This is a genomic window from Moorella naiadis (nom. illeg.) (assembly GCF_051020825.1).
Lineage (GTDB): Bacteria > Bacillota > DSM-521 > Neomoorellales > Neomoorellaceae > Neomoorella > Neomoorella naiadis.
The window spans coordinates 1-55,918 of record NZ_JAXGFQ010000010.1 but is presented as its reverse complement, the minus strand read 5'-3'; the positions used below and the strand labels follow the sequence as shown (position 1 = coordinate 55,918).

The 55,918-nt window shown below is 53.6% G+C and carries 63 protein-coding genes, 2 tRNA genes, 1 other RNA gene and 1 pseudogene (1 of these 67 cut by a window edge); 51 read left to right on the top strand and 16 right to left on the bottom strand.

Going from position 1 to position 55,918, the window contains the following annotated elements; translation table 11 throughout:
• Positions 1-148, bottom strand: the beginning of a protein-coding gene (locus SDD30_RS08390) for a hypothetical protein (protein ID WP_434074472.1). The gene continues 323 nt to the left of window position 1, outside the view; 148 of the gene's 471 nt are visible here — the first part of the coding sequence; its start codon is at positions 146-148; its stop codon lies off the left edge, out of view.
• A 445-nt stretch (positions 149-593) separates the two neighbouring features.
• Here SDD30_RS08390 and uvrA point away from each other — a divergent pair, with 445 nt between their 5' ends.
• From uvrA to eno, 14 genes are all read left to right on the top strand, one after another.
• Positions 594-3,494 (top strand): excinuclease ABC subunit UvrA, encoded by a 2,901-nt coding sequence (gene uvrA, locus SDD30_RS08385; protein WP_434074529.1) that lies wholly within the window; start codon positions 594-596, stop codon positions 3,492-3,494.
• Positions 3,495-3,884: 390 nt separating this feature from the next.
• A complete protein-coding gene (uvrC, locus tag SDD30_RS08380) occupies positions 3,885-5,711 on the top strand; it encodes an excinuclease ABC subunit UvrC (protein WP_434074471.1) in 1,827 nt (608 codons plus the stop codon).
• Positions 5,698-6,516 carry a Cof-type HAD-IIB family hydrolase gene (locus SDD30_RS08375; RefSeq protein ID WP_434074470.1) on the top strand — a complete coding sequence of 273 codons (819 nt, stop codon included), beginning with the start codon at positions 5,698-5,700 and terminating at the stop codon, positions 6,514-6,516. Before uvrC ends, SDD30_RS08375 begins: the two co-directional genes overlap by 14 nt.
• 55 nt (positions 6,517-6,571) lie before the next feature.
• A complete protein-coding gene (gene rapZ / locus SDD30_RS08370) occupies positions 6,572-7,471 on the top strand; it encodes an RNase adapter RapZ (RefSeq protein WP_434074469.1) in 900 nt (299 codons plus the stop codon).
• Between the two features lie 66 nt (positions 7,472-7,537).
• Positions 7,538-8,878 (top strand): gluconeogenesis factor YvcK family protein, encoded by a 1,341-nt coding sequence (locus SDD30_RS08365; RefSeq protein ID WP_434074468.1) that lies wholly within the window; start codon positions 7,538-7,540, stop codon positions 8,876-8,878.
• Positions 8,879-8,894: 16 nt separating this feature from the next.
• Entirely contained in the window at positions 8,895-9,842 is a 948-nt protein-coding gene (gene whiA, locus SDD30_RS08360; RefSeq protein ID WP_434074467.1) for a DNA-binding protein WhiA, read from the top strand.
• Entirely contained in the window at positions 9,805-10,293 is a 489-nt protein-coding gene (locus SDD30_RS08355; RefSeq protein ID WP_434074466.1) for an acyltransferase, read from the top strand. Before whiA ends, SDD30_RS08355 begins: the two co-directional genes overlap by 38 nt.
• A 42-nt stretch (positions 10,294-10,335) precedes the next feature.
• A complete protein-coding gene (locus SDD30_RS08350) occupies positions 10,336-10,992 on the top strand; it encodes a DUF1405 domain-containing protein (protein WP_434074465.1) in 657 nt (218 codons plus the stop codon).
• 51 nt (positions 10,993-11,043) lie between these two features.
• Positions 11,044-12,426, top strand: a complete 1,383-nt coding sequence (gene rpoN, locus SDD30_RS08345) for an RNA polymerase factor sigma-54 (RefSeq protein WP_434074464.1) — start codon at positions 11,044-11,046, stop codon at positions 12,424-12,426.
• Positions 12,427-12,723: 297 nt separating this feature from the next.
• Positions 12,724-13,731, top strand: a complete 1,008-nt coding sequence (gene gap, locus SDD30_RS08340) for a type I glyceraldehyde-3-phosphate dehydrogenase (protein ID WP_434074463.1) — start codon at positions 12,724-12,726, stop codon at positions 13,729-13,731.
• 116 nt (positions 13,732-13,847) lie between these two features.
• The gene (locus SDD30_RS08335) at positions 13,848-15,029 is read left to right on the top strand and encodes a phosphoglycerate kinase (RefSeq protein WP_434074462.1); all 1,182 of its coding nucleotides are present in this window, start codon (positions 13,848-13,850) and stop codon (positions 15,027-15,029) included.
• Positions 15,030-15,109: 80 nt separating this feature from the next.
• A complete protein-coding gene (gene tpiA / locus SDD30_RS08330) occupies positions 15,110-15,862 on the top strand; it encodes a triose-phosphate isomerase (protein WP_434074461.1) in 753 nt (250 codons plus the stop codon).
• Between the two features lie 130 nt (positions 15,863-15,992).
• Positions 15,993-17,534, top strand: coding sequence for a 2,3-bisphosphoglycerate-independent phosphoglycerate mutase (gpmI, locus tag SDD30_RS08325; protein WP_434074460.1), 1,542 nt, complete (start codon positions 15,993-15,995; stop codon positions 17,532-17,534).
• Between the two features lie 174 nt (positions 17,535-17,708).
• A complete protein-coding gene (gene eno / locus SDD30_RS08320) occupies positions 17,709-18,995 on the top strand; it encodes a phosphopyruvate hydratase (RefSeq protein ID WP_434074459.1) in 1,287 nt (428 codons plus the stop codon).
• A gap of 59 nt (positions 18,996-19,054) precedes the next feature.
• Here the strand turns inward: eno and corA are convergent, their stop codons facing one another.
• The gene (gene corA, locus SDD30_RS08315) at positions 19,055-20,005 is read right to left on the bottom strand and encodes a magnesium/cobalt transporter CorA (protein ID WP_434074458.1); all 951 of its coding nucleotides are present in this window, start codon (positions 20,003-20,005) and stop codon (positions 19,055-19,057) included.
• A gap of 373 nt (positions 20,006-20,378) precedes the next feature.
• On the opposite strand from corA, the gene SDD30_RS08310 reads away from it, so the two are divergent.
• Entirely contained in the window at positions 20,379-21,194 is an 816-nt protein-coding gene (locus SDD30_RS08310) for a DUF72 domain-containing protein (protein WP_434074457.1), read from the top strand.
• Between the two features lie 89 nt (positions 21,195-21,283).
• On the opposite strand, the gene SDD30_RS08305 is transcribed toward SDD30_RS08310, so the two are convergent.
• The 3 genes from SDD30_RS08305 to SDD30_RS08295 all read right to left on the bottom strand — a co-directional run bounded on the left by SDD30_RS08305 (position 21,284) and on the right by SDD30_RS08295 (position 22,877).
• Positions 21,284-22,177 carry an MBL fold metallo-hydrolase gene (locus SDD30_RS08305; RefSeq protein ID WP_434074456.1) on the bottom strand — a complete coding sequence of 298 codons (894 nt, stop codon included), beginning with the start codon at positions 22,175-22,177 and terminating at the stop codon, positions 21,284-21,286.
• A gap of 243 nt (positions 22,178-22,420) precedes the next feature.
• The gene (locus tag SDD30_RS08300) at positions 22,421-22,630 is read right to left on the bottom strand and encodes a hypothetical protein (protein WP_434074455.1); all 210 of its coding nucleotides are present in this window, start codon (positions 22,628-22,630) and stop codon (positions 22,421-22,423) included.
• A gap of 76 nt (positions 22,631-22,706) precedes the next feature.
• Positions 22,707-22,877 (bottom strand): hypothetical protein, encoded by a 171-nt coding sequence (locus SDD30_RS08295; RefSeq protein ID WP_434074454.1) that lies wholly within the window; start codon positions 22,875-22,877, stop codon positions 22,707-22,709.
• Between SDD30_RS08295 and secG the strand changes: the two genes are divergently transcribed.
• The 6 genes from secG (at position 22,869) to ssrA (ending at position 27,636) form a co-directional block, all read left to right on the top strand.
• A complete protein-coding gene (secG, locus tag SDD30_RS08290) occupies positions 22,869-23,093 on the top strand; it encodes a preprotein translocase subunit SecG (protein WP_434074453.1) in 225 nt (74 codons plus the stop codon). The genes SDD30_RS08295 and secG overlap by 9 nt on opposite strands.
• 85 nt (positions 23,094-23,178) lie before the next feature.
• Positions 23,179-23,730, top strand: coding sequence for an HDIG domain-containing metalloprotein (locus SDD30_RS08285; protein ID WP_434074452.1), 552 nt, complete (start codon positions 23,179-23,181; stop codon positions 23,728-23,730).
• 302 nt (positions 23,731-24,032) lie between these two features.
• Entirely contained in the window at positions 24,033-26,423 is a 2,391-nt protein-coding gene (rnr, locus tag SDD30_RS08280) for a ribonuclease R (protein ID WP_434074451.1), read from the top strand.
• A 35-nt stretch (positions 26,424-26,458) separates the two neighbouring features.
• On the top strand, positions 26,459-26,725 hold the full coding sequence (locus SDD30_RS08275; protein WP_434074450.1) for a YkuS family protein: 267 nt from the start codon (positions 26,459-26,461) through the stop codon (positions 26,723-26,725).
• 81 nt (positions 26,726-26,806) lie between these two features.
• Positions 26,807-27,274 (top strand): SsrA-binding protein SmpB, encoded by a 468-nt coding sequence (gene smpB, locus SDD30_RS08270; protein WP_434074528.1) that lies wholly within the window; start codon positions 26,807-26,809, stop codon positions 27,272-27,274.
• Positions 27,275-27,277: 3 nt separating this feature from the next.
• Positions 27,278-27,636, top strand: a transfer-messenger RNA (tmRNA) gene (ssrA, locus tag SDD30_RS08265).
• Positions 27,637-28,088: 452 nt separating this feature from the next.
• Here ssrA and SDD30_RS08260 read toward each other — a convergent pair.
• The 6 genes and pseudogenes from SDD30_RS08260 to SDD30_RS08235 form a co-directional block, all read right to left on the bottom strand.
• Positions 28,089-29,129, bottom strand: a pseudogene (locus tag SDD30_RS08260) (recombinase family protein); the annotation flags it as partial.
• Positions 29,126-29,653, bottom strand: a complete 528-nt coding sequence (locus tag SDD30_RS08255) for a restriction endonuclease (RefSeq protein ID WP_434074449.1) — start codon at positions 29,651-29,653, stop codon at positions 29,126-29,128. The pseudogene SDD30_RS08260 and the gene SDD30_RS08255, both read right to left, overlap by 4 nt.
• Positions 29,654-29,678: 25 nt before the next feature.
• Positions 29,679-30,305 (bottom strand): ImmA/IrrE family metallo-endopeptidase, encoded by a 627-nt coding sequence (locus SDD30_RS08250; RefSeq protein ID WP_434074448.1) that lies wholly within the window; start codon positions 30,303-30,305, stop codon positions 29,679-29,681.
• A gap of 21 nt (positions 30,306-30,326) precedes the next feature.
• Positions 30,327-30,785, bottom strand: coding sequence for a type II toxin-antitoxin system VapC family toxin (locus tag SDD30_RS08245; protein ID WP_434074447.1), 459 nt, complete (start codon positions 30,783-30,785; stop codon positions 30,327-30,329).
• 5 nt (positions 30,786-30,790) lie between these two features.
• A complete protein-coding gene (locus tag SDD30_RS08240) occupies positions 30,791-30,949 on the bottom strand; it encodes a hypothetical protein (protein ID WP_434074446.1) in 159 nt (52 codons plus the stop codon).
• A gap of 15 nt (positions 30,950-30,964) precedes the next feature.
• Complete coding sequence (locus SDD30_RS08235) at positions 30,965-31,309, bottom strand: helix-turn-helix domain-containing protein (RefSeq protein WP_434074445.1); 345 nt, start codon at positions 31,307-31,309, stop codon at positions 30,965-30,967.
• Between the two features lie 150 nt (positions 31,310-31,459).
• On the opposite strand from SDD30_RS08235, the gene SDD30_RS08230 reads away from it, so the two are divergent.
• From SDD30_RS08230 to SDD30_RS08115, 24 genes are all read left to right on the top strand, one after another.
• The gene (locus SDD30_RS08230; protein ID WP_434074444.1) at positions 31,460-31,693 is read left to right on the top strand and encodes a helix-turn-helix transcriptional regulator; all 234 of its coding nucleotides are present in this window, start codon (positions 31,460-31,462) and stop codon (positions 31,691-31,693) included.
• A 2-nt stretch (positions 31,694-31,695) separates the two neighbouring features.
• A complete protein-coding gene (locus SDD30_RS08225) occupies positions 31,696-31,929 on the top strand; it encodes a hypothetical protein (protein WP_434074443.1) in 234 nt (77 codons plus the stop codon).
• 13 nt (positions 31,930-31,942) lie between these two features.
• A complete protein-coding gene (locus SDD30_RS08220; protein WP_434074442.1) occupies positions 31,943-32,128 on the top strand; it encodes a hypothetical protein in 186 nt (61 codons plus the stop codon).
• Positions 32,129-32,295: 167 nt separating this feature from the next.
• Positions 32,296-32,667 carry a hypothetical protein gene (locus SDD30_RS08215; RefSeq protein ID WP_434074441.1) on the top strand — a complete coding sequence of 124 codons (372 nt, stop codon included), beginning with the start codon at positions 32,296-32,298 and terminating at the stop codon, positions 32,665-32,667.
• Between the two features lie 301 nt (positions 32,668-32,968).
• On the top strand, positions 32,969-33,973 hold the full coding sequence (locus tag SDD30_RS08210; protein WP_434074440.1) for an LvrA C-terminal domain-related protein: 1,005 nt from the start codon (positions 32,969-32,971) through the stop codon (positions 33,971-33,973).
• Positions 33,970-34,539 (top strand): replicative helicase loader/inhibitor, encoded by a 570-nt coding sequence (locus tag SDD30_RS08205; RefSeq protein ID WP_434074439.1) that lies wholly within the window; start codon positions 33,970-33,972, stop codon positions 34,537-34,539. Before SDD30_RS08210 ends, SDD30_RS08205 begins: the two co-directional genes overlap by 4 nt.
• Positions 34,540-34,648: 109 nt before the next feature.
• Complete coding sequence (locus SDD30_RS08200) at positions 34,649-34,933, top strand: sigma-70 RNA polymerase sigma factor region 4 domain-containing protein (protein ID WP_434074438.1); 285 nt, start codon at positions 34,649-34,651, stop codon at positions 34,931-34,933.
• An 83-nt stretch (positions 34,934-35,016) separates the two neighbouring features.
• Complete coding sequence (locus tag SDD30_RS08195) at positions 35,017-35,172, top strand: hypothetical protein (protein ID WP_434074437.1); 156 nt, start codon at positions 35,017-35,019, stop codon at positions 35,170-35,172.
• A 240-nt stretch (positions 35,173-35,412) separates the two neighbouring features.
• Positions 35,413-35,565, top strand: coding sequence for a hypothetical protein (locus tag SDD30_RS08190; protein WP_406677642.1), 153 nt, complete (start codon positions 35,413-35,415; stop codon positions 35,563-35,565).
• A 242-nt stretch (positions 35,566-35,807) separates the two neighbouring features.
• On the top strand, positions 35,808-35,960 hold the full coding sequence (locus tag SDD30_RS08185) for a hypothetical protein (protein WP_434074436.1): 153 nt from the start codon (positions 35,808-35,810) through the stop codon (positions 35,958-35,960).
• Between the two features lie 79 nt (positions 35,961-36,039).
• Positions 36,040-37,185 (top strand): glycosyltransferase family 2 protein, encoded by a 1,146-nt coding sequence (locus tag SDD30_RS08180; protein ID WP_434074435.1) that lies wholly within the window; start codon positions 36,040-36,042, stop codon positions 37,183-37,185.
• The gene (locus SDD30_RS08175; RefSeq protein ID WP_434074434.1) at positions 37,148-39,259 is read left to right on the top strand and encodes a fibronectin type III domain-containing protein; all 2,112 of its coding nucleotides are present in this window, start codon (positions 37,148-37,150) and stop codon (positions 39,257-39,259) included. Before SDD30_RS08180 ends, SDD30_RS08175 begins: the two co-directional genes overlap by 38 nt.
• Positions 39,260-39,261: 2 nt before the next feature.
• The gene (locus SDD30_RS08170; protein WP_434074433.1) at positions 39,262-39,900 is read left to right on the top strand and encodes a lytic transglycosylase domain-containing protein; all 639 of its coding nucleotides are present in this window, start codon (positions 39,262-39,264) and stop codon (positions 39,898-39,900) included.
• The gene (locus SDD30_RS08165) at positions 39,901-40,926 is read left to right on the top strand and encodes a fibronectin type III domain-containing protein (protein WP_434074432.1); all 1,026 of its coding nucleotides are present in this window, start codon (positions 39,901-39,903) and stop codon (positions 40,924-40,926) included. It begins immediately after the preceding gene.
• On the top strand, positions 40,923-41,405 hold the full coding sequence (locus tag SDD30_RS08160; RefSeq protein ID WP_434074431.1) for a hypothetical protein: 483 nt from the start codon (positions 40,923-40,925) through the stop codon (positions 41,403-41,405). The genes SDD30_RS08165 and SDD30_RS08160 overlap by 4 nt, the downstream gene beginning before the upstream one ends.
• An 845-nt stretch (positions 41,406-42,250) precedes the next feature.
• Positions 42,251-42,541: a hypothetical protein gene (locus SDD30_RS08155; protein WP_434074430.1), complete on the top strand. Its 291-nt coding sequence runs from the start codon at positions 42,251-42,253 to the stop codon at positions 42,539-42,541.
• Entirely contained in the window at positions 42,541-42,807 is a 267-nt protein-coding gene (locus SDD30_RS08150) for a hypothetical protein (protein ID WP_434074429.1), read from the top strand. The genes SDD30_RS08155 and SDD30_RS08150 overlap by 1 nt, the downstream gene beginning before the upstream one ends.
• Positions 42,808-43,152: 345 nt before the next feature.
• Positions 43,153-43,509 carry a hypothetical protein gene (locus SDD30_RS08145; RefSeq protein WP_434074428.1) on the top strand — a complete coding sequence of 119 codons (357 nt, stop codon included), beginning with the start codon at positions 43,153-43,155 and terminating at the stop codon, positions 43,507-43,509.
• A gap of 12 nt (positions 43,510-43,521) precedes the next feature.
• Positions 43,522-43,869 (top strand): hypothetical protein, encoded by a 348-nt coding sequence (locus SDD30_RS08140; protein WP_434074427.1) that lies wholly within the window; start codon positions 43,522-43,524, stop codon positions 43,867-43,869.
• Positions 43,869-44,504: a hypothetical protein gene (locus tag SDD30_RS08135; protein ID WP_434074426.1), complete on the top strand. Its 636-nt coding sequence runs from the start codon at positions 43,869-43,871 to the stop codon at positions 44,502-44,504. Before SDD30_RS08140 ends, SDD30_RS08135 begins: the two co-directional genes overlap by 1 nt.
• 64 nt (positions 44,505-44,568) lie before the next feature.
• Positions 44,569-45,000 carry a hypothetical protein gene (locus tag SDD30_RS08130; protein WP_434074425.1) on the top strand — a complete coding sequence of 144 codons (432 nt, stop codon included), beginning with the start codon at positions 44,569-44,571 and terminating at the stop codon, positions 44,998-45,000.
• A 108-nt stretch (positions 45,001-45,108) separates the two neighbouring features.
• Positions 45,109-45,948 carry a tyrosine-type recombinase/integrase gene (locus SDD30_RS08125; protein ID WP_434074424.1) on the top strand — a complete coding sequence of 280 codons (840 nt, stop codon included), beginning with the start codon at positions 45,109-45,111 and terminating at the stop codon, positions 45,946-45,948.
• A gap of 176 nt (positions 45,949-46,124) precedes the next feature.
• Entirely contained in the window at positions 46,125-46,337 is a 213-nt protein-coding gene (locus tag SDD30_RS08120) for a hypothetical protein (RefSeq protein ID WP_434074423.1), read from the top strand.
• Positions 46,338-47,413: 1,076 nt separating this feature from the next.
• On the top strand, positions 47,414-47,743 hold the full coding sequence (locus SDD30_RS08115) for a hypothetical protein (protein ID WP_434074422.1): 330 nt from the start codon (positions 47,414-47,416) through the stop codon (positions 47,741-47,743).
• 101 nt (positions 47,744-47,844) lie between these two features.
• Here the strand turns inward: SDD30_RS08115 and SDD30_RS08110 are convergent, their stop codons facing one another.
• Positions 47,845-48,108: a hypothetical protein gene (locus tag SDD30_RS08110; protein ID WP_434074421.1), complete on the bottom strand. Its 264-nt coding sequence runs from the start codon at positions 48,106-48,108 to the stop codon at positions 47,845-47,847.
• 674 nt (positions 48,109-48,782) lie between these two features.
• On the opposite strand from SDD30_RS08110, the gene SDD30_RS08105 reads away from it, so the two are divergent.
• Both SDD30_RS08105 and SDD30_RS08100 read left to right on the top strand, forming a co-directional pair.
• Positions 48,783-49,667 (top strand): radical SAM protein, encoded by an 885-nt coding sequence (locus SDD30_RS08105; protein WP_434074527.1) that lies wholly within the window; start codon positions 48,783-48,785, stop codon positions 49,665-49,667.
• A 171-nt stretch (positions 49,668-49,838) separates the two neighbouring features.
• Positions 49,839-50,153 (top strand): zinc-ribbon domain containing protein, encoded by a 315-nt coding sequence (locus SDD30_RS08100; RefSeq protein ID WP_434074526.1) that lies wholly within the window; start codon positions 49,839-49,841, stop codon positions 50,151-50,153.
• Between the two features lie 276 nt (positions 50,154-50,429).
• Here SDD30_RS08100 and SDD30_RS08095 read toward each other — a convergent pair whose 3' ends face one another.
• The 3 genes from SDD30_RS08095 to SDD30_RS08085 form a co-directional block, all read right to left on the bottom strand.
• Positions 50,430-51,506 carry a hypothetical protein gene (locus SDD30_RS08095; RefSeq protein WP_434074420.1) on the bottom strand — a complete coding sequence of 359 codons (1,077 nt, stop codon included), beginning with the start codon at positions 51,504-51,506 and terminating at the stop codon, positions 50,430-50,432.
• Positions 51,507-51,616: 110 nt separating this feature from the next.
• Positions 51,617-51,967 (bottom strand): ferredoxin family protein, encoded by a 351-nt coding sequence (locus SDD30_RS08090; RefSeq protein WP_434074419.1) that lies wholly within the window; start codon positions 51,965-51,967, stop codon positions 51,617-51,619.
• Positions 51,967-53,277 (bottom strand): FAD-dependent oxidoreductase, encoded by a 1,311-nt coding sequence (locus SDD30_RS08085; RefSeq protein ID WP_434074418.1) that lies wholly within the window; start codon positions 53,275-53,277, stop codon positions 51,967-51,969. Before SDD30_RS08085 ends, SDD30_RS08090 begins: the two co-directional genes overlap by 1 nt.
• Before the next feature lie 84 nt (positions 53,278-53,361).
• Between SDD30_RS08085 and SDD30_RS08080 the strand changes: the two genes are divergently transcribed.
• The 4 genes from SDD30_RS08080 (at position 53,362) to SDD30_RS08065 (ending at position 54,852) form a co-directional block, all read left to right on the top strand.
• Entirely contained in the window at positions 53,362-54,198 is an 837-nt protein-coding gene (locus SDD30_RS08080) for a sulfite exporter TauE/SafE family protein (RefSeq protein ID WP_434074417.1), read from the top strand.
• 31 nt (positions 54,199-54,229) lie between these two features.
• The gene (locus SDD30_RS08075) at positions 54,230-54,601 is read left to right on the top strand and encodes a DUF1634 domain-containing protein (protein ID WP_434074416.1); all 372 of its coding nucleotides are present in this window, start codon (positions 54,230-54,232) and stop codon (positions 54,599-54,601) included.
• An 88-nt stretch (positions 54,602-54,689) separates the two neighbouring features.
• A tRNA-Ala gene (locus SDD30_RS08070) sits at positions 54,690-54,765 on the top strand.
• Between the two features lie 12 nt (positions 54,766-54,777).
• Positions 54,778-54,852 (top strand) — tRNA-Val (locus SDD30_RS08065).
• 153 nt (positions 54,853-55,005) lie between these two features.
• Here SDD30_RS08065 and SDD30_RS08060 read toward each other — a convergent pair.
• On the bottom strand, positions 55,006-55,845 hold the full coding sequence (locus tag SDD30_RS08060) for a tyrosine-type recombinase/integrase (RefSeq protein ID WP_434074415.1): 840 nt from the start codon (positions 55,843-55,845) through the stop codon (positions 55,006-55,008).
• Positions 55,846-55,918 lie beyond the last annotated feature (73 nt).

Sequence of the window (55,918 nt, the reverse complement as noted above, 5' to 3'; positions counted from 1 at the left end):
GGGTTTGCAGGACGGCCACCGCCAGGATCCGCCTATCCCGCAGGCGGATATTTAAGAGGCTGAAGACGACCATGGCCTCGACCAGGCTTTCGGGAAAGTCCTGGAGGACCAGGGCGGTTAGCGCGTGCGTCAGGCTCTCGGATAGCATAACAGACCCCATTACGTTTAAAGATTGTTATTCCCGCGGCCGGGCCTGGCCGCCATAGCTTGGTTACCGCTTATAAGCAAAAAATTTTTGCCCGCGGAGCAGCGCCTGCTAATAGAGGTAATATTTTCCCTCAGGTAAGTATTAGTTCGACACCGGCAGGTTTTTTCCTGCTTTTATCTTTTTCTTAGATACGGAAAAGTAGTTAAGGGGAGGAGTTCCATGGCCGCTTTCATCGTACCGGACGCCTGATTCAAAAAACTGGCCGCCGACAGCCGGACCAGTGCGGTATGTTTCCCCGGGCATTTATGGTATAATACTGCCGGGAATTAAGGCCCTGAAGATGCCCATGCCGTCGTCGCGGCATCAGCAGAAGGATGGAAACGGTAAACAGTGTTATTCCCAGTGTTGGATTGGAAACGGGTGATATAATACGGCCAGGGATAAGATCATTATTAAAGGGGCGCGGGCCCATAACCTGAAGAATATCAACGTGACCATCCCCCGGGACCAGCTAGTGGTCATTACCGGCCTCTCCGGCTCGGGTAAATCCTCCCTGGCCTTTGACACCATCTACGCCGAAGGCCAGCGCCGGTATGTGGAATCCCTGTCCTCTTACGCCCGGCAATTCCTGGGCCAGATGGACAAACCCGACGTGGACGTCATCGAGGGGTTGTCCCCGGCCATCTCCATTGACCAGAAGACAGCCAGCCACAACCCCCGCTCCACCGTGGGCACGGTGACGGAGATTTACGACTACCTGCGCCTCCTCTTTGCCCATATCGGCCGCGCCCACTGCCCGGTCTGCGGCCGGCCTATTGCCCCCCAGACGGTCTCCCAGATGGTGGACCGCCTGCTGGCTTACCCGGAGGGGACTCGCCTCCAGGTGCTGGCGCCCCTTGTCCGGGGCCGCAAGGGCGAGTACCGCAACGCCCTGGAGGAGATTCGCCGCCAGGGTTACGTCCGCGTCCGGGTGGACGGGGAGATTCGGGAGGCCAGCGAGGATATCCGCCTGGCCAAAAATAAGAAGCATACCATTGAAGTCATCGTTGACCGCCTGCAGGTGCGGACCGGGGCGGCCGGCCGCCTGGCGGAATCCCTGGAGACGGCCTTGAAGCTGGGTGACGGCGTGGTGGTCATTGACATCGTCGGCCAGGAGGAGTTTTTGTTAAGCGAGAAGTTCGCCTGCGTGGAGTGCGGCGTCAGCCTGCCGGAGATTACCCCGCGGCTTTTTTCCTTTAATAATCCCTACGGCGCCTGCCCGGCCTGTACCGGCCTGGGGATTACCATGAAGGTGGACCCTGACCTGGTCATCCCGGACCCCAGCCTGACCCTGCGGGAGGGGGCCATTGTCCCCTGGAGCCGCGGCAACAATGGCTACCCGCAGATGCTGGAGTGCCTGGCGGAGCACTATGGTTTCAGCCTGGATGTGCCGGTCCGCGAGCTGACGCCGGAACACCTCCAGGTGATTCTCTATGGTTCCGGCAAGGAACGGATCAAATTCCGTTATACCAACCGTTTCGGCGACCGGCGGGCCTATGAGGCCCCCTTTGAAGGGGTCATCCCCAACCTGGAACGGCGTTACCAGGAGACCCAGTCGGAGTGGTCAAGGGCGGAGATTGAGAATTACATGAGCCAGCAGCCCTGCCCGGCCTGCCGGGGGGCGCGCCTGAAACCCGAAGCTCTGGCCGTCACGGTCGGCGGGCTGAATATCTGCGAACTCACGGCCCTGGACGTCCGGGCGGCGGCCGCCTTTTTGCGCCACCTGGATTTGAGTGAGCGCGAGGAGATTATCGCCCACCAGATTTTAAAAGAGATCCTCGCCCGGCTGCAGTTTTTACTGGACGTGGGCCTGGATTACCTGACCCTGGACCGGGCGGCGGCCACCCTTTCCGGGGGCGAGGCCCAGCGCATCCGCCTGGCCACCCAGATCGGTTCCCAGCTCATGGGGGTCCTTTACATCCTGGACGAGCCCAGTATCGGCCTGCACCAGCGGGATAACGCCCGGCTGATCGCCACCCTGAAGCACTTGCGCGACCTGGGCAACACGGTCATCGTCGTCGAACACGACGAGGATACCATGCGCGCCGCCGATTATATTGTCGACATTGGTCCCGGAGCCGGTGAGCACGGCGGCCGGGTGGTGGCCGCCGGGTCGGTGCCGGAGGTCATGGCCAACACCCATTCCCTGACGGGCCAGTACCTGAGCGGCCGGCGGCGTATCCCGGTGCCGGCGGTCCGGCGCCGTCCGGGGGATAAATGGTTGACCATTAAGGGCGCCGGGGAACACAACCTTAAAGGTATCGACGTCAGTTTCCCCCTGGGCCTCTTCATCGGCGTGACCGGGGTCTCCGGTTCCGGTAAGAGCACCCTGGTCAATGAGATCCTCTATCGCGCCCTGGCCCAGCGTCTCAACGGCGCCCGGACCAACCCCGGCACCTTCGCCGGGATTACCGGTACCGAGCACCTGGAGAAGGTTATCGAAGTCGACCAGTCGCCCATCGGCCGGACGCCCCGTTCCAACCCGGCCACCTATACCGGAGTTTTTGACGACATCCGCGCCCTTTTCGCCGCCACCCCGGAGGCCCGGACCCGGGGTTACAAGCCGGGGCGTTTCAGCTTCAACGTCAGGGGCGGCCGCTGCGAGGCCTGCGGCGGTGACGGCATTATCAAGATCGAGATGCATTTCCTGCCTGATGTCTACGTACCCTGCGAGGTCTGCGGCGGCAAGCGTTATAACCGGGAGACCCTGGCCATAAAGTATAAGGGTAAATCCATCGCCGACATCCTGGCCATGACTGTGGACGAGGCGGCCGAGTTTTTTGCCGCCATTCCCCGGCTGCACCGGCGGTTGAGTACCCTCCAGGACGTAGGCCTGGGGTACATCACCCTGGGCCAGCCGGCCACCACCCTCTCCGGCGGCGAGGCCCAGCGGGTGAAGCTGGCTACGGAGCTGGCCCGGCGCAGCACCGGTCGTACCATGTATATCCTGGATGAGCCTACCACCGGCCTGCATATGGCTGATATCGAGCGCCTGCTGAACGTCCTGCAGCGCCTGGTAGATGCCGGGAATACGGTGGTAGTCATCGAGCACAACCTGGATGTCATTAAATCAGTCGACTATATCATTGACCTGGGACCGGAGGGCGGCGCCGGCGGCGGCCGGGTGGTGGCCACTGGTACCCCGGAGGAGGTCTGCCGGGTGGCGGCCTCTTATACGGGCCAGTTCCTGGCCCCTATCCTGGCACGGGATCGCGACCGGCCGGCCCAGGAACCCCCGTTAGCCGGACAGGTCAATCAAGATCTGGAAGAACACCAGCCTCTACCCCGGGTGGTGGGCCAGGAGTAGGGTACAGGCCATTACTTGAACCCTGTTTACGGAGGAAAGCCTCATGGCGGCATACCGCCACAATGTAAACATGAAAATAGCTGCCAGATATCGCTATGGCTGGCGGCACAGGCTCAGGCTCCGGTGGTTCTCGGCTAGCAAACTTGGCGCTCAGCCTTCCGCGGCGGCGGGGGTGGCTTGGCTTTATTCCTTTGATCAATCATAGCGGAGGGTGCTACTTTATGCTTCTAAAGCCACTAAACGATCCCCATCCCGTTCACCGCCGCCGCGGTGCGGCTTCGCTGAGTTTGCTGACGCCTCGAACCAACGTCGCCTTTCGCCTGTACCTCCCAGCCCATTAGTGGCTGTTAGCACCAATTTCCACAGCAGACCTACTTTCGGAGGAAACCCATGGATCTGGAGGAGAAATTGGCACGGCTGCCGGACCACCCCGGCGTCTATCTAATGCGCAATACCAGCGGGGAGATTATCTATATCGGCAAGGCCTCCTCATTGAAAAACCGGGTGCGCTCTTACTTCCGCGGCCAGCACCAGCCGCGGACGGCAGCCATGGTCAGCCATATCGCCGACTTTGAGTATATCCTGACGGACAACGAGGTCGAGGCCCTGGTCCTGGAATGCAACCTGATCAAAGAGCACCGGCCGCGTTATAATGTTAGCCTGAAGGACGATAAAAGCTACCCTTATATCAAGATCACCACCCAGGAGGATTTCCCCCGCATCCAGGTGACGCGCTCCCTGAGCCGGGATGGCTCCCGTTACTTCGGACCCTATACCAACGTCGGTTCCCTCAAGGAGACCCTGAAGCTCTTGCGCGGCCTTTTTCCTATCCGGACCTGCCGGGACACCCCCCTGCAACCCCGCAGCCGGCCCTGCCTCAACGCCCACATCGGTCGCTGTCTGGCCCCTTGTGCCGGTCAGGTAGGCCGGGAGGCCTACCGGGAGGCGGTGGAGAATGTGATCCTATTTCTCGAAGGCCGGCATACGACCCTGGTCAAAGAGTTAAAGGAACAGATGGAAGCCGCCGCCGAGAAGTTAGAGTTTGAGAAGGCGGCGCGGTTGCGGGACCAGCTCCGGGCGGTGGCGGAGGTCTCGGCCAAACAAAAAGTGGCCGCCGCCAGCGGGGAGAATAGCGACGCCATCGCCTTTGCCCGGGAGGGCGAGGCCGCCCTGGGCCTGATTTTTTTCAGCCGGGGCGGTAAGGTCAGCGGCCAGGATCACTTCTTCCTGACGGGCAGCGACGGCCTATCCCGGGGAGAGGTCATGGCGGCCCTGTTGAAAGAGTATTACAGCCGTGGCGTGGAGATTCCCCCGGAGATCCTTCTCCACGACGAGCCGGAGGACGCTGCCACTATCGCCAGCTGGCTGGGCCGCCTCCGGGGTGGTAAAGTTAGCTTGAAGGTACCCCGGCGGGGCACCAGGTATAAGCTCTTACAACTGGTCCACGCGAACGCCGTCAATCTCCTCCAGGAACACCTCCTGGCCCGCCGGCGCCAGGAGGAGGGGAGCAAGGCGGCCCTCTTGGAGCTCCAGGAAATCCTGGGGCTACCCCGGTTGCCGCGGCGGATGGAGGCCTATGATATTTCCAACTTCCAGGGCACCAACCAGGTAGGGGCCATGGCCGTTTTTATTGACGGCCGGCCCCAGCCCGCCGCCTACCGCCGTTTTCAGATTAAAACGGTCCAGGGACCTAACGACTTTGCCTCCCTGCAGGAGGTTTTGAGCCGCCGTTTCCGGCGGGCCGCCGGGGGGGATACCCGTTTCACTGAATTACCGGATCTGGTCCTGATTGATGGCGGCCCGGGCCAGCTCCACGCCGCCCGGGAGACCATGGCCGCCCAGGGGGTGGAGGCCATCCCTACCATCGGCCTGGCCAAGGAGGAGGAGCTGATCTTCCGGGTGGATAACCCCGAGCCCCTGCGCCTGCCCCGGGATAGCCGGGCCCTGCAGACCCTACAGCACCTGCGGGACGAGGTCCACCGCTTCGCCATTAGCTATCACCGGGAGAAACGGGAAAAGGGGGCCTACCGTTCGGTTTTAGATGATATCCCCGGGGTGGGTCCGGCAAGGAAGAAGGCTTTACTGCGTCATTTTGGCTCTGTCGCCGCCATCAGCCAGGCGACGCTGGAAGAATTACTGGCCATGGAAGGGATGAACCGGGCGGTAGCTACCCGCATCCTGGCCGGCCTGGGGAGGAAGATTGATGGGGAAAATTAAACTGGTAGCCCTTGACTTGGACGGGACGCTCCTGACAGACGCTGTCACCCTTGAGCCCCGGGCCAGGGAAGCTATCAGGCGGGTTAAAGATCAAGGCGTGATTGTAACCCTGGCCACCGGGCGCATGTTCAGCTCGGCCCGGCCCTATGCCGTCGAATTGGGACTGGAACTGCCCCTAATAGTCTATCATGGCGCCCAGGTGCGCCACTCCGGGACGGGAGCGGTGCTTTTTGAGCGCACCATCCCCCGGTACCTGGCCCTGGTTTTGATCAAGAAGATTAAGGAATTCAACTATGCCTATAATGTGTACTGGGACGACCGGCTCTATGTGGAGCGCATCCAGGCGGAGAACGAAGAGTATGCCTGGCGGGCCGGGGTGGAAGTGCACCAGGTGGAGGATATGGCAGCCCTGCTAGAACAGCAGCCGCAGGGTCCTCTGAAGATTGTCGCCCTGAACGAAGGTCCTGCCCTGAACCCCTTGGAGGCAGCCATCCGCCAGGAGGTGGGGGACAGCATCTACATTACCCGCTCCCTGCCCACCTACCTGGAGCTCCTGCACCCGGAGGTTAACAAGGCCCGGGGGCTGCAAGCCCTGGCGGAACTGGAGGGCATCAGGCCGGACGAGATCATGGTCTTCGGTGACAGCTATAATGATGTTCAGATGTTCCGTTACGCCGGCCTGGCCGTGGCCATGGCCAACGCCCCGGCCGAGGTCCGGGCGGCGGCCGATTACGTCACCGGCAGTAATAACGACGGTGGCGTCGCCCAGGCCCTGGAGAAATTCATCCTGCAGGAAGGTGCCTAAAACATCTCTTTTTTAATGGTTTAATGGTTTAATGGTTTAATGGAGGGGAGAGCATATGGCAGAATCCAAATACCCGCGCCTGGTGATTGTCACCGGCCTGTCCGGGGCCGGCAAGACCCAGGCCGTACGCTGCCTGGAAGACCTGGGCTTCTTCTGCGTCGACAACCTGCCCCCCTCCCTCATTCCCGGCCTGGTCGACCTCCTAGGCCACCCTAGTAAAGAAGGGGAGGGGATCACTAAAGTCGCCCTGGTGATGGATATTCGCGGTGGGGAGTTTTTTACCGGCCTGGATGCCGCCCTTAACTATCTGGATGGTCTGGGCATCCCTTACGAGATCCTTTTCCTGGAGGCGGCCGATGAGATCCTGGTGCGGCGGTATAAAGAGACCCGGCGGCGCCATCCCCTTTCCAGCGGCGGCCAGATCCTGGAGGGTATTCTTGAAGAACGGCGCCGCCTGGAGGAGCTGCGTGGCCGGGCCAGCAAGATCATCGATACCTCGGAACTGACGCCCCGCCAGCTAAAGGAGCAGGTCGCCGAGCTTTTTGGTTCCAGCCGGCGGCAGCTCATTATCAGCATCATCTCCTTCGGTTATAAATATGGCATTCCCCTGGATGCCGACCTGGTAATGGACGTCCGCTTTTTGCCTAATCCTTTCTATGTCCCTGCCCTGCGGCCCTTTACCGGTCACGATCGTTGCGTCAAGGATTTCGTCCTGGCTGCGCCGGCCACCCAGCAATTCATGAAGCAGTTCACCGCCCTCCTGCGTTTCCTGATCCCCCACTACCTGAAGGAGGGCAAGTCCCACCTAGTCATTGCCATCGGCTGTACCGGCGGCCAGCACCGCTCGGTCGCCCTGGCCAATAAGTTGGGGGAGCTTCTCCAGAGCGAAGACTACGTGGTGACAGTCAAGCACCGGGACGTGGTCCATTACCTGGGTGCGGGCAACCGGCGGTAGGCTCATGCAGCCTGGAGCTGTTTCCTGCTGGTGGCATCTGATTATCAGCTCTCGGGGGGTTGGGGCTTGGAGGGCTTAAAGTGGCTTTATCCGGGGCTTAAGATTAAACGCTGGCTGATGCTGGCTATCCTCGGTTTGTTATTGCTAGTGTCGGGCCTAACGGTCATCCTGGGGATTACCCTGCTGGCCAGCACTGAAAGAGGCTTTACCTGGTTTATCATCCATACCCTGGGCAGCCTGGGCTCACCCCTGGTGGGGGGGCTGCTGGCCGTGGCCCTGGGCCTGGCCTGCGTTATTATCAGTGTAAGGCACCTGGCCCGTTCCATTATCCAGGTCCTGCTCCCCGGCCAGATGGCCAATCCCTGGCAGGTTTTTTGCCGGCGCCAGTATTTGGCCCGGGGGCCCCACCTGGTGGCTATCGGCGGGGGGACCGGGCTGGCCGTTCTCCTGCGAGGCTTAAAAAACTATACCCGCAACCTGACGGCCATTGTCACCGTGGCCGATGACGGTGGCAGCTCCGGTCGCCTGCGCCAGGAGTTGAATATCCCGCCGCCAGGGGACATTCGCAATTGCCTGGTGGCCCTGGCCGACACGGAAAGCCTGATGGAGGACTTGTTCAGCTATCGTTTCCGCCAGGGGGAAGGCCTGGCCGGCCACAGCCTGGGGAACCTCCTTCTGGCGGCCATGACAGATATGGCCGGCGATTTTGACCTGGCCATCCAGGAGTTGGCCCGGGTCCTGGCCGTAGGGGGGCGGGTGATCCCCTCGACGACCAGTCTCGTGATTATGGGGGCCGAGTTGGCCGACGGCAGCACGGTCCTGGGGGAGAGCAACATCCCCCTGGTCGGCAAACCCATTAAGAGGGTTTTTTTGCAGCCGGCCGCCTGCCGGCCGCCGGCAGCGGCCCTGGAAGCCATCACCCGGGCGGATGCCGTGATTATTGGCCCGGGGAGCCTTTATACCAGTGTCCTGCCTAACCTGCTGGTGCCGGGGATAGCCAGGGCTCTCCGGGATACGCCAGCCCCCGTGTTTTATGTCTGCAACATTATGACCCAGCCCGGGGAAACGGATGGTTATACAGTAGCCGACCACCTACAGGCCATTATTGATCACTGCGGGTGGGGGATAATAGATACCGTTATTGCCCATAGCGGCCCCATCTCCCGGTCCGCTCGGCGACGGTACGGCGCCAAGGGGGCGCGGCCGGTCCTGATTAACGGGCCGGCCATCGCCAGAATGGGGGTCGAGCTGCGCCGGGGCTGGCTGGTGGACGAGACCCATGTCGTCCGCCACCATCCCGAGCGCCTGGCTAGCCTAGTTATGGAAGAGGTCTACCGGCACCAGTCCCGCAGCCGGCAGCGCCTGGTCTACCTGTTGCGGGAAAAGTTTCATCACCTGGCCAGGTAGGTAGGAGATAGCACCGATGGCCTTATCCTTTTCCCTCCAGACCAAGGAAGAACTCGCCCGGGTCAAGGCCCGCCGCCCCTGTTGCCGGGAAGCGGAGCTAGTGGCTTTCTTACGCCTGGGGAACCTGGAAGCGGTCACACCGGGAGGGGAGACTGTACTCTTCACCACCACCCATCCGGCCCTGGCGCGCAAGGTCTACTCCTTGGCCAGGGAAGTTCTGGCCGGCCCGGTACAGGTCAGGAGCAGCCGCCGGCAGGGGAGGAGCCGGCCGATCCTGAAGGTTATTACCCTGGCCAACCCGATCACCATCCGGGCCTGGCTGCAAGCCAGATCCCAGGTACCGGAATATCCCTGCTGCCAAGCTGCCTTCCTGCGGGGGGCTTTTCTGGTTACCGGGTCGGTGAATAAACCCTCCGGGACCCATCACCTGGAGTTTCTCCTGCCAGATGCAGAACAGGCCGGGCAGGTGCAGTCCCTCATGCAGCAGCAGGAACTGGAACCCCGCCTTAGCCGCCGCCAGCGGGGTTATGTTCTTTATCTGAAGGACAGCGAGCAGATTATCCGCGTTTTGAGTTTAATGGGGGCCCACAGCGCCGTCCTGGCCTACGAGAATACTCTGGTTTACAAGGATATGCGCAACCGGGTAAACCGCCTAGTCAATTGTGAGACAGCCAACCTGAGTAAAACCGTGGAGACCGGCCTGCGCCAGGCTGAGAACATTCGCTACTTGGTGGCCACCCTGGGCTGGGGCTTCCTGCCGCCGGGCTTGCAGGAGATAGCGGCCCTGCGGCTACAGCATCCCGAGGCCAGCTTGAAGGAATTAGGGGAGATGCTCCATCCCCCGGTGGGGAAGTCAGGGGTTAATCACCGCCTGCGCCGCCTGGAGCTCCTGGTCAAGCAAGTGCGCAACCGGGGAGGTATAGGGCATGCGCCGGACGACGACCTTTCCCGTTCACGGCCATAACGCCATGGCCGCCTGGCGACAGGTGGCCCCCCTCTGGCGGGTGGCGTGGAATTTTTACTGGATTACCATCAGCCGTTACCTGCCCTTTTTATCCTTGAAAGCCTGGCTCCTGCGCCACCTGGTGGGGATGGATGTGGCACCTTCAGTGGCAGTGGGGGTTATGGTTATGCCCGATATCCTGCGGCCGGACCTGATCCATATCGGCCCGGAGACCATTATCGGCTATAACGCCACCATCCTTACCCACGAGTTCCTGCCCCGGGCTTACCGCCTGGGGCCGGTGGAAGTTGGCGCCCGGGTCCTCATTGGCGCCAACACCACCATTTTACCCGGCGTGCGTATCGGCGACGACGCCATCATCGGCGCCGGGGCGGTGGTCACCGGGGACATCCCGCCCGGGGTCCTGGCTGTTGGTGTCCCGGCGCGGGTTAAGGGGCCGGTGTCAGGTTAGCCTGCCAGGAATTGTTTAACTGAAAGAGGTAAACAAGGGTCAATGGGAATAGCGACCGGGTCCGGGCAGCACTTCCGGCAGAATTTTTATTTCTGGCTGCGCCATCTCCTTTGGGAGGACCCTTACCAGGACTGGTTCCTGGTCACTTTGCTGGTCATCAACCTGCTGGGCTCCATCTATGGCTACTACTGGTACCATGAGCAGCTCCTGGCGACGCCGTGGTTCTGGTGGCCCTTTACACCTGACAGCCCCCTGGCGACAACCCTCTTTACCCTGGCCCTCTTCCTGGCCCTGGGGCGCTGGGAAAGCGGCCTGTTGCGGCTGGTGGCGGCGGTAGCGGTAATGAAATACGGCCTCTGGGCCATAGTTATTATTACCGATTTCTGGCGCGCCGGGGCGGCGGTGACCCCGGTGGAGGCCGGCCTGTGGCTCTCTCACTTGGGCATGCTGGCAGAAGGCTATCTCTTCCTGCGCCACTGGCCGGCGGTGCCCTGGCAGCTGGGGGTGATCGCCCTATGGCTGATCATTAACGACAGCGTTGATTACGGCCTGGGGCTGCATCCCTACCTCTTCCGGCCGGATCAGGAGGGCCTGGCCCTGGTAACGGCAACCGCCATCAGCCTGGCGGCCATCCTTTATTTGGTTTGGCGCATAAAGTGGCCCTCACGGGCAGGAAAAAGCGCCGCCGGAAACGAATAGTATATATCAAGGAACGAGAACCGAATTACCCACGGAGAAGGGGGGAGAGCGATGCGCACCGGTATGGGTCTTAATCTGGAACAGACGCAGAGGCTGATCATGACGCCGGAACTGCGCCAGGCTATTGTTGTCCTGCAACTCTCCACCCTGGAACTGGCCGACTATATCCAGCAGGAACTCCAGGAGAACCCGGTGCTGGAGGTGCGGGACGACGGCGAAGCTGCGGCCGGCAGTGAGGTAACGGAGGATAATGACTTCGACATCGACTGGCAGGAGTATTTCCAGGACGGCAGTGACCTGGGGTATATCCGCGAACCCCGGGAGGAAAGGGCGGAATGGTCGCCGGAAAACTACCTCGCTGGCCAGCCTACCCTGCAGGATCACCTGTTGCTCCAATTACAGATTGCCGCTAAATCCCCGGCCCAGCTGACAATCGGCAGCTTCCTTATCGGCAATATGGATGCCAATGGCTATTTAAAAATCGGCCTTAAAGAAGCTGCCGACCTGTTAAAGCAACCCCAGGCCGCCGTCTGGGAGGCCCTGGACCTGATCCAGCATTTTGATCCCCCGGGGGTGGGTGCCCGGGACCTGGCCGAGTGCCTGCTTTTGCAACTGCGGCAACGGGGGGAAGCCCCGGCGGGTACGGAGAAGATTATTCGCAGTTTTTTACCGGACGTGGCCGAGGGGCGCCTGACGCGTGTCGCCCGGCGCCTGAACCTGACACTGCCAGAGGTGCAGGCGGCGGTAGATTATATCCGTTCCCTGGACCCCAAACCGGGCCGCGCCTTTGGCGGCGGCCAGGATAACCGCTATATCGTGCCTGACGTCATTATTGAACGGGTGGGGGAGGAATATGTAGTCCTGGTTAATGATCTGGCCATGCCCCGGCTGGGGGTCAACCCCGTTTACCAGGCCCTCATGCGCCAGGAGGCCCCCTGCGATCCCCAGACCAGGCACTTTATTGAAAGTAAGCTCAATGCCGCTGCCTGGCTGATTCGCAGCCTGGAGCAGCGCCGGTTGACGGTGTACCGGGTAGTAAGTTGTCTGGTCAAGGAACAGCGGGAGTTTTTAGATAAAGGCCTGAAATATCTCAAACCCCTAACCATGCGCCAGGTAGCCGCTACCCTGGGGATCCACGAATCTACCGTCAGTCGGGCAACGGCCAACAAATATGTCCAGACGCCCCAGGGCGTTTTTGAGCTAAAGTTTTTCTTCGCCAGCGGCGTCGAGAAGCAGGGGGGCTCTGTTACGGCGGAGAGCATCAAAAGGATGATTGCTGAAGCCATCCGCCAGGAAGACGTCAAGGCACCCCTGACGGATCAGCAGCTACAGGAAATCCTCGAGCAGCAGGGCATCCGCATCTCCCGGCGGACGGTGGCCAAGTACCGGGATGAAGAGGGCATCCCGGCAGCCGGAAAAAGAAAACGCTATTAGTAATTAGCAGGAAGGATTTTGGCGATTTTTGTTGAATAGATAGTGTCTAATGGTACAACCAGGGCCGCTGGTAGACTGGGCACCTGCTGCTGGTCTTCATAAAAAAACCCGGATTTAGATATAATAGCAGCAGGTATCAGGCCTGTGGCAGTATGGCAGGGTCCCAGGCCTGGAACCGGCCGTGGCGCCGGCCGGATTTAGGGACCAGAATGTTTAAAATGAGGTAGTTTAAATATGGGAGGGGCTAATCCAGCAAGGATTAACTCCTGCTGTACAACCATAAAGGAGGAGTACATAATGGCAGTTAAAGTAGGTATCAATGGTTTCGGGCGTATCGGTCGCCTGGTTTTCCGGGCTTTCCTGGAAAAACCCGAACTGGAAGTAGTAGCGATCAACGACATCACCGATGTTAAGACTAATGCCCATCTGCTCAAGTATGACTCGGTCCACGGGCGCCTGGACGCAACCGTTGAGGCCCGGGAAGGAGCCATAGTCGTCAATGGGCGCGACATTAAAGTCCTGGCCGAACGCGATCCGGCCCAGCTACCCTGGAAAGACCTGGGGGTAGAGATTGTCATTGAATCAACGGGTGTCTTTACCGATGCCACCAAAGCCGCTGCCCACCGCCAGGCTGGTGCTAAAAAGGTCATCATTACCGCTCCGGCGAAAAAGGAAGATATTACCATCGTCATGGGCGTCAACAATGACAAATACAACCCGGCCCAGCATAATGTCATTTCCAATGCCTCCTGCACCACTAACTGCCTGGCGCCCATTGCCAAGGTTCTCCACGATAACTTCACCATTAAACGCGGCCTCATGACCACGGCCCATTCCTACACCAACGACCAGCGTATCCTGGACCTCACCCATAAAGACCTGCGGCGGGCCCGGGCCGGCGCCCTCTCCATTATTCCCACCACCACCGGTGCGGCCAAAGCCATCGGCCTGGTCCTGCCGGAGTTGAACGGCAAGCTGAATGGTTTCGCCATGCGGGTACCCACCCCCAATGTCTCGGTTGTCGACCTGGTGGCCGACTTAGAGAAGCCGGCTACGGTGGAAAGCATTAACGCCGCTATGAAGGCTGCCGCGGAAGGCCCCATGAAGGGTATCCTGGGGTACTGTGAAGAACCCTTGGTTTCCCGCGACTTCAATGGCGACCCACGTTCCTCCATTGTTGACGCCCTATCGACCATGGTCATCGACGGGACCCTGGCCAAGGTCGTTTCCTGGTATGACAACGAGTGGGCCTACTCCAAACGGGTTACTGACCTGGCGGCTTTCATCGCTGCCAAAGGACTCTAAAAGGGGCGGTCGCCGCGAGGCGACCGTTTCGTATGCCGGGGGAATCAGGGTAGCATAATAAGGGAACGGGTAGCACAATTGGGCAGAAGCTTATTTCCACAGGAGGTGCATGCTGAATGGCCAAGTTAACTATCAAGGACCTGGATTTGCAAGATAAAAGGGTCCTGGTGCGGGTTGATTTCAATGTCCCCCTGGAAGACGGCCGGGTTACCGATAACACCCGGATCCGGGCCGCCTTGCCCACTATCGAGTACCTGCTAAACCACGGCGCCCGGGTAATCCTTATGTCTCACCTGGGTCGGCCCAAGGGCAAGGTCAAGGAAGAGCTGCGGCTGGATCCGGTAGCTAAAGAACTGGAGGGGCTCCTCCACCGGCCGGTACATAAGGTGAACGATTGTATTGGTCCCGAGGTGGAGGCCGCCGTGGCTGCCCTGCAGCCGGGAGAGGTCCTGCTCCTGGAGAACCTGCGCTTCCATCCTGAAGAAGAAAAGAACGATCCTGCTTTTGCCCGCCGGCTGGCCGATCTGGCCGATATTTACGTTAACGACGCCTTTGGTGCCGCCCACCGGGCCCACGCCTCCACCGAGGGCGTAGCCCATTACCTGCCGGCGGCGGCCGGTTTCCTGCTGCAAAAGGAGATCGAGACCCTGGGTAAGGCCCTGGCCGACCCGGAGCGTCCCTTTGTGGCCATTATCGGTGGGGCCAAGGTGTCCGATAAGATTAGCGTTATCCGCAACCTCCTTGATAAGGTAGATACCCTGATCATCGGCGGCGGCATGGCCAACACCTTCTTAAAGGCCCAGGGTCATGCCATGGGTAAATCCCTGGTGGAAGAGGATCAGGTGCCCTTGGCCGGGGAACTGACCCAGCTGGCCGCCCGGCAGGGCGTCCAACTGCTCCTGCCCCGGGATCTGGTGGTGGCCCGGGAGTTTAAGGCTGATGCCCCGCACCAGGTCGTAGCCGTTAACGCCGTACCCGACGACTGGCTGGCCCTGGATATCGGCCCGGAAACGGCCCGGGCCTATGCCGGCGCCCTGGCAGGAGCCCGCACCGTCGTTTGGAACGGCCCCATGGGGGTCTTTGAAATGGAGCCCTTTGCCCACGGCACCGAGGCCGTGGCCCGGGCGGTGGCCGCCGTTGACGGCATGACCATCGTCGGCGGCGGGGATTCGGTCGCAGCTGTAGAAAAGATGGGCGTAGCTGATAAGATTAAGCACATTTCCACCGGCGGCGGCGCCTCCCTGGAGTTCCTGGAAGGCAAGGCCCTGCCAGGGGTAGTCGCCCTGGCGGAGAAGTAATTAGGGACCGGCTACCTTAACTCTAAATACTGCCTGCCCCCGGGGGAACCGGGGTCACCTTGGGCAAGGGAGGAATTAAATTGCGCCGACCGATTATTGCCGGCAACTGGAAGATGCATAATACTACGGCAGAGGCCCGGGATCTGGTCACCCTGTTGCGGCCCCTGGTAGGCAAAGCCGGGGCTGAGGTGGTGGTCTGCCCGCCCTTTACGGCCATAGCGGCTACTGTTAACGCCGCCTCCGGCTCTAATATCTCCGTGGGGGCCCAGGACCTTTTCTGGGAGGATAAGGGGGCCTATACCGGCGAGGTATCCGGGCCCATGCTCCGGGACCTGGGCTGCCGTTATGTCATCATCGGCCATTCCGAGCGGCGCCAGTATTTTGGCGAGACTGATGCCACGGTAAATAAGAAGCTTTTGGCTGCCTACCGTAATAAACTGCTCCCCATTGTTTGTGTCGGCGAGACCCTGGCGGAGCGGGAGGCCGGTCACGCCCTGGAGGTTGTCGGCCGCCAGGTCCGGGAAGGGTTAAAGGGCCTGGAGCCCGATCAAGCCCGGGACTTGGTAGTGGCCTATGAACCTGTGTGGGCCATTGGCACCGGCAGGACGGCCACAGCCGCCGACGCCCAGGAGGTTATCGCCTTTATCCGCCGGACCCTGGCTGAGATGTACGGTGAGGTGGCCCGGGCGATCCGGATCCAGTACGGTGGCAGCGTCAAACCGGGCAATATTGTTGAGCTCATGGACCAGCCGGATATTGACGGGGCCCTGGTAGGCGGGGCTAGCCTGGACGCCGTTTCCTTCGCGGCCATTGTCAACTACGATGAAAAATAGGGAACCGCACCACCAGGCTAACTATTACTGGCCCGGCCGGCGCTGCCTATCTACAGCAAAAAGCTGGTGAGCGGGAGGCGGGTCGTTCATGGGAACGCCCTGACAAAAACTAGGAATGGGAGAATTTAGTTTGGTTAATGCTAAGCATCCGTTAATGTTGATGATCCTGGATGGCTTTGGCCTGGGGCCGGAGGGAGCCGGTAATGCCATCAGCCAGGGCCGGTTGCCCAATTACCGCCGTTTGTTGGCCGGGTATCCCCATACCCAGCTCCAGGCCTCCGGCGAGGCCGTGGGCCTGCCGGCCGGCCAGATGGGTAATTCGGAAGTCGGCCACCTGAATATGGGCGCCGGCCGGATTGTTTACCAGGAGCTAACCCGCATCAGCAAGGCCATCCGGGACGGCTCCTTCTTTACCAACCAGGTCCTGGTAGGGGCCGCCCGTTCGGCCCGGGAACGGGGTGGCGCCCTGCACCTTATGGGTCTGGTTTCCGACGGTGGCGTCCACAGCCACCTGGACCATCTCTATGCCCTCCTGGACCTGGCCCAAAAGGAGGGGCTGGAAAGGGTATATATCCATGCCTTCCTTGATGGCCGCGACGTCCCGCCGGCCAGTGCCGCCGGTTATCTGGAGCAGGTGGAGGCCGAGTGCCGGCGCCGGGGTACTGGTGCTATAGCCAGCATTATGGGCCGCTACTACGCCATGGACCGCGACCGGCGCTGGGAGCGGACGGAACGGGCCTACCGGGCCCTGGTGGCCGGTGCCGGGCACCAGGCGCCTTCCGCCGGCGAGGCCATCCAGGCCTCCTATGCCAAGGAGATTACCGACGAGTTCGTCGAACCGGCGGTAATCACCAGGAATGGCAGGCCCCTGGCGGTAGTGCAGGATGGCGACAGCGTTATCTTCTTTAATTTCCGCGCCGACCGGGCGCGGCAGTTGACCCGGGCCTTTGTCGATCGCGATTTTGAACCTTTTAGCCGGCCCGACGGGCGCCTGGATATCGAGTTTATTTGCCTGACCCAGTATGATGTCACCATCCCGGCGCCGGTAGCCTTCCCACCCCAGGTTTTAAAGAACGTCCTAGGGGAGGTCATCGCTGCGGCCGGTATGAAGCAACTGCGTATTGCCGAGACGGAGAAGTACGCCCACGTCACCTTCTTCTTTAACGGCGGCATTGAAGAACCCTTCCCCGGGGAAGATCGGGTCCTCATTCCGTCGCCCAAGGTGGCCACCTATGATCAAAAGCCTGCCATGAGCGCCCGGGAGGTCACCGCTGCCGTCCTGGAACGGCTAGATAAGTACGATCTCATCGTCCTCAACTTTGCCAACCCCGATATGGTCGGCCATACCGGCGACCTGGCGGCAGCCATCGTCGCCGTGGAGACGGTGGACGAGTGTCTCGGCCGTATCGCCGCTGCCCTGGCCGAGCGCCAGGCCCCTTTGCTCCTCACTGCCGACCACGGCAACGCCGAGGAGATGCGGGAGCCAGACGGTGAACCCCATACCGCCCACACCAGCAACCTGGTACCCTTTATCCTGGTTGATGAGCGCTACCGGCAGGCTTACCTGCGCGCGGGAGGCGCCTTGCAGGACGTAGCCCCCACAGTGCTGCAAATCCTGGGGCTGCCCCAGCCGGCGGAAATGACGGGACAGAGTTTGCTTGTAAACTTGTAAAATAGCAGGGCAACTTAACAAAAAATCACCGCCTAGGGACTAAAAACTTCACCATCGGACCAAGAAGGCTGGAGCCAGGCTGGAGCCAGGAAGAAGTAACTGCCAGTCGAGATGTTTTCTTTATGGATGATGGATCCTGATGCGGTCTAATATAATGGGAGGTGCCTTTAGCCTATGACTACTATCAGCGATATTTACGCCCGGGAGATCCTCGATTCCCGCGGCAACCCCACCGTTGAGGTTGAAGTCTTCCTGGAAAGCGGTGGCTTCGGCCGAGCGGCCGTGCCCTCAGGGGCTTCCACCGGGGCCTATGAGGCCGTCGAGCTGCGGGATAAGGATGAGAAGCGCTTCGGCGGTAAGGGTGTTCTGGATGCCGTCAACAACGTCAACGCCATCATCGCCTCGGAACTGGTGGGATCCGACGCCCTGGACCAGCGGGAGATCGACCGCCAGCTCATTGAGTTGGACGGCACGCCCAATAAGGGCAAACTGGGGGCCAACGCCATCCTCGGGGTATCCCTGGCCGTGGCCAAAGCGGCAGCCGATGCCCTGGGCCTGCCCCTCTACCGCTACCTGGGCGGGGTCAATGCCCATACCCTGCCGGTGCCCATGATGAACATTTTAAATGGCGGCAAGCATGCCGATAATAACGTCGACATCCAGGAGTTTATGGTCATGCCCGCCGGCGCCAGCGACTTTGCCAGTGCCTTGCGGATGGGCGCTGAGGTCTTTCACAGCCTTAAAGCCGTCCTTAAAGGCAAAGGCCTGAATACCGCCGTCGGCGACGAAGGCGGCTTCGCACCCAACCTGAGTTCCAATGTTGAAGCCATCGAGGTTATCCTGGAGGCCATCAACAGAGCCGGCTATGAACCGGGTAAGGACTGCTTTATCGCCCTAGACCCGGCCGCAACGGAACTCTATAAGGACGGCAAATACGTCTTTGCCGCTGAAGGGGTCACCCGTACCAATGAGGAGATGATTGATTTCTATGCCGGCCTCGTAGAAAAGTACCCTATCATCTCCATTGAAGACGGCCTGGCCGAGGACGACTGGGAAGGCTGGCAAGCCCTCACCAAACGCCTGGGTCATAAAGTCCAGCTGGTGGGCGACGACCTCTTCGTCACCAACACCGAGCGCTTACATCGCGGTATTGAGAGCGGCGCGGCCAACGCCATCCTCATCAAGGTCAACCAGATAGGCACCCTGACGGAGACCCTGGAGGCCATTGAAATGGCCAAAAAGGCCGGTTATACAGCCGTCGTCTCCCACCGTTCCGGCGAGACGGAGGATACCACCATCGCCGACATCGTCGTCGCCGTCAACGCCGGCCAGATCAAGACCGGTGCCCCCTCCCGTACCGACCGGGTGGCCAAGTACAACCAGCTCTTGCGCATCGAGGAAGAATTGGACGCCGCTGCCCTTTACCCGGGCTTGAAGGCTTTCTACAACCTGAAGAAGTAGCATCCTTTAGGAAAAAGAAACCCCGGCGTGGTAAACCATGACCGGGGTTTAATATATCCTCAGAACCATCCCTTGCGCCGGAAGAAGAAGAGCATCACCCCGGCCAGGAGGGCCATGACCCCCAGGACAACAAAATAGCCGTAACGCCACTCCAGCTCCGGCATATAGTGAAAGTTCATGCCGTAGATGCCGGCGATGAGGGTCAGGGGCATCATGATGGTGGTGATAACCGTCAGCACCTTCATAATTTCATTGAGGCGGTTGGAGGTCAGGGAGAGGTAGATTTCGACAGTTGAACTGGCCAGATCGTGAAAGGTCTCCACCTGGTCGATGAGGCGCAGCATTTCGTTATAGATGTCCAGGAAGAAGACGCGGTTTTCCTCCTTAACCAATTTGAATTCGGGGTAGGCCAGCAGGTTGATAATATCCCGCTGGGCACCGAGGATTTTGCGTAGTTTAATGGCCTGGCGCCGCATCGTAAAGACCTGGTTTAAGATCTGGCGGGTGGGCCGGCGGAAGACTTCCTCTTCCAGGTACTCGATTTTGCCTTCGGTACGGTCAAAGAAGGTAAAAAAGGTCCCTGTCAGGGGCTCCAGCAGGCTGTAGAGGATAAAATCAGCGCCTTTCTGGAAAAGCTGCGGGTCCTGGCGGTAATGTTGCCAGAGCTGATTAAGAAACTCTAGCTCTTCCTGGTGCACGGTGACAATAAACCCGGGACCGAGAAAGACGTTGAGGGCGCCAGTCAGGGAGCGCTGGTGGGGTTGGACACAGCGCAGGGTAAGAAAAGCGTAGTCTTCATACTGGGCCATCCCCGGCCGGTAGTGGGGATGGCGACAATCGTCTACGGCCAGGGGATGGAAGTGCCAGAGGGATGTTAGTAGCTCCAGCTCCTCCGGGGTGGGCCGGTTGAGGTCCAGCCAGACATAACCTTCTACATGGCGGGGTTGGCAACCAGGGGGCAGGTTTTCCAGGAGTCCCCGGGCCGGATCAAAAATTAAGAAACGCTGCATCTCAATCACCTGGAGTTGGTTTACCTTTAGTTTACCACAGGAGGGGCTGTCAAGTACCGGGTTGGTGGCTGTTTTCCCTGATAATATTGTTCCGGCGGGAGCCCGGGTGTTAGAATAAGATAGCTAATTAATTAAAATCACGGGGGTAGAGAAACTTGTCGAGGCGCACTGCAGGCATAGTTTTCCTGGCCATCGCTGCTTTCCTCCAGGGAATTCACTACCTGGTGGCTGCCATCTTTAGTTCAGGAGTATCATCATAGAATAGAGAATTGTTTCGGGCTATGCTCGGCTATACGGCGCCCGGCCTTGCCGCCTGGATCGCCCTCGCCCTGGCAGCCGGAATCGTTTACTTATTATAGGCGGAGATTGAGGTATGGCGGCAAAAGAAGTAATGACAGGGTTGACTTCTGCTATATACATCGGCACTTCCGGCTACAGCTACCGCGACTGGCTGGGTTACTTTTACCCGCCGGGGCTAGCGGCCAGGGAGATGCTGCCTTACTATGCCCGCGAATTTAACTTCACGGAGATCAACTCCTCTTATTATACCCTGCCGCGGCCCCAGAACCTGGAGCAAATGGCCCGCCGGGTGCCAGGGGACTTTATCTTCGCTGTCAAGGCCTACCGCACCCTGACCCACGACCGGGGGGAGAGCGTTGCCGGTGACAGCAAACAATTCCGCCAGGCCCTGCAGCCCCTAATAGATCGAGGCCGCCTGGGAGCCGTCCTGCTCCAGTTCCCCTATTCCTTTCACAATAACCAGGCCAACCGGGGGTACCTGGTGCGCTTACGGGAACTCCTGCCCGGCCTGCCCCTGGTGGTAGAATTTCGGCAGGCCGGCTGGATCCAGGATGCCGTCCGGGACTTTTTGGCCCACTACGAAATAGCCTATACCTGCGTCGATGAGCCGCAGCTGCCCGGGTTGCCGGGGCGGGCCGTCTACTGCACCGCCCCCCTGGCTTATGTCCGCTTCCACGGCCGTAACGCTGCTAAATGGTGGCGGCATGATGAGGCTTATGAGCGCTACGACTACCTGTACACAGCGGCCGAACTGAAGGAGTGGCTGCCTGGCATCGCCTACCTGGCCGACCAGGCCCGCCAGGTTTTCGTAGCCTTTAACAACCACTACCACTCCCAGGCAGTAACTAACGCCCGGATGCTCAAGGAACTGCTGGCCGGTGGGGGGTAGTTAGAACCCTGCTGGCCTGGATTTTATGCCTCGTGCCCCCACCATAAAGGAATTAGTGGCCGGGGGTTAGAGGGTTAACCCAGTATTCCTTAGGAGACGTAAAAATAGAGCTTGCCATTCTCCACGGTGCAGGCAAGGCGCCCTTCGTCCTTCAAGTAGCTGATAAAGGCCGATAGGCTGGCCAGGTTAAGGAAGTACTGGGGTACGTCCATAGTCATATCCTCCAGGATGGCCACCTGAGCCAGTAAATCTTCCCGGGTCAGGGGCTGGGCCAGGAGGTCCAGAAGCATCTCCAGGCAGTTGTTTATCTGGCGGCGGTTTTTTTCCAGTACCGGCGCCGGATCAATAATAACCTCCCGCCCGTGGGCCGGCAGCAAGAAAGGAATATCCATACCGGCCAGGGTTCCCAGGGTAGCCAGTTCGGCCTTGATATCCAGCAGGAAAGGTACAGGATACTTGGCCAGGGTGGCCGGATCATAGACGGCATCGCCGCAAAAGAGAACTCCATCCGGGGTAAGGAAGGCCAGGTGCCCGGCAGTATGCCCCGGCGTGGCCAGGACCTGGAGGTGCTGATCCAGGAGTTTCAGTGGCCCCGGCGTAATGGTCAAATCAACTGCCGCCGGCCGGGCGAAGAGGAGGGGTACTTTAATCTCGTCAAAGGGATTGGCCCCGTAAAGGGCAGTTGTGCCCAGGAGGTTATTCTCCATAAAAGGCTTTTCCAGGGGCGAAGCCAGGATCTCCAGGCCAGGGTAGAGTTCCTTCAACAGGGAATGGGCGCCGAAATGGTCGGCGTGGCCGTGGGTGGTCAGGAGGTACCGGGGTTTGAGGTCATTACCGGCCAGGACCTGGCTGATTTTATGGGCAATTGTATTGTTGATGCCGGAATCAATTAACAGGCAATAACCGCTTTTAGTAGTGAAAACGCCGGCATTGGTGGCGCCGGGAATATAGTGGGTGTGACCATGAATCTTGATCAGTTCCAATACTATCGTTCCTTTCCTGGTGACACTGCCTGTTCTTCCGCAAACAGGGTTCTACCGGAAATGATCCCCCTGAAGTTTCCTACAGGCTGGTGGGGCAGGCTCCAGTGGTGCCTGGCAGGAACCTGGCGCTGAGGTTGTTTGGTGCAGGGGTTTCAGACTCACTGCTCTATTATAATCGCCGAGTGGAAGACAGGGTAGTCCCCTGGAACGCCAGAAGGGCATAAAAAAAGTGCCTGCCGGCACTCAGTCGTTGATGGAGATAAAGTTTTTACAGTAGCCGTCAGCATTTCGCGGCGGCCAGGCGCGACAGCAGTAATGGTTGTTTAAACAGTAGATACACTCGACCTGGTCACAGGGGATACCGTTGCCGTAAACTCCGGGGAGACCGTTCATAATCTGTTCCTGCTCAGGAAGGATATTTTTAATTCCCGCGTGACTTACTTCCTGAAACATGGATAAATCTCCTCCCTCCGGATTTTCTAGGGTTATTGTATCATGTATACAGGATTTTTTAAAACCGGTTTCTTGGTTACTGGGAACGATTTGGTAGACTTTTCAGGTCAATCTCTCTTCCTGGCAGCACGGGAGGCAGGTTTTTATTTAATTTGCGCCAGGCAACTTTTTCTTGCTTTACCCCAGCTTTTTTTGTTAAAATTAAGGCTGCAGGTAGTGCAGCCAGGGGGTGAAAATTTTGCTGCATACAATTATCCTGATTCTCGATATACTGGTGGCCCTGGGGTTGATAGCCACAGTCCTTTTGCAGTCAGGCCGCAGTGCTGGGATGTCCGGTGCCATTGCCGGCGGTGCCGAAGCTATTTTCGGTAAAAAAAAGGGCCTGGATGATTTCTTGGCGCGGATTTCAGCCGTTCTAGCGGGCATATTTATCGTGTTTACCCTGCTTCTATCGATTATATGATAGTATATGATAGTATATGATAGTATATGAGGTGTTGACGGGCAATAATGCCCAATTTTTTTAGGTTGCGAGGAGATGGGAATCAATGGATCAAGAAGCAGCCCGGAAGCTCATGGCAAGGCACGTCAAAAATAAAAACCTGCGCAAGCACTGCCTGGCAGTAGGGGCCGTCATGGCTGCCCTGGCCCGGCACTTTGGCGAAGATGAAGAAAAGTGGGCTGTAGCCGGCTTGCTCCATGACATCGATTATGAGGAGACCAAAGAGGAACCGGACCGTCACAGCCTGGTAGGGGCGGAGATGCTGGCCCGGGAGGGCCTGCCGGAGGATGTAATCTACGCCGTTAAGGTCCATAATGAACGCCATGGTCTGCCGCGGCAGGATCGTCTGAGCAAAGCCCTTTACGCTACTGATCCCCTAACGGGGTTGATTGTCGCTGCGGCCTTGATCCGCCCGGAGAAAAAGCTGGCCATCGTCGACGTACCATTTTTACTTAATCGCTACCAGGAAAAATCCTTCGCCCGCGGGGCCAACCGGGAGACCATGGCCGCCTGCAGCGAACTGGGGCTGACCCTGGAGGATTTCTTCCACATTGGCCTGGAGGCCATGCAGGGGATAGCCGCGGAACTGGGATTATAAAATTACTATACCCGGTGGTACGCCGGGTATTTTTTTAAGGCCGAGTGGTTGCATAATACATAACGAGGCCTGAAGATCGGAAGCCTTATTTTACACCCCTCCGTGGGAAGCCGACCCCGGGCGGCCGGTACCCTTTGCCGGCCAGGCAGGTACCCACATCGGTAATTACTCAGATTGGCACGGGGAGCAATCTATGGCACCTCGGCCAGGCAGCGTAACGCCAGGTGGGCAACCGAGCCGGGTAGCTCCCAGGTAACGGGCGTAGAATGAAAGATCGCAATCTCGAGAGAAAGGGAATTTAAATGGACCACGAAGAACTACTCACCATGATGCGGGCCCGGTCCTACCGGCCCCTGACGGCGGCGGAGTTAATGACCGCCCTGGGGATAGATGACGATGACGCCGGGGCTTTCCGGGAATTCCTATATTCTCTGGAACAAGAGGGTTTAATCGTCCGTACCAGGAAGGATAAATACGGCCTGCCGGAAAAGATGGATCTGGTCAGCGGCCGCCTCCAGGCTTCCGCCAAAGGTTACGCCTTTGTAGTTCCCCTGGAAAAGGAGCGCGAGGACTTATATATCAGCGCCCTGAATATCAACGGCGCCATGCATGGTGACCGGGTCCTGGCCCGGGTGCTCCCCGGTACCGCCATCGGCGGCCGCCGCCGGGAAGGAGAGATTATCCGCGTCCTGCAGCGGGTCAATAAGCGGGTGGTGGGGACCTTTGACGCCACCCGCAACCTAGATTTTGTCATTCCCGACGACACCCGGCTGCATCAGGATATAATAATCCCTGCCGGGGCCTCCCTGGAGGCCAGGGACCGGGATAAAGTTGTAGTCGAGATCACCCGCTGGCCCGAGGCGCGGCGCAACCCCGAGGGGCGGATCATCCAGGTCCTGGGGCAAACTGGTGCGCCCGGGGTGGACGTTTTAAGCATTATCAAGAAATACGGCCTGGAGCCAGAATTTCCTCCGGCGGTCCTGCAGGAGGCGGCAGCGATCCCGGAAGGGATCGCCCAGGAGGAACTGGCCCGCCGCCACGACCTGCGGGACTGGCGCTTGGTGACCATTGACGGCGCTGATGCCCGTGACCTGGATGATGCCGTTTCCCTGGAGTTACGGCCGGACGGCAGCTACCTGCTAGGAGTCCATATTGCCGATGTCAGCTTCTACGTCCGGGAGGGCAGGCCCCTGGACCGGGAGGCCTTTAACCGGGCAACGAGTGTTTATTTCGTCGACCGGGTTATTCCGATGCTGCCGACCAGGCTCTCCAATGGGATCTGCTCTTTAAATGCCGGCGAAGACCGCCTGGCCCTGACGGCCCTGATGACCATTACGCCGGCGGGCAGCATTGAGGCCTATGAGCTCTTTCCCTCGGTGATCAGGGTGCGGGAGCGCATGACCTATGACGACGTCCGGCGCCTCCTGGAGGAAAAGGTTCCGGAGCTCACGGAGCGCTACTGGGAACTGGTGCCTGATTTTAGGAACATGGCCCGGCTGGCGGCCATCTTGCGCCGGCGACGCCGGCGGCGGGGCGCCATTGACTTCGATTTCCCCGAAGCCAAAGTAAAACTGGATGACCAGGGGCTGCCGGTGGCCATTATCCCACGGCAGCGGTCGGTAGCTGAGGGCCTGATCGAGGAGTTTATGATTGCTGCCAACGAAGTGGTGGCCCGGCACCTCTACGAGCTGGCGGTGCCCGCCGTTTACCGGGTGCATGAAGAGCCGGCACCGGATAAACTGGAGGATCTAAATCGCTTCCTGGCCTTTTTCGGCTTCCACATCAAACCCAACCGAGAAGGGCGGGTTAAGCCCCGGGCCTTCCAGGAGATCCTAAAGGCTGTCAAGGGCCGGCCGGAAGAACGGGTCATCAGCATGGTGATGCTGCGCTCCATGATGCACGCCCGCTATGCTGGCGACTGCCTGGGCCACTTCGGCCTGGCTTCCACCTATTACTGCCACTTTACCTCACCAATCCGCCGCTACCCGGACCTGGTGGTCCACCGCGTTCTCCGGGAAACCTGGTCTCCCCAGGGTATAACAGCAGAGCGGCTGGCGGAGCTCGACAACCTGGTGAATCTGGCTGCCGTCAAGGCTTCGGAGAGGGAGAAGCTGGCCGAAGAGGCCGAACGGGAATCCCTGGATATGAAAAAGGTCCAGTATATGGAGCGCCATGTAGGCTCGATCTTTACCGGGGTCATCAGCGGGGTGGTACCCTACGGCTTCTTTGTAGAGCTGGAGAATACCGTGGAGGGTCTGGTCCACGTCTCGACCCTGACGGACGATTATTACCACTACCAGGAAGATCAGCTGACCCTGGTCGGCGAACATACAGGCAGGTCCTTTCGCATTGGCCAGCCGGTAGAGGTGGTAGTTACCCGGGCGAATGTCGAAGCCCGCCAGGTGGATTTTGAATTAGCAAAATCAGATACTGAAGCGCCTGATGCCCCGGGCGTTAAGACCGGGGGCCTGCGGCAAGGAATTAGCGTCCGGGCTAAGGGGGGCGAAACCACCGGGGCTAAAGCCGGAAAGAGAAAATCCGGGCCAGCTGGCGCTAAAGCCCGGAAAAAAAGAGCTAGATCGGCTGTTGGCAAGGCTGGAGGGAAGGAGCCCGGGCCTATCCGGGACTATGATCCGTCCCGCAGTAAGGGTAAGTCCCGGGGTAAACGGAATAAAACTCCCCGGCCGCGTTAATAATAGTTATATCTTATTTGGGAGGAGGTTCTCTTATGCCCCAGCGGGTAGCAGTAGAGAGGGATCTCAGCGCCATTGGCGAGCACCTGGCCGAAAACGGCCTCCAGGTAGAGCGGCTAGATATAACGGATATGACACCAGAACGGCTGCAGGATTACGGCGCGGTCGTCATTAGCGGCCAGTCAACCAACTTTATGGGTATGGCTGACCTGAAGACCCGGGTGCCGGTCATCGAGGCGGCCGGCAAGACGGCCGACGAGATAACTTCCATGGTTAGGGAACACCTACAACTGTTGCATTAGGTAGAATTTGGCGACGCCTCTTGACGTCACCCCGCCGATCTGTGTTATAATAAAGTAGGCGGGAAAGCGAGTGTGACGCCTATGGGCCGCCAGGTTAAGATCGTGACGGATAATCGCCGTGCCCGCCACGATTATTTTATCGAGGAAACCTTTGAGGCCGGTATGGCCCTTACCGGGACGGAAGTTAAATCCCTGCGTAATGGCCGGGCTAATATCAAGGATAGCTACGCCCGGGTGGAAAACGGCGAACTGATCCTGCATGACATGCATATCAGCCCCTTTGAACAGGGTAATCGTTTTAACCACGAACCGCGGCGACCGCGGCGCCTGCTCATGCACCGATATGAGATCCAGCGCCTGTACGGTAAAGTCCGGGAAAAGGGGTTGACCTTAATACCCCTGAAGGTGTATTTTAATGAACGCGGCCGGGCCAAGGTGGAACTGGCTCTGGTCAAGGGAAAACGCCTCTATGATAAACGGGAAGATATCGCCGCCCGGGACGCCCAGCGGGAAATAGCCAGGGCTTTACGTGAGAGACAGAAAATCTAACCTGGGGGCGTAATGGTTTCGACGGGGGTGGCATTGGCAGTAGTAGCCAGGCGAGATCCCACCGGCTCGTTAAACGGTGGAACGGCTTTTAAGTGCCGACGATAATTTAGCTCTGGCTGCTTAGTTAATTAAGTAGCCCATCCGCCTGGTCCCGGCCTGCGGGGACGAGATGCGGGTGTCAAATCGAGCAGGCTACCGGCAAGGCCCCGGCCCGGGGGTCTGAAGGGAATATCAAGCGGGCTGGCCCACGGGTATCCGGTTTCCGGGAGACCTAAGGGCGAGATTTAAAACGGAAGCTATCCTGGTAGAAGCTACTGTGGGTGTACCTTCGGACAGGGGTTCGACTCCCCTCGCCTCCACCAGCCTTATCCGGAATTGGGGGATTAAATTTCAGGATTACCTCAATCCGATCTTGATATACAATAATTTTGTGGACTAAATGGTCCACTATTTTTTTACACTCAATGGGGTTATCCCTGTCTATAATGAATTTTAGGGTTCGTTGTAAATAATCCAGGACCATAACCTCAGTAAGCTGTAAACTGTTATTATTTATTTCCTCTAACCTGGCCTCTAGCTGGCTTTTTTCTGCCTTGTAAGCTTTAATTCTTTCGCCTGCTATACTTATATCTAATGCCCCGGTTTCTAAGGCCTCAAACAGTTTATTTATACGTTTTTGTACCTCATCTAATCGTTTTTCAATATATTTGAGTTGCTGTCTATTTTCCTGCTGTCTTTCCTTGGCTAATTCAACTACTTTTGTAGCCAGGTTTTTAAATTCTGCGGGGTTAAGTCGCCTTTCAATTTCATCAAACACATAGTTTTCCAGACCTTCCTTGCGGACAGCTTTATTCTGGCATTGGTGGGTCCTGATACGGTTATTACACTCATAGATATGATAACGTTTATTACCCCGGCCAGGGCGAGAGCTATTACCAACAAAAGCTGCCCCGCATTCCCCGCAAAAAACTTTTCCAGTGAGAATATAAATCACATTACCTTTTTGCCTGGGGCTCAGTACTTTACGTTCTTCCATTATCTTTTGCACCCTTTCAAATTCGGCTGGGGATATTATGGCCGGCATGGCTCTGGGGATGCGGATTATTTCTTCGGCATTTTTGCTGGCATGGTTGTTTCGCTTGCCAAACTTTTTGCTTGCCGCGCGGTTAAATATATAAGTACCAGTATACTTTTCATTTTTAAGGATATCGTGGATGGAGTTTTTAGAAAAAGGGTTACCTACCTTTGTCTTATAACCCTTTTCATTTAAGGCTTGAATAATTTTGCCATAGCCATAGCAATCGAGGAACATTTTAAAGATTAACCTGACTGCTTCAGCTTCTTTTTCGTTAATGCAATATGTACCTTCCGTAGTAACATCATACCCCAGGGGAGGTTTACCGCCTGTATGTTTGGCCTGGAAGGCTGTTTCCCTCATGCCCTTCATTACCTCACGGCCCAAATTCTTAGAATAATACTCAGCAAAGGCTTCTAGTACCCCTTCAAGTATCACACTTTCAGGACTATCATCTAGAGGTTGATCTACTGCAACAAGTTTAGCTCCTGCCTTTTGAATTTCCCTTTTATAAAACGCCGCATCATAACGATTGCGAGCAAAGCGGTCATATTTGTGGATAAGCACATAGTCTACTTTGATTTCACTTTTTAAATCGGCTATCATCTGCAAAAAGCTGGGCCTGTCATCTGTTGTAGCGCTTCTAGCTTCATCAGTATATTCCCTTATGATGGTTATCCCTTGCCTTTTGGCATATTCTTTTATAGCACGTATTTGGGCCAAGATACTTTCTTCCCTTTGATTATTACTTGAAAACCTGGCGTATAAGACGGCTTTCATGCAGAAACACCCTTTTCTTTTTCCAGGTATTTTAGCAAGGTATTTCTATCCATAAGTGTTACTCCTGTCCTTTTGGCTTCCTCTATTGCCTGTTCTGTAAAATACTGGTTAGTAATTATCATGGCATAATGACAATTATAATATTGCTTACCCCTTAAAGCTTCTCCTATTACTTTAGCCCCTACTCTTCCATTCCTGTTAGACAATTTTTTTGCTTGTACCGCTACCCTGGCTCCTCCAGAACCTATAAGAATAAGATCCGCACCGTGGTCTTTATACCCGCGTTTTAAATCAACCTTATAACCCAGGTGCTTAAATAAAGCCTTTAAACGGATCTCAAAGTCGCGGCCAGACATTTGGTCTATCTCTAACATTCCAGTGCTTTTTAACCTGTTATATCTAATGGTGTCTATTAGGTATTCAATAAAATACTTAATAATAAGGAGCATTAAAGGTATAGCCGAGAATTCCAATATAATCCATACTAATTGCATGATCATTTTAAAAGTGATTATTTGTCCCATGGGTATATCTTCCCTTTGGCCTTTATTACCACTTGAAATTATCTACAAAATCTAACATTTCCCTTATAGCTTTCATAAAATCGTCATATTTAGGGTTGCTTATCTCTAAGGTTTTACTTTGCCGCCATTCAGCTAACATTTTATGTGTCATGGCTTTATTCTGAATGCCTAATTCATCTAGACGGTTAATCATTGCTTCCCAGGAAACATCAAATTTTTCTTTTAGGTTTCCTAAAGCGGGAACACTGACAGGGGGGATAGCGTACATCCTGACCAATTTTTCAGGCATTAAAAATTCCCTAACAAAGATATTGGCTTCCCGGTCTAAAATGCTTAATTCTTGATCATTTAGGGAATTGCAGTCATAAGTCTGGAAGTGTTTAAGCACTATATGCGCCAATTCGTGGGTATAGGTCCAATTTATTCGGCCATCTGGCAGGTATATATTTATGTACACCTTATAACCTTCGGCAGGGTGATATGTAGTAAAACCTTCTTCTGTATCATCCGAGAAGTAATATAACTGGGCTAACTTTTGAACTATTTTTATAGCGTTAATAGGGAATTGATTAATACCAAGCCCATTAAGAAAAAAACGGGCAGTAGCTTTTGCGAAGGCAGCCCTTATCCTTATCGGTTTGATTTTATTCAATTCTTAGCTTCATCTCCAGGGCTAGGGTTCTTTATATTTGTAAGGCTGAAAGATTTTTAGTTTGTTATGCTTCACATATTCAAAGTCTTTAGGATTGGTGGTGTAGATGGGCAACCCCCTGGCGATAGCGGTGGCGGCGATATAACAATCCTCAACATGGTGCTCCCGGTATTCCGCCGACTGCCTGCTTAACAGGCCGGCTATTTTCGCTACTTTTGGGCCTGTCCCGATAATCTTGCAAAATACCGGTATATCTTCTAATATCCTTTTTTCTTCTTCAGGGGAAATATAGGGGTATTGGAGTAACTCTTTCAGGGTATGGACAGAAATAAATATGGGGGCCTCATTTTGAATAAAGCCCTCAATGAGCTTTGCCGCCTGTTGCGACAAAAAAGCCTGCCTTTTGTTCTTAGGCCTGGATCTTCTAAGATAGCGTAAATAATCAACGAGAATACCAGTATCTAGAAGGACGCCATTCATAACATTTATTCCTGATCAAAGAATGACGTATCTTTACAGGCCCATAGCCCTCGTACTCTCCTTGCGGCGGCCAGTTTTTCTTTTTTAGTGGGTTCCCTCTTTTTTATCACAAAGACAGTTTTAGCTGCTTTTTTGTTATCAATAACCCTTTTGGTTGTTTTCATGCTTTATCATCCTCTCTAATCTTCGGTGATAGCTTCAATTGCTGTTTCAATTATCTTGGCTATTTTTTTCCTTTCCTGGGCCGTGGGTTTTTTCCCGGACCTGCGCAGGACTTGTAATACTTCCGGCCAGTTTTCTTCTACAGGGTCCTTTTGTTGTAAAGAGGAAGTCTTATTCCGAAGTAAAAAATCAGTGGAACATTGAAGTATATTAGCAAGTTTAGCCAATATTTCTCCATCGGGTTCTCTTCTTCCAATCTCCCAAGAGGATACGGTTGACCTATTTACACCTATTTTTTTTGCAACATCCTCTTGAGTAAGACCTAGTTCTAATCGTTTTTGCTTAATTCGGTTGCCCAACATTGGGTACCCCTCCAAAAGTATTTTAATTATAATAGTGTCATATAGCAACTACCTGTGACGAAAAGACACCTTATTTTTATAAAATGCTTGACAAGTGTCATATGGGCACGTTATAATGTAAGTGTCAGTTAGACACGGGGGGTGACAAAAATGCGTATTCAATTGATAAAGGCACGAAAACAGGCCTTGTTTACCCAGGCAGAAATAGCAAATAGGTTAGGTATTGCAAGAGCCGCCTATGCTCATTATGAAAGGGGGAGTCGTACACCATCAATAGACATAGCCTTAAAAATAGCTAATATATTAGGGTGTAAAGTTGAAGATATTTTTTTATCTAATAATGTGTCAGATAGTCACCATGGTTATAACGGTACTGAAGGGTAGTAGTGTTAAAAGGCGGGAGAACTAAAATTCTTGCCGGCGATTATCAGTTTAATGAAATTGCAGCCACATCTTTTATACAGCGGCCATTTAGCATGGAAAGGTTAAATTATCTGGTTAATTTAAGCTCAACAACCTTACAGACCATTATAGCGGGATGTGAAAGTCCTGAAGAAGTCAGGTACGTTGTTCTTTTGATGCGTGGAGCGATTGAACTCTGGTATCCAGCAAAGAAATAGGGTTGTGATCAGGATGTACTTACTAAAAATAACGGCCAAAAGGGAAGGGCGCAAGCTTTCAACTATAAGCGAAGAAATCATTGAAGAGATACCAGATGATCCTTATTACCTCGATACCATTGCGGAAGTATGTTTCAACCATATGCAGAAACTGGGCCTTATTCCTGGGCAAAAGGAAGAGGCAGAACTTATAAGTTAGCTCTTTAACAAAATAATACCACTCCGATGCCTTAAATTTAGTCGATTAGAGGGATAAATAATGAAAATTCGTGATTACATCCTGGATGCTGTTTCTATTATTACCTTACTGGCCTCTACCTATATCTTGTTTTATATTATTGCTCCAAATTAAAAGGAGGCGGAATTATGTTAACTCAAGAAATGCAAGAAAGGGTTAGGGCAGAAGCATTGGAGCATATGCGTCGGGCCAATATGAAAGAGCATGTAGCTACCATTATGGCTGCGAGGGGTAAGGAAAAGTGGCCGGTGCGCATTACCTTAAGGGCCGGTGAGTATTTTGAGGTTAGCGGACGTTCTACTAGAATGGATGTTTACCTGGCTGAAACTAATAGCGGCTATCTGGTTAGTATTCCTAATTTCCAGCGTTGCGGCGTAGTCCCGGGCGATTGCAGCCTTTATGACGTTCAAGAATTTATTGGCATTGATAATAAAGTAGACGCTACAACTTTGGCCGTGGCGTTGAGGTATCTAATAGACAATGGGAAAGTTGAAAAATAGAGCTGATATAAGCATGTCCTACACTTACCATATATCTTTAATCCAAAAATGCAATCGATGCGGTCGTATTTTTCTTTTCTTGCCTCAATGCCGGCAGGTTATTACCCGAAAAGGCTGCGTTTATTACTGCCGTGATTGCGCTCAGACGATAGAAAAAGAAAAAGCCCCCGGAGTAATTGTTCTAATGGGTTTATTTTTGGTGGCCTTGCAGAGGCGATTCAAGAGTGTTTAGGGTTTGACTATAGAAAGGCAGAATAATTACCAAAGATGAAGTGCAATAAAGACTATTTGAGGTGCCAAGATGTCCAGAAAAAGGAATATATCTACCGATATTTCCACTGATACCAGGGTAGCTGCACTGGCAGAAAAGGCCGGACCCTTCGCGGTCCTGGCCTTCACCTGGCTTATTCCCCACGCGGACGACTGGGGAAGATTTACGGCAGACCCCATGGAAATAAAGCTGCAAGTCTTTCCTGCCTTCAACGTCACAACCCATGAAATTCAGGAAGCTTTACAGGCTATAGCCGAAGTAGGGCTTATAACCCTGTACCAGGTTAATGGTAAGCAATATCTTGCCTTCAGAAACTCATTTTATAAGTACCAGACCTATATACCTGCAACTAAGAGAAGAGAGGATAAATCCCAATATCCAGCGCCGCCTAATATTAACGAGCATCGCATAATGCCGCAAAATGCCACTGATTATAATTCAGTGCCTCAAAGTGCCATTGAGCGGCGAGAAATGCCACTCAGTGGACCTTCTCCTTCTCCTTCTCCTTCAGAAACTAACGTGGATCTTGATACAGAGATAATAACCCCAGGGGATGATAAAGAATCTAGGGGGGTGCAGGGGGGAGAAAATCCGCCTTCGCCTGCGGCTTCGGCGGTTACTGACCAGCCACCACATAAAGAATGCAATAAATTTGCTAAAAACAAAGTACAAGAAGCATACACAGCCGAATTTGAGCATTTCTGGGCTATTTACCCGCGCAAGCTAGAAAAGAGGGCTGCCTATAAATCCTGGCGGGCAAGGCTTAAAGAAGGTATTAAGCCAGATGACTTGATAATAGCTGCCCTAAACTATGCCAAATACTGCCGCCAGAATGGTATTGATGAGCGGTTTATAAAACACGCTGCAACCTTCCTGGGGCCATCTAGGTCTTATGAGGATTATCTATCCTCATCAAAGGCCAGGGCAGAGCCGGGGCAAGATACTGGTATACCCCTTAGAGCCAGCCCTGATGCCATAGAGCCCAAAGCCTGGGATACACTGAGACAATTAGCAAGGGGTGACGAGTATCCATGACCAGGGAAGAGGCCATTGAAATACTTACGCTACTGACTGCGGCCTACCCAAACTACAGTTTACCAAAAGCAACAGGGAAACTTTATATCAAAATGCTGGCCGACATACCTGCAAAGTTAGGGGAAGCCGCGGCCCTGGCCCATATAGCAGAGTCCCAGTATTATCCGACAGTGGCCGAACTGAGGACTAAAGCCTTAAAGTTCAGCACCCAGGATACTTTACCTCAATCCGGGGAAGCTTGGGGTGAGGTTGTCAGGGAAATCAAGCGCGTGGGAAGCTATGGCACGCCGCAATTTTCCCACGAAGCCATAAAAAAAGCCGTTGACGCCGTGGGGTGGAAAAATATTTGTCTTAGCACGGACCCGGGAGTAGAACGGGCGCACTTCATGCGGATCTATGAACAATACCGCGCCAGGGAGCAGGAACAGGCTTTATTGCCAGCAAAGGTTAAAGAACTCATAACAGGAACCGTAAAGCAATTACCTGCAGCCAGCAGGGTAAGCGGTCTTAACCCTGTTTCGGAAATATTGCCCAGGGTGGTGGGAGATGATTATGGGGGTCCTTAGCCTGACTGTATTATTTATCTCTTTGGTTTATCTTTTGGTTTATTACCACAACAAAATACCTTGAGCGAGGTTGGTTAAAACTTAAACTATCTTTGGGAGGGATAATTATATGCCCTTAACCAATTATGACTACCTGTTAAAGAACTATGACTTCCTGAGCTCGGAACAACAGCGCATGATAGACAAGTTTATCTCGTTGCTGCCAGAACGCGAACAATATTTCGCCAAAAGGAAATATGTTGACGGCGCAACTTATGAGCAGATTGCCGAAGAAATGTCTTATACGGTGAGGACTATTTACCATATACGCCAGCGGGTACTGGAAAAGCTAAAGGTTTATGTGGTAAGCCGCGAAAATGAGATTTTAGCTCGCACAATGAGGAAAATAGTCTAATAAAACAGCCGCCGGCCTTTTCATTTTTTCTTCATTGTTTTTCTGTCAATCATGGCTTACTTTGTAAGTAAGGGGTGGCATTGATGGAATATTTAGTACAGACGCCCCACGGATTATTCAAGGTTCTCCAGCAGTTAAGCTACGGCGATATTATTATCGGCGGCCTGCTGGCCCTGATACTGGCCGTATTAAGTTTTAAGGTGATCTACGACATAGCGGACCGGGAGGGCTTTATCTGATGTGGCAGATAATACCCGGTCATTCGTTGGTAGCGATCTACGGTATGGCCTTTCTGGGGCCCTTTGCCACCTTGTACCTGGTGCTAAGGTTAGCGGGGTGGTGGCGTGGATTATAACTTTGCCTATGCGGTAATGTGGTTTTTCAGTAATCCCTGGCTAATAAAAGCCGTATTCTTTGCTATAACAGGGTTATCTATGCTGGCAATGGGCCTGGTCCTGTTAAGGTAGGAGGGGTGAGGGATGTCCTTTAACGTAGATATGAGCGAAGTATATCACCAGTTTGCTAATGTTTTCGGCAGCCTCACGCCTTTGCTCTGGCCCTTCATAGGTGCTTTGTTAGCCCTTTTCGTATTTGGTGGGTTAATTATGATCTTCCGCCATTACGCCAGGTAAGGCGGTGGTTAGATGCCACAATGGCAGCTTAATTATGATATTAGCTTATTTTACCAGGCATTTATTAATTGCTTTTATTCCATCTGGCCTATCCTGGCTGCTGCCATAGGAATAGCGTTAGCAACGCTCTTGCTTGAGGGGATAGTTAATGCATTTAGAAAATTTATCGAGGATCACCGGGGGTAGCCTACCGCTCATTGGGCGGACAGCTATAAATTACACCTATACGGGAGGGATAAAGGATGAGTCTTAATATTGTTCCTACCGATGTTTTGCAGTACATTGGCCAGGTGTTTGGCTCTCTTTGGCCGTTACTAGCTATAGGCCTGGGCATCATGGCCACTCCTCTGGTTATCGGAGCCGCCAAGACCGTCTTTTCTCGCCGCCGGGCTTAGTCCTTACTAAGTAATGCTATAAAGAGCCCTAATAAAGGGCTCTTTATAGCATTACAGCCTTTCTCAGGAGTAAGGGTCAATGATACTTTTAGAAGTCATCACCATCTTTTATTTCTATCACCTGGTATGGCTTTTCATCTCCCTGGCAATTGCCCGGACGCCGCCGGCAGAGCCGGCGGGGGAGGGGAAAAGCCGCTTTGCGGTATTGTTTCCGGCCCATAATGAGGAAGGGGTTATTGCCGCCTCTATAGCTTCAGTTAAAAACTGCCGTTACCCTAAAGAGTTATTCAACGTTTACGTTATAGCCGATAACTGTACCGATAGGACCGCCGCACTTGCCCGGCAGGCAGGGGCGATAGCCCTGGAAAGGCAAGATCCTCAACGTGGAAAACAACACGCCCTTAAATGGGCTTTTAATGCGATAGACCTTGAAAAGTATGACGCGGTGGTTATTCTGGACGCAGATAACCGGGTAGACTCTGGTTTTTTAAGCGCCCTGGATAGTGAACTACAGAAGGGCAATAAAGTAGTCCAGGGCTATTTAGAAACCCTAAATCCTAACGATAGCTGGATAACAGCCAACTACGCCTATATGTTCTGGTACATATGCCGGTTGAATATGGCCCGGTCATTGCTGGGCCTGTCAAGCTGGCTGGCCGGGACAGGCTTCTGCATCAGCACGGATGTTATAAAGCGCATCGGCTGGCGGGTTGAAACCCTGACGGATGACGTGGAATATACTTGCCAGTTAATACTGGCTGGCGAAAGGATTAAATTTGCTCCCGGAGCCGTGGTATATGACCAGAAGCCGCTGTTACTGGAAAACTCAATGCGGCAAAGGTTAAGGTGGATAAGGGGCCAAACCCAGGTAACTATGAAGTACTTGCCCCGCCTGGCGGTTCAGGCGGTAAAGGCCTGGCTGGCCGGGAAGCCAGGGGCAGCTATCCAGGCCATAGACGGCATAATGTGGGTGCCCATGCATCTGGTGGTCATGGCTTCAGTCGGGATGTCCCTGGCCCTGTTTGGGTGGCAGTACCTTTTGAGCGTCCTGGTGACGGCGCCAGTAACGTTTATATTGCCGATGGCAGCAGAAAGGGTAAAAAACGGCCGGGCCTGGGCCTACCTGGTAACCGCCGGGGCCTTCTTCTTTACCTGGCTGCCGGTTACGGCTTATGGGGTGGTGACTTGTGGACAAAAAAGCTGGTGGCGGACGCCGCATATATAAATCTACATGGCTTATTTTACTTTTTTCTTTTTTATTGTTTATAACTTTAATACCTAGTGCTTTTGCAGATACAACTTATAGGTATATTGTGATAGAAGTAAATGGCTATCAAGGGCCTACTAGTGGTCTAGGCGGAGCTATTATTAATGAAATAATAGTTGAAGATCAAAATGGCATAAATATAGTTAATAACTTAACACCCTTTACTGCTTATGATACTGCAACTGGAACGTTACCTACATATTGGGATTATTTAGATGGCAATGGAAGTAATGTTTGGAACAAACATCTTTTAACTGATGGTAGTTATTACGATAACTGGGCTCATACTACAAAATTTTTATATGGTAATTATCCTAGTAATACAAACAAAGCTAGATTTGCTTTTGACTTAGGTACAAGCAAAGTAATTAAGGATGTAAAAGTTTATTTGGGTACTAGTCAGAGCAATTCTTATCCACCCAAGCAGCTCAGTATATATTTAACAAATATTTTTAGTAACGATCAAGTAAATAAATTTGACAATACCGGGTTAACCCTATTAGGGACTATTAACCCTTCAAATGATACAGTACCGACACTTTATATTGTAAACGCCCCTGATACTACGCCGCCCTCTATTCCTACGGGTTTAACGGCAACTTCTTTATCCCCTACTCAAATATATTTAAGCTGGAACGCAAACACAGAAGCAGATTTAGCCGGATACTACATATATAGAGATAATAATAAAATAGCTACTTTAGGACCAACAACTACCAGTTATTATGATAATAATCTTATGGGAAATATGACTTACACTTATAGCATTGCAGCCTTTGATACAAGTGGAAACGTATCAACTTTAAGCAGCGGTGTTACCGCAACCACTTTAATGACTGTTCCCCAGGGCCTTACAGCCATTGCTACCGCCTATAATCAGGTTAAACTAAACTGGCAACAAGACCCAGATACTAACTTGGCTGGTTATATCATTTACAGGGATTATGTAGAAATTGCTAGAGTAGGACCCACAGCAACCACCTATATCGATAATGGTGTTAGCCCCAATACTCAATATACCTATGGAATTAAAGCATATGGTATCAATGGAACCATATCAGATATAAGTAACGCCGCCACGGTAACTACGCCACCAGTACCAGTAGTATCAACGCCGCAAGGATTAACAGCTACTGCTCTGGCCTATAACCAGGTCCAGCTTACCTGGCAGCCCAACACGGATCCCGGCCTTGCTGGCTATATAATTTACCGAGACTATGTGGAGATAGCCAGGGTGGGGCCTTCAGAGACGAGTTATTTAGATAACGGTGCCCAGCCAAATACGACTTACACTTATGGGATAAAAGCCTATGATAGCAGCAACAACGTCTCAGATATAAGTAACGCCGCTACGGTAACTACGCCGCCGGAAATAGCCGCGCCAACGGGTCTCAAGGCGATAGCATCATTTGACCATGTTCAGCTATCTTGGAACCCGAATACAGAACCAACCCTGGCAGGTTATATAATTTACCGTGACTATATCGAAATAGCCAGAGTAGGGGCCGGGGAAACGAGCTATATAGATAACAACATCATCCCTAACACCAGGTATATTTATGGGATAAAGGCCTATTCTACCAGTGGCTTCATTTCCGATATAAGCAATGCCGCCACCATGACCACGCCGGCATCGCCTAAGCCGGTTGTGACGGCCATGGTGGACGGTAGGACCATTAAAATCTCCTGGACAAGTTCGGGGAGCGGCTACATCTATAAAGTTCTTGTCAATAATCAAGAAGTCACTACCACCAGCGCGACGAGTCATAACTACACGGCCAGCACTCCCGGATATTACACGGTCCAGGTGGTGGCCGTGGCTCCAACGGGGGAGCAGTACCCCTCAGATAAGGTAGGAGTGACTATATCCTCCATTACAACCCCCGGCACCTCACAAATGGCCAGCGATTTAATTTCTAATATGGGAATAGTAATGGTCCCGACAGGTGGACTGCTGGCCCTGTATTTCGGCCTTAAAGCCTCTCCATTCTTGATTGAAGCCATAAAAGCTTTTATTGCAAGGAGGTTGTAACCGTGATTAAAAAAATAATTGTGGCCGCCGTTATCTGGACGGCCACTTTTAATATACTGGCAGGCGCGGCAGTAGCCAGTCCTGCCGCGCCTGTTATAAAAGTAGCTACTATTACCCAGCTGAAGCCGCAGGAAATAAACTGCCAGGGCATAAAACAGCCCCAAAATATAGCTGAAGTTGATGTTAAAAAGCCTGAAGTAATTTATAGCCCTCAAGGAATACAAATAACCTACTTCTCCAGGCCATCATTAGCGCAGAAAATGGGAGAGCAAATAGAGCAATGGATCTCCTGGGCTGCCGAAAAGGTGGGCATTAAAGCCTCCTGGCTGAAGGCGGTTGCCCTGGCCGAGTCAGGGGGTAATCAAAATACCGTTTCCCCTGCCGGGGCAATAGGGGTAATGCAGCTTATGCCGGCAACCGCTAAAGCCCTTGGGGTTAACCCTTATAATCCGCAGGAAAACATCCTGGGCGGGGCTATGTACCTCCGGCAACAGTTGGACCAATTTGGCAACCTCCCCCTGGCCCTGGCCGCTTATAACGCCGGCTCCGGGGCGGTCAAGCAGTATGGAGGTATACCGCCGTTTAAAGATACTGTTAGCTATATAGCCATGGTAATGGGGATTATTGGGGGCGAAAAGTAAATGAGAAAAATGACACCGATAATCATGCTATCTATATTTCTAACCCTCATTAAACTGGTGCCTGCCTATGCTATAGACCCAACAGCGCCGCCAGCTTCACCAACCGGGGTAACCGTATCCGGGGTGAAGGATACAACAGCCTATGTAGCCTGGGACCCGGTTCCTTATGCTACGCAGTATAGCATTTATGTGAACGGCAACAGGTGGCTGGGATTAACCGGGCCGGGGGTGGAGCTAACCGGCTTGCAGCCCAATAGCCAGTATAGCGTTTATGTCACAGCAGCTAACGATTTAGGCGAAAGTGGACCATCTTCTTCAGTATCTTTTACGACCTTGCCACCGCCGCCAACTATGCCTAATACCCCGGTAGTGAGCCAGGTAACAGATAGTAGCGCCTCAGTAACCTGGGAAGCCCTGCCGCCATACCAGCAAATTAAGGTTTGCCGCTTATATGTGGACGGCCAGCCGGTAGCCGATGTGCAGCCACAGGCCGGGGGCCTCCAGGCTGCCGACCTGCAAAACCTGACGCCAGGGGTTCACTCAGTAGCGGTAGCCGGTGTGAACGACTATGGGGAGGGCCCCCGATCTACACCAGCGCAATTCAATATCCGGTCAATACCTGCCCCTACAGGATTACAGCTATATAATCATTCCGAAGATACCCTTTGGTTGACCTGGGACAAATCGGAAGGGGTAGCCAAGTACCAGGTGCTTGTTAACGGCCAGAAAGTAGGAGAGACAGCGGAAAACAACTTTATGGTCAAAGGCCTCCAGCCAAGCCGGGCCTATCAGGTGGGTTTGGTGGCGATATATTCGGATGGGAACATCTCTAATACTGCTACTATCCAGGCTTATACAACGCCGGCGCCACAGGAGATAACCATAAGCTCTTATATTAGCGCTATAAACCCTTACCTTAATGATTTAATGCCTGCTTTTACAATTCTCTTCGCTATTGGTGCCGCCTTTATGGTAGCTAGAGCCGCGAGAACAATTTTTCGAGGGGGGAAGTTGCGGATAATATGAAAAAATGGCTTGTGATAGCATTCTTAATGCCCTTGATATTTAGCCAAGCCATTCCAACCTGGGCTACTACCTATAATGCTCCCAGTCCCGTATATGTTTCATCTTATGAGAGTAGTAGCGCTTTAAGCGATATTGTGGTTGCTAACACCAATAATACCTACCCTCCTTACCTGCAAACAGTAACAGTGGAATGGGCTGGGATTACTACTAGCGATTCTGTAAGCTTAATTTTCTATGACGTAAATTTAGCCCAAATGTCTGAAACGAATATTACCTCTAGCGGTCAAACAGTAAATGCTCCTACCAATGCTTGGGGAGTTAAAATATCTCTAACGACCGGAAGCGACCCAGGTAAAAGATATGTATGGTTTTCGCAGGTAACAACTACCTTTGGAGATACAACTATATTTCCGGCCCCAGATACTTCTGACGCAGGCAGTGGCGGGACAACTCCTCCCCCTTCAAGTGGGTCTACCTGACCCTGCAGTGTAGAATTTAGCACGGTAGTTACCGAGCTTCAGACTATTGAGAGCCAAAATAGCAGCGTAATAAGCACACTACAACAGGTGCAATCTCAACTAAGTAACCTCTATAGCCAGGTGCAGGCGATTTATAGCCAAACCCAACAGATATATGGCCAGGTGCAGCAGATTAATAGTACGGTAGGGAATATAAACGATTACCTCACAACCCCGCGAAGCGGGAATATAAGCGTTAGCACACCTACTATGCCAACATTTAACCCAACACCCCCTACTCAACCGGAACCTCTTCAGCAGCCCTATACTTATGACCGGACCGTACCGACTATGCCGCCGCCAATAGATAGCCCTGGCCCTTTACCGGCAGTACCCGATCCAACGATTATGGCCCATGACCCGGCAGCAACAGTTGATACTCCGTTAAATTCGGATATAGCTCAAGTGCCAGATACTCCCAGGAAACCGGATCCATTCAAAATTGATGCTCCTAAATCACCAGATTCTGTTAACATGGACCCGCCGAGCAGCCCGGACCCGGTAATCAAAGATGCGCCCCACCAGCCTGACCCAGTTATCATGGATCCCCCCGCTGCCAGGGATGCGCCCCTATCTAAAGATGCACCCCTTACTAGAGATACCCCTTTAACGCCAGATCCGCCTTTGAATTGAGGTGAAGATCTATGTATGAGTTTTTCTCGGGCATAATAGAGGGGCTTTTTAACGGTATAGGAACCCTTTTTGGCTGGTTAGGTAGCTTGCTCTCTAATCTTTGGGAGGCCCTAAAGCAGTTTGTCATTGCTCTTTTCCAACCTTTTTTATGGCTGGTAACGGGGTTTACTTACTTGTTAAGCAAGTGCTTTGATATAGTGGTCTTGGTAATACAGATATTATTTGGCCTCTTTAAACTGGTGGGAAGCATAATTGCAGGGGTCTTTAATACCTTTGGGCAACTCCTGGGCTTTTCTGGCAGCACCCAGTATTATTACATGCCGGGTGCCTACCAGGGTGGATGGAATGCCGTGGACGGCTTTCTAAACCAGACGGGTTTTAATACGATAGCGGTTATAATGGCCGTTTTCATATGGCTTATGACTGCCTACGCCATCATTAAAATTGCCGGGGGTGAAAAGTAATGTTCCAGCGGATAGTAGATAGCATTTTTAACCCGGTAATACAGATCCTGACTTCAGCGCGGGACCGTCTGGAGGGAGTTTCCCTGGTTGCGGTTCGAGGGTTAAATCTTGATTATTTCCTTGGTCCTCTTTCTTTGCTATCGCCAGAATGGAGGGCGCTTATAGGGAGCATAGTAGCCAGCGCTTTCCTCATCCTGGGGGTGCTGGTGGCGAGAAAGACCTATAGCCTCTATCTTGCCTTTAAAGAAGGTGTCAAATGGTGGTAAAAATAAGGATGTCCTTTAGAGCCCTATATTTGCCCTGTATTGCGTCAATACCCCGTTTAGGGATAAATGTATTGGCGAGATATTTTTTCCCGCCGTAAGCCAAATGCGGGAGCCATTTCGGGGTCCACGATAGTAATTTTTATCGTGGACTTCTCTTTTTAGCCCGGAATTTCAGATAATGTTCATTGTACGAAGTTTAAGGTTGATTATCCTAATATTAGGAGGGATAACGCATGGTATTTCAATTTTTCTTTCAGGCGGCCTTTGGAATAATCACCGGAATTGCTGCCGTAGTGATACCGGCTATTTGGCTATATTTCAAAATCAGCCAGGGAGGAATAAGGAATGGTATTCGGCATAGGTAAGAGAAAGCAGGATAACTATGATCTGATTATCCTCATGAACGACAGCGAAATCAGGACTATACCTGTAGAAAACGAGGATGAGGAAGCAGTTACCGGAGCAGGGATGGTCCTCCCGAAAGCAGATGCGGAAGTCAGGTACTTCCCTGCTGGTGGCCGGGCCTATGTTTACGGGTACAAGGGCAACTACCTGGCCGATAGCGAAAATATCGCCAGGCTGGAAAAATCGGTGGTCTTGCGAAATTTGTTTGACTACGGCAATACCGCCCGGACGGCAAATATCCAGTTTTACATTATGATAGTGGCATTGCTAATAACGGTGTTTCTCTTAAGGCATTAGGGAGGTGAGATGATGGCTGAAGAAAACAATAACGGTGGTAGCGGTGGCCGCAGTTTGCAAGACATCATGGCGGGGGAGCTTTTTGCCTCCAGCAGGGGTGATCTGGTGGAAACCCTCCGCTTTATGGAAAAGCATGGAACGCCTTTAAGTGAACGCCAGGTGGCGGCTGTGGCCTTACTTCGGAGCCTGCAAGCCCAAAGGCATCATAAGCTCTATGAGCCAATTATAGCTACAGCAACAGGTATGGCCAAAGAAATTACGCCGCCTAATGTATTTATCGATGTAATCGAAAAGATGACCCTGGGCGGTTTTGTGACCGGCAAGGTGAGGCTGTCTAAGGTATTTGGCGGTGATAAGTGATGTATGTTTGGGTGTTCCAGGGCAACCTGGGCGAAGGAAAGACTTTCGGGATGGGTATCCTGGCCCTTTATTTCGCCACTAGGGCCAGAAGAGCAGGGATAAAGGTGGACCTCTATGCCAACTATGGACTGAAAGGGGCCAAGTCTTTAGGCAGTTACAGGGACTTTTATAACGTAGCCCGGTCGGAGGCCAGTATCGTGTTGCTTGACGAGGCCCATGTTAATCTTGATGCCCGGTTATTCCACAAGGGCGGCAATATCTATATGACCCAGTTTTTCTTTTATCTCCGGAAACTTAATGCAAGCCTGTTTATGACCACTCCGAGCATACGGAACCTGGATAGCCGTATGCGGCTGCTTACAAATATCCTGGTTGACTGCCATAAAACCGGGGCCGGGTTCCAGTATGACATATACGATTATCAAGGGGAAAAATTATTAAGGCGCAAGTTTCTGCCCAAAACTATTGCTAATGAGATATTTAATGCCGGTATGTATGATAGCCATGCAATCGTAAGAGCCGTTGAGTTCCCGCAGAATGAAAGGCAATTTAGCAAGTTCCTGGACCGGATAGAAGCGATAAAAGAGGGTACGGAAGAAGGCAAAGGGGAGCAAGAGGAGGTCCTTGAGGAATGAACTGATTTATTGTTAACCTTAAACAGCAGCTCGCGGGTTAACATTTTAAGAGAAGGGTTTAATAATGCAAGACAGGTATGCAGAAGAAAAAGTCGTAGAACGGGCAGTAGAAATTACCCTGGAATTGGCCAGGCCGCAAGTGAACCCCTATAAGTGGCTTTACCATAACCCCTCCGGGGTGCAGACCATGCAATGGTTCGCTCATTGGACGCAGCGATATACCGGCCATAGGCTGTATAAAGCCATCATGCGTATTGCAAAGATTACCGGCTATGAGTTGGTCCCGGCATCACTTTTCTACCGCCATACGGCCCCCTGGGCGGCCAGGAGGGTAAAGATTTATGGCCGTAGCTTTATCTTTCTAAGGCGAGATGAAATGACGCCGGGCCTTGCCAGGCGGTATGATGCCTTCTGCCGGGACCTCCAGGCGGCCCTAAGAGAGTATCGGGATGAGTTAGAAGATGATGAGGACGTTTCGCCTAATGTTTGCGTCTAATAGGCATTAGGCGTAAAAAAGGCGGCCATCCGGTACAGAGTTATGCCGGTTAGGGCCGCCGTTATCGTAAAAAAATGCTTTCGCATAACGCGGAAAGAGGTATTTTGGATGTTCGATGACTACCTGAATACCCTCCGAGACAGCACCAGGGAAGCTTACGGGGAGGACCTGGCCGACTTTGCCAGGTGGTTTTTAGCGACTAACGGGAGGCCGCCGGCGCCGGGCCAGGTAACCTCCATAGACCTCCGGGAGTACCAGGGGCATATGGTTACGGTCAGGGGCCTTAAGCCAGCTACCGTTAACCGCCGCCTGGCGGCTATCCGGTCCTGGCTCCGGTGGGAGGTTGATCGGGGCAACCTGGCCGAGTTACCACGTTTTCCCCGCCGGGTGGCCGAAGCCAGGGCAGCACCAAAATCGCTAGATAAGCTATCCCTGGCCAGGTTTCTCCGGGCGGTGGAAAGGGAGGGAAGCGCCAGGGATAAGGCCCTGGTCGCCCTGATGGTCAATGCAGGGCTTCGGGTAAGCGAGGCGGTAAGGGTCCTGGCCGAGGATGTTGAAGTTAGCGAACGTAAAGGAAAAGTGGTTGTAAGGTCAGGGAAGGGCCTAAAAAGGCGAGAAGTGCCATTAGGACCAGATGCCAGGGTAGCTATCAGGGACTGGCTGGCCGCCAGGCCGCCGGGTAGCAGGTGGCTATTCCCTGGCCAGGGTGAGGGCCCCCTTACCACCAGGGCGGCCCAAGCCGTTATCAGCAAGTATGCTTACCTATCCCGTGTGGACGGCGTAACGCCCCATGTTTTACGCCATACCTTTGCCACCAGGTTGCTCCGGGCCGGGAAGGATATAGTCATAGTGGCTGGCCTCCTGGGACATGCCAGGCTGGATACTACGGCCAAATATACCAGGCCAGCATGGGCGGACCTGGAAAAAGCCGTTGAAGATGAGGGGTGATAATGGTGATAAAGTTACAGGGGATTGACTGGCCTAAGATAAACGCCAGGAATAGGGGATGTTTCGTAGTAGAATATGAACCGCGGTTCCCGGGTGGCTTTTATGTACGCCATAAGGGAACCCCCTACTATCTTTCTGCTACCAGGCATGATGTAGAATGCCTGGTGGAAAACGCTATGGCTGCTTTGGGACGGCATCATGGGCCTTTGCTGGTTAGTAGTAAAGAGGACCAAATATTAATCGCCAGCAAGCAGGCTAAATTATTTGAGGCCTTAAATGATATGCAAGAGGAGGAATGGTTTCAATGGCTTATATGGCGTATGCTGTCCAGAACAAGGATAAACGAGCGAGTTACCAGCCTCCAGAAAATACAGCCGGGAGATTTATAGAGCTTTTAGGCCAGACTCCCGAAATAAAAAGGCCCCGGCCACCTTATGATTCCCCAGTGGCATGGTCAAAGATAATGAGCCTACTGGATTGCCACGGTAGACGATGTTTGTATAAGGCCCTGGGTGGTCAGGGAAAGCCTGACGGATGGACCCAAAGGGTAGAAACCATATCTATGCTTTTTAAACTATCTACCGAAGAGAGGGGGAAACTTTGGGCCACTATCGTTAGCCGGGTAAAAGGGTTATAATAAACTTAAAGCGGGAGCCCTATTAACGGCGCCGGGTTGCCGTAGCCGTGAGACTGCAAGCGAACAGGGCAGGCCCCGCCAGGTAGCGGGGACGGGGCTAATATCCTAACAAATAAAATTCCCTTTTTGTAATTCCGGATATGATAAGGTACGGCTCGCCTCCACCATCTGAATCCAAAGACACCTTGAAGACGATTTCAATGGTGTCTTTTTTTACTATTACCTTGTTTACAAATTGCTCCACCAAATATCTGGCGTGGTGAGGTATGGTTTGGTGCAGCGGGGCGGGGTACGGCCGGGCTGGGTCAGTTGCGGTATGGCGAGGCATCGAAGGAATAGGATAAGCCCCTGGGCCTGCGGCTATATGCTGGGGTCCGGGGGCATTTTTGGTTATAACACAAAAAAGCAAAAAAGCCCCCCGAAACAGGGGGCTAAAGGACTAGGAATCTTGAGCAGATTTTAGGAATCCCCAAAGAATAGCAGAATGAGGATTAAGAACAACACGAAAGCAAACCTGCCGCCCATAAATCCGGGGCCAAAAAGTCCGCCACCCATAAAAACCCTCCTTTCCCATTTCTCACTATATTGTATGGAATGGGTGGAGATGTGTGAGTGTTAACGCCTTAAATTATGTATTAAGGCCTATGTACATCGAGGCCGGTGCAATAGGGGCGGTACGGGTGCCCCCTTTGTTATCAAAGGAATTAGCCAGTAGGACCTATTAAAATTTAGTTGATAAATTTAATTACCTACTTGGCGACAAAGTAACAATTCGGTAGATATGCGAATAGGATATACCATCAAATTCCTAAAGGAGGATTTTTTACCATGACTGACAACAACAGCAACACCAACGTCCAGCGATTTACCTTGGAAAACTTTATCAGAAGGTTGGCTTCCAGATTTCAAGGCAGGGTAGTTAATGTTGAGTTTTTCTGTGGCGAATGCTGTAAAAAAGCCAAAGGTGGAAGGTTAACGCTAATAGGTAGAGATTTTATCGAGCTGACTGAAGTTGACGATTTGGAAATTGAAGTTATCACTTTTTCCGGCGGCGACGTAGTAGATACTGAATTTGTAGATGTTATTATTATACCTTTAAGTCAGGTATGTAGTGTAGAAATACCGGAGAAATGTAAAGACGACGAGACATCAGACTAGATTATTTATTGAATTGCAATCTCCCCCTGCGATTGGCCGAAATTTTTTTATCCCCAGGGGGATCCAGGGACTTTCTATGAAGCAAATTATCTGCCTCCACTTTATCCCCGGCGTAAGTCGGGTATTTTTTTCAGAGACAAAAAATTCCCGGCAATATTAGCCCACAAATCGGTGGCGCCGGGGAAGAGCTCGATGAAGGTACCGACGGCTTTGGCTCTGACGGTTGCTTCGGCGACTTGCTGCTTCAAGGACGGGAAGCCCGCCTTGCCGCAGAAAATATAATCGGCGTAAACAGCCCGCTTATCATCGGCGATATAGAGGACATCATAGCTCTCGCAGAAGCCGACCAGGGTGGTAAAGTTCATCTCGCCGGTTACCCTCTCATTGCTGTCTTTCCCTATTATCCGCCCGTGCCATCCGTGGACGTGGAACGGTACCAGCTTACCGGCACACCCCAGGAAGTTGCAGTAACGCCGTCAACTTGATTAGCGACGTGGCCACCGTGAATGTGGACGATGTGGACATCGAAGAATAGGTTTCTTTGCCAGGAATAATCCCAGGTTGGTGAGGGTGATATAAAGTTCATCCCCTAGTTCCATGTCTATCTGCGGAGAGGGGATCATCGCCGTTCCCCGCAAGGTATAAACAAGGCATAAAGGCATAATAGAAGATTTACAGGTAACAACTGAGCAGCCCCCCGGGATCGGAGGGCTGCCGGCTGGAAACTGCAGGTAAAGGGTGGAGAGCTTTACTTTGCCTCTTCATTAGTTGCCAAAGAACAAGAGGATGAGGATCAAGAAAAGTATAAAGCCCCAGTTACCGAAGAAGCCGGGAAAACCGAATCCTCCCATAATGATCCTCCTTTCTTAGTTTCTACCATATATTATGATTCCTATTAAAAAGTGTGACGGCTGCCAGTAGAAGTTTCCTGATACCTTGGCGCAAACTTATGCTAAAATTAATTGGGATGCAGGCTGACGATGGCAGCTGGGGCGAAAAAACTGGGAGGGAAACGGTGGCACTCATGGCGGATAGGACAATGTATCCGGCCTTGGAGGATTGCCGGCTCTGTCCCCGGGCCTGTGGGGTTAACCGCCTGGCCGGGGAGAAGGGTTTCTGCCGCGCCGGCGCCCAGCCCCGGGTGGCCCTGGCTACCCTGCATCAATGGGAGGAGCCCTGCCTGAGCGGTAGCCGGGGCTCCGGGGCAGTATTTTTTTCCCACTGCAATATGCGCTGTGCCTTCTGCCAGAATTACCGCATTAGCTGGCAGGGACGGGGGCGGGAGATGACTGCGGCCGACCTGGCGGCCACCTTCCTGGACCTGCAGCAGCAGGGTGCCCACAATATTAACCTGGTCTCGGCGACTCCCTATACCCCCCTGGTGGCCCCGGCCCTCCGGCAGGCCCGGAACAAGGGCCTCAAGATACCGGTGGTCTATAACTGTAACGCCTACGAGAGCCTGGATTCTTTACGCTCCCTGGAGGGGCTCGTTGATATCTACCTGCCGGACCTGAAATATGCAGATGAAGAGCCGGCCCGGCGGTACAGTCAGACTCCGGGTTACTTCGCCGCCGCGACAGCGGCTGTCCTGGAGATGCAACGCCAGGTAGGGGTCTTAACCTTGGATACAAATGGCCTGGCCCGGAGGGGTCTCCTCATCCGGCACCTGGTTCTCCCCGGCCAGGTAGAAGGGGCCTGCCGGGTCCTTGCCTGGGTGCGGGCCAACCTGCCCCGCGAGACCTTCCTGAGTATTATGGCCCAGTACGTACCCATCTGGCGGGCGGAAGGCTTCCCGGAGATTAACCGCTGCCTGACTCCCGGCGAATACGAGCAGGTACTTGACTACTTTGATAGCCTGGGCCTGGAGAATGGCTACTGCCAGGAGATGGAAGCCGCGGCGGAAGCATATATTCCCAGTTTTTAAGCCTGCAGGCAAGAAATAGTTGCAAAAATATTATTGATGCGGTATACTAAAGGAGCCTCTAAAGACTTGGCTTGGCCGGCTACTAAAACTATCACCCCCAGGGATAGCCCTAGTCAGTACGGTACCTGGCCCGGATGCTTTAGGGAGAATATCTTTGGGGAGAGTATGATGATTTACCAGGACAAAACTTTGACGTGCAAGGAATGCGGGGCGGAGTTCGTTTTTTCTGCCGGTCAGCAGGAGTTTTTTGCTGAAAAGGGCTTTACCAATGAGCCTTCCCGTTGCCCCGATTGCCGGGCCGCCCGGAAACAGCGTATGAACGGCGGCCAGCGTCGCAGCGACTTCCGTTCCGGGCCGCGGCAGATGTATAAGGCCATCTGCAGCCAGTGCGGTGCCATGACGGAGGTACCCTTTGAACCCCGGGGCGATCGGCCCGTTTACTGCCGGGACTGCTACAGTAACATGCGAGCCAGAAATTACCGTTAACCTGCCGAGTTAGCTTGGGAAGCCCTTAGGGGCTATAATATAACTATAAAGAAACCCGGTCCTTAATTAAAAAGGGCCGGGTTTCTTGCCGTAAAAAAGCACTCATAGCCCTTTAATTCGCCACCTTTACCGTCAAACGCCTTCCGGTTTTTCCTAAAACCGGAGAAGCTGTGATCTCTCACTGCCGCCCAGACCCCACGGGGCCAGGGACTTGGTCGGGGGTATATGTACTTTCATAAATGGCCGGGAAATAGGGGCAACTAGGTGGACCAGGCCTTATTTTTGCAGGATCAGGATCATCCGGCCCGGAGCCAGTTTGATATCCTTAAATTTCAGGTCAAAGTCGGGCGGGGGCAAATCGATGATTAGCTTGTCCTGGGGCAGGAGTTCGCTCCAGGTGGTGGGACTTAACGGCAGGCCGGCAAAGGTCACTCCCTGGGGAATAAAGAAAAGCTGGTGGGCGCCGGCTACTTGCAGGCTCCCCTGGATTTGAAAATCAGGACCGGGAATTAGCAAGTTTCCGTTAGTGAGGTCAAGGCGCACCCCCGGTAATTTTTCCGGAGTAAGGAGAGTAGCGTTGAGATTCTGCTGGCTGAAGGTAGCCAGGACCTCGCCCCGTGCAAAATCGACGTCTACGGCGTCGGGTTTCAGGTTTTTCCAGGGTAAAGTCGGGAGCTGGCCCAGCAGGTATTGCAGGGTTGGCAGGGCTCCGGACCAGGATCCCTCCAAGGCCAGCAGGTCCCGGGACCAGGTGGAACTCTGCCGGCGTAGGTTATCAAGCTCAGCTTCCCGCTCCTGTTTTAAGGCGGCTAGGCGCTCCCCGGCTGCCTGGAGGGCCGCTTGCGCCCGCTGTAGTTCCTTTTCCCTAGCTGCTACCTGCATACTTTCCTGGCGGGCTAAATGATAAAGAGTCAGGTTGTTGCGGACAATTCCTAAAAAATGATTGCCCAGGTATTTCAGTAGCTCCCAGCGGATAAAGAAATCTGGCAGGTCATGACTAAAAAATGCCGCCAGGATGTAAGGGGAGGCGCCGTAGGCCTGGAAAAAACGCAGGCTGCGGTCTAGATCCTGCCGGCCTGCAGCCAGGCGAGCCTCGGCCTTGGCCTGGCGGGAGCGGGCTGCCTGCAACTCCTCCCGGGCAGTAATAAGGTCCTGGGCTAAATGCAGGCTTTCATCCCGGGTTTTTTGCAGGCGGGTATCAAGGAGCATAATTTCCTGCAGGAGGCGACTCTCTTCGTTCGCATTATTTTGAAGTTGCTGGCGCAGGGAGTCGGAGATGGCTGTACTTCGGGCCGGGCGAACCAGGGGAATAAGCCAGAAAAGAATAGTCAGCAGGATTAAAAACCGTCGCATTTTTTTCCCTCCCGGCTATAGATATTCGCCACCGTGGGGTTGAATCCTGCTCATCCAGGAAAAAAATGTAAAAAACAACATCGAGTACACCAACAGAACTTATTACTAAATCAATAACGGTAATTCAGGCCGTAACCGCCCCGGGGATATTCCATCAGAATATTGCCTTCGGGGCAGAATAACCGGCAGGCGCCGCACTCCATACAGCGGGGGTATTTCACCCGGACGTGATCTTCTTCCCACTCAAATACCTGGCTGGGGCAGGCATAGGTGCAGGGCTTATTAAGGCAGCGGTGGCAGGCTTGATCATCCTTAACCTTGATATGCATCTCCTCGTCAACCAGCCTGGGTGTTAAAAGCAGGGGATCGCCGGGGAATTTACCCAGCAAATTATTTTGGCCACCATTTTCAGCTACTGTTGCAGGTGCTGCTTGACGCTGCAGGTGTCTAACTTGACGCATTAAAAAGCCCCCCAGTGGTGCAGGCCGGACCAGAGATCATCCAGGGTCTTCAAGGGAAACTGCTGGCCGGCAATGATATTTCTTAGCTGCTGGTGTTTCTGGTGAGTATTCTGCAGGTCCACGGTGAAGAATTGATAGGCCAGGTCGTTTAAAGTGCTGCTTAACAGGTAGTCAGCATCAGGATGTTTTTGGTAATATAAAAAATCTTCCCGGCCGGCCTTGATGTCCTTGTAGAAAAAGCTCTTTTGTAGTTTTAGCTGGTAGTTAGCCAGCATTTTGACGGAAAAATCCCCCTTAGCCTTGGCCTGGGCCACGGTTTCGCCAGCGTATTTACCCGAAAGCATGGCCAGGTCTGTTCCCCGGCGACCGCTGATCATGGTCGCCGCGTCCCCGGTAACCAGGACGTGATCGCCGTAGAGCTGGGGAATAAACTCATAGCCACCCTTAGGTATGAGGTGGGCCTGGTACTCCAGGGGTTCAGCCCCTTCGATTAATGGTTTGACCAGGGGATGGCCTTTAACCCGTTGCAGGAGGACGTAGGGGCTCAGGCCCATGGACACCATCTGAGACAGGGACCCGCCGACGATAAGGGACAGGGTCTCCCCGTAGGTCCAGAGGCCAGCTTTACCCACGCCGGTGGCGTTGGGGTAACCGAACATGCCGATAATGCTGCCCTCGTCGTTTTCCAGGTGGAAGCGTTCGTTGATTTTTTCCCGGGGCAGGCCCAGAACTTCTTTAACATAGAGGGTGAAGGCTGCCGGGGGCAGCTGTTTTTTTAGTAAGCCGGCTTTGCCGGTGAGAAAAGGGGTAACCCCCTCGGCAATAACGACCACGTTGGCCCGTAGGATTTCCCCGGTATCCAGGCGGACGCCATTAATAGGCCCTTTGGTGATCAGACCTTTGTCGTAGGTGAAATCCCGGGCGCAGGCCCGGGTACGTAAGAGAGCCCCGGCCTCCTGGGCCTGGCGTGCCAGCCATTTATCGAAGCGGGAGCGATAGACAGCGAATTTATTGTACGGATCACGGGCAAAGCGCTTGCTGGTAAAACCCATGCGGACGGCGGAATCGGTTTCTAACAGCCAGAGCTCGTCGTTAATGATAGCCCGCTCCAGTGGGGCTTCATGCCAGAAGGCGGAGCTGATCTCGGCTGTGGGTTGACGGTAGATGGTACCCCCGAAGACATTCTTGCTGCCCGGGTAGTCGCCCCGCTCCAGCAGGGTAACAGAAAGGCCCTCCCGGGCCATGGTCAAGGCGGCCGCACTGCCGGCCGGGCCGGCGCCGACGACAATGGCATCGTAACTATCGACCATGACAAACCTCCTCCGCTATTATCATTTACAATTTGGGGAGAGAATAATATAATAGAATGACGAAAAATGTCGGAGTGATGGATTGTGGCCCTGAGCCTGGCAGTAGAGATTCTCATCATGGGCTTTTTGACGGGTATCCTGGGGGCAATGGTCGGCATTGGCGGCGGGGTTTTGCTGGTACCTTTACTAACCCTGGTATTTCACGTGCCCATCCATACGGCCATTGGCGCCAGCATTGTGGCGGTGATTGCCACTTCCAGCGCTGCGGCCAGTACTTACCTTGAAAGCCGCCTCACCAATATGCGCCTGGGGATGACCCTGGAGACGGCCACAGCTACCGGTGGTATCCTGGGGGGGTTAACGGCTGCCATCCTCAGCCGCCAGATTTTAAGTGGGATCTTCGCTGTAGCCCTGGTGGGTACAGCCTATTCCATGTTCAAGAAGGTAAAGGGAAACCAGGACGGGCAGGAAAGAGTAGTTGATACCGGCCGCCTGGGAGCCACCTTCTATGATGCCCACCTGCAGAGAGAGGTTAGCTACCGGGTGCAAAAACTACCCCTGGGGTTATTTGTTGCCTTTATAGCTGGCAATATTTCCGGGCTGCTGGGTATCGGCGGCGGGGTCATAAAAGTGCCAACTATGGTCCTGGCCATGGGGGTACCCATGCGAGCGGCAGCAGCTACCAGCAACTTCATGATCGGGGTAACAGCCGTAGCCAGTGCTTATATCTATTACACCCGCGGTTTCGTCGACCCCCTGATTGCCGCGCCGACGGCCATCGGTGTCTTTCTAGGGGCAATCCTCAGCTCACACCTGGCCGGTAAGGTAAATAGTAACTTCCTGGCTAAACTGATGGCGGTGGTCTTGATTTTTCTAGCCGTTCAGATGGCTTTAACTGCTGTTGGGATCCAGATTCGCTAAGGAAAAGCCTGCAGAGGAGGTGGATTGTTTTATGGCTGTAGCTGATAGTGCCCGGAGGGGTCAGGCCAGGGAATATAACCTGGAACACGTCGTTAGTCGCGTCCTGCTGGCAGGAGTGCTAATCAGTGTCGTATTAATGCTCCTTGGGATGGGGCTTCTGGCCCTGAATCCGGGTTTGTCCCAGAGCCACGTCCTGCCAGTAGGTCAGGTGCTAAAACTGGCTCCCAATCTCCACCCCATGGCCTTGATTGATCTCGGGCTGATAGTTCTTTTGCTCACCCCCCTGGCCCGGGTGATTATTACCGGCCTGGGCTTCGCCCTGGAAAGGGACTGGTTATTTGCCGCTATCTCCTTGACGGTGATGGTGATTCTCTTTATCAGCCTGGCCGCCGGTTCGGCTTGACAGGACGGCGGCCGGGGGATATAATTAGAATTGCGCCTGGTGGATATGGGTGCATGTTGCCATTTTATTATATAGGCATCCTGGACACGGGCGTGTAGCTCAGTTGGGAGAGCGCTAGAATCGCACTCTAGAGGCCAGGGGTTCGAATCCCCTCACGTCCACCAACAATTTTACAGGGGCGCGTAGCTCAGTGGGAGAGCGCTTGACTCACATTCAAGAGGTCGCTGGTTCGAAACCAGCCGTGCCCACCAGGAATATCAAGGCTTCCGGGGTTCAAGAGAAGACTACAAAAGGCGGTTTGACAACAACTTGACAACAACCCAGCCCGGATGCATTAACAACATTGCCGCCGGAGATGTAAAAGGGCTGGCGGCAATGTTCCTGAGACTAAATCTTTTCATTGTCTAAATTCCTTCCTGCGAGGGAGGAATTTTTCTTTCTATAAGAGCTTGATTGAGCTTTTCTGCCGCACGCTTTTCCAAGTCAAGGGGCACGTGGGTATAAGTGTCTAGCGTGACGGCTATTTTACTGTGGCCCAATATCTGCTGCACTACTTTGGGGTGCTCTCCGAGTTCGAGCATTAACGTAGCGAAGGTGTGTCGGGTATCGTGAAAACGGATATGTGGTATCCCGGCCCGTTTTAACAATATGTCAAAATGACGGGTAAAGTTCCTCGGATCAATAGGGAGGCCTTTCTCCTTACAGAATACCAGATCATTGTCCTGGTATGACGGCCCGGCAAGTCGTTTTTCCTGTTCCTGACGAGCTTTATGCCGCTTTAGTTCTTCTAAAGCCTGCTGGGCAATAGGTATAGTCCTCCGACTAGCCTCAGTTTTCGGTTCCTGAAATACCAATTTAGTTTTCTTTTCTCCTTCTTTGGCTTCATGATTTTTTATGCGGACCAGATTTCGCCTCACGGTTAGGATGCCTGCATTTAGGTCGACGTCCCGCCAGTGTAAACCTAACAATTCTCCCCTGCGCAGCCCAGTAGTTAATTCGAGCATTATGGCAGGAAACAGGCGATCATTTTCAATGGCTGAAAATAACTGTGTGATTTGCGCCATTGTTAAAGTATGGATTTCTTTCTTTCGTTCTTGGGGGAGAGTAGTAGCCTCACTTACATTCTGCGCGACTAAATTATTTTTTAACGCTTGCTCCAGAGCACCGTGGATTACCGCGTGAATATAACGTACTGTGGTAGAGGAGATTTTCCCTTCTTTAACTTTTTCATTATATTGATTCACTAGCGTTGCATAAAGAAAATATCAGCTTGTCAAGGGTTATTGCGCCCTAAAATCGGCTAAATTCCTGAAATAA

Excerpts from the sequence above, each read along its gene's own strand:
- SDD30_RS08215 (WP_434074441.1), top strand. The coding sequence starts at position 32,296 with ATGTTAACTCAAGAAATGCAAGAAAGGGTTAGGGCAGAAGCATTGGAG.
- SDD30_RS08135 (WP_434074426.1), top strand. The coding sequence starts at position 43,869 with ATGTATGTTTGGGTGTTCCAGGGCAACCTGGGCGAAGGAAAGACTTTC.
- eno (WP_434074459.1), top strand. The coding sequence starts at position 17,709 with ATGACTACTATCAGCGATATTTACGCCCGGGAGATCCTCGATTCCCGC.
- SDD30_RS08120 (WP_434074423.1), top strand. The coding sequence starts at position 46,125 with ATGGCTGCTTTGGGACGGCATCATGGGCCTTTGCTGGTTAGTAGTAAA.
- SDD30_RS08125 (WP_434074424.1), top strand. The coding sequence starts at position 45,109 with ATGTTCGATGACTACCTGAATACCCTCCGAGACAGCACCAGGGAAGCT.
- SDD30_RS08285 (WP_434074452.1), top strand. The coding sequence starts at position 23,179 with ATGGATCAAGAAGCAGCCCGGAAGCTCATGGCAAGGCACGTCAAAAAT.
- SDD30_RS08110 (WP_434074421.1), bottom strand. The coding sequence starts at position 48,108 with ATGAACTTTACCACCCTGGTCGGCTTCTGCGAGAGCTATGATGTCCTC.
- SDD30_RS08210 (WP_434074440.1), top strand. The coding sequence starts at position 32,969 with ATGTCCAGAAAAAGGAATATATCTACCGATATTTCCACTGATACCAGG.
- SDD30_RS08185 (WP_434074436.1), top strand. The coding sequence starts at position 35,808 with ATGAGTCTTAATATTGTTCCTACCGATGTTTTGCAGTACATTGGCCAG.
- SDD30_RS08115 (WP_434074422.1), top strand. The coding sequence starts at position 47,414 with ATGACTGACAACAACAGCAACACCAACGTCCAGCGATTTACCTTGGAA.
- SDD30_RS08255 (WP_434074449.1), bottom strand. The coding sequence starts at position 29,653 with ATGGGACAAATAATCACTTTTAAAATGATCATGCAATTAGTATGGATT.
- SDD30_RS08180 (WP_434074435.1), top strand. The coding sequence starts at position 36,040 with ATGATACTTTTAGAAGTCATCACCATCTTTTATTTCTATCACCTGGTA.
- whiA (WP_434074467.1), top strand. The coding sequence starts at position 8,895 with ATGGCCTTATCCTTTTCCCTCCAGACCAAGGAAGAACTCGCCCGGGTC.
- SDD30_RS08200 (WP_434074438.1), top strand. The coding sequence starts at position 34,649 with ATGCCCTTAACCAATTATGACTACCTGTTAAAGAACTATGACTTCCTG.
- SDD30_RS08375 (WP_434074470.1), top strand. The coding sequence starts at position 5,698 with ATGGGGAAAATTAAACTGGTAGCCCTTGACTTGGACGGGACGCTCCTG.
- SDD30_RS08245 (WP_434074447.1), bottom strand. The coding sequence starts at position 30,785 with ATGAATGGCGTCCTTCTAGATACTGGTATTCTCGTTGATTATTTACGC.
- SDD30_RS08300 (WP_434074455.1), bottom strand. The coding sequence starts at position 22,630 with ATGTTTCAGGAAGTAAGTCACGCGGGAATTAAAAATATCCTTCCTGAG.
- SDD30_RS08195 (WP_434074437.1), top strand. The coding sequence starts at position 35,017 with ATGGAATATTTAGTACAGACGCCCCACGGATTATTCAAGGTTCTCCAG.
- SDD30_RS08145 (WP_434074428.1), top strand. The coding sequence starts at position 43,153 with ATGGTATTCGGCATAGGTAAGAGAAAGCAGGATAACTATGATCTGATT.
- SDD30_RS08355 (WP_434074466.1), top strand. The coding sequence starts at position 9,805 with ATGCGCCGGACGACGACCTTTCCCGTTCACGGCCATAACGCCATGGCC.
- SDD30_RS08165 (WP_434074432.1), top strand. The coding sequence starts at position 39,901 with ATGAGAAAAATGACACCGATAATCATGCTATCTATATTTCTAACCCTC.
- rpoN (WP_434074464.1), top strand. The coding sequence starts at position 11,044 with ATGCGCACCGGTATGGGTCTTAATCTGGAACAGACGCAGAGGCTGATC.
- SDD30_RS08150 (WP_434074429.1), top strand. The coding sequence starts at position 42,541 with ATGTTCCAGCGGATAGTAGATAGCATTTTTAACCCGGTAATACAGATC.
- SDD30_RS08130 (WP_434074425.1), top strand. The coding sequence starts at position 44,569 with ATGCAAGACAGGTATGCAGAAGAAAAAGTCGTAGAACGGGCAGTAGAA.
- rapZ (WP_434074469.1), top strand. The coding sequence starts at position 6,572 with ATGGCAGAATCCAAATACCCGCGCCTGGTGATTGTCACCGGCCTGTCC.
- smpB (WP_434074528.1), top strand. The coding sequence starts at position 26,807 with ATGGGCCGCCAGGTTAAGATCGTGACGGATAATCGCCGTGCCCGCCAC.
- SDD30_RS08230 (WP_434074444.1), top strand. The coding sequence starts at position 31,460 with ATGCGTATTCAATTGATAAAGGCACGAAAACAGGCCTTGTTTACCCAG.
- SDD30_RS08295 (WP_434074454.1), bottom strand. The coding sequence starts at position 22,877 with ATGCAGCAAAATTTTCACCCCCTGGCTGCACTACCTGCAGCCTTAATT.
- SDD30_RS08140 (WP_434074427.1), top strand. The coding sequence starts at position 43,522 with ATGGCTGAAGAAAACAATAACGGTGGTAGCGGTGGCCGCAGTTTGCAA.
- SDD30_RS08240 (WP_434074446.1), bottom strand. The coding sequence starts at position 30,949 with ATGAAAACAACCAAAAGGGTTATTGATAACAAAAAAGCAGCTAAAACT.
- SDD30_RS08220 (WP_434074442.1), top strand. The coding sequence starts at position 31,943 with ATGTACTTACTAAAAATAACGGCCAAAAGGGAAGGGCGCAAGCTTTCA.
- SDD30_RS08095 (WP_434074420.1), bottom strand. The coding sequence starts at position 51,506 with ATGCGACGGTTTTTAATCCTGCTGACTATTCTTTTCTGGCTTATTCCC.
- SDD30_RS08090 (WP_434074419.1), bottom strand. The coding sequence starts at position 51,967 with ATGCGTCAAGTTAGACACCTGCAGCGTCAAGCAGCACCTGCAACAGTA.
- SDD30_RS08085 (WP_434074418.1), bottom strand. The coding sequence starts at position 53,277 with ATGGTCGATAGTTACGATGCCATTGTCGTCGGCGCCGGCCCGGCCGGC.
- SDD30_RS08350 (WP_434074465.1), top strand. The coding sequence starts at position 10,336 with ATGGGAATAGCGACCGGGTCCGGGCAGCACTTCCGGCAGAATTTTTAT.
- SDD30_RS08275 (WP_434074450.1), top strand. The coding sequence starts at position 26,459 with ATGCCCCAGCGGGTAGCAGTAGAGAGGGATCTCAGCGCCATTGGCGAG.
- SDD30_RS08160 (WP_434074431.1), top strand. The coding sequence starts at position 40,923 with ATGAAAAAATGGCTTGTGATAGCATTCTTAATGCCCTTGATATTTAGC.
- SDD30_RS08205 (WP_434074439.1), top strand. The coding sequence starts at position 33,970 with ATGACCAGGGAAGAGGCCATTGAAATACTTACGCTACTGACTGCGGCC.
- corA (WP_434074458.1), bottom strand. The coding sequence starts at position 20,005 with ATGCAGCGTTTCTTAATTTTTGATCCGGCCCGGGGACTCCTGGAAAAC.
- uvrC (WP_434074471.1), top strand. The coding sequence starts at position 3,885 with ATGGATCTGGAGGAGAAATTGGCACGGCTGCCGGACCACCCCGGCGTC.
- SDD30_RS08335 (WP_434074462.1), top strand. The coding sequence starts at position 13,848 with ATGGCCAAGTTAACTATCAAGGACCTGGATTTGCAAGATAAAAGGGTC.
- SDD30_RS08105 (WP_434074527.1), top strand. The coding sequence starts at position 48,783 with ATGTATCCGGCCTTGGAGGATTGCCGGCTCTGTCCCCGGGCCTGTGGG.
- SDD30_RS08310 (WP_434074457.1), top strand. The coding sequence starts at position 20,379 with ATGGCGGCAAAAGAAGTAATGACAGGGTTGACTTCTGCTATATACATC.
- gap (WP_434074463.1), top strand. The coding sequence starts at position 12,724 with ATGGCAGTTAAAGTAGGTATCAATGGTTTCGGGCGTATCGGTCGCCTG.
- SDD30_RS08190 (WP_406677642.1), top strand. The coding sequence starts at position 35,413 with ATGTCCTTTAACGTAGATATGAGCGAAGTATATCACCAGTTTGCTAAT.
- SDD30_RS08235 (WP_434074445.1), bottom strand. The coding sequence starts at position 31,309 with ATGTTGGGCAACCGAATTAAGCAAAAACGATTAGAACTAGGTCTTACT.
- SDD30_RS08075 (WP_434074416.1), top strand. The coding sequence starts at position 54,230 with ATGGCTGTAGCTGATAGTGCCCGGAGGGGTCAGGCCAGGGAATATAAC.
- rnr (WP_434074451.1), top strand. The coding sequence starts at position 24,033 with ATGGACCACGAAGAACTACTCACCATGATGCGGGCCCGGTCCTACCGG.